The organism is Bacteroides caecigallinarum, assembly GCF_016901995.1.
GTDB classification, from domain to species: domain Bacteria; phylum Bacteroidota; class Bacteroidia; order Bacteroidales; family Bacteroidaceae; genus Phocaeicola; species Phocaeicola cellulolyticus.
In genome coordinates this window covers 1-45,885 of sequence record NZ_JACJLE010000033.1, presented here as the reverse complement: position 1 = coordinate 45,885, position 45,885 = coordinate 1, and the positions used below count along the sequence as shown (strand labels likewise).

The 45,885-nt window shown below is 42.7% G+C and carries 33 protein-coding genes, 2 tRNA genes, 3 pseudogenes and 1 CRISPR repeat array; of the genes and pseudogenes, 27 read left to right on the top strand and 11 right to left on the bottom strand.

Translation table 11 applies throughout. From position 1 onward, the window contains the following. Positions 1-62: 62 nt before the first annotated feature. Positions 63-3,173: a CRISPR direct-repeat array (repeat unit 47 nt; unit sequence GCTGTTCTTGTTAGCACAAAGATAATGATTTGAAAGCAATTCACAAC). Positions 3,174-3,317: 144 nt separating this feature from the next. The 13 genes and pseudogenes from H6A61_RS09630 (at position 3,318) to H6A61_RS09570 (ending at position 17,844) form a co-directional block, all read left to right on the top strand. Then, entirely contained in the window at positions 3,318-4,043 is a 726-nt protein-coding gene (locus H6A61_RS09630; RefSeq protein ID WP_204393204.1) for an AAA family ATPase, read from the top strand. 5 nt (positions 4,044-4,048) lie between these two features. Beyond that, positions 4,049-4,894 carry a DUF4435 domain-containing protein gene (locus tag H6A61_RS09625; protein ID WP_204393202.1) on the top strand — a complete coding sequence of 282 codons (846 nt, stop codon included), beginning with the start codon at positions 4,049-4,051 and terminating at the stop codon, positions 4,892-4,894. A 177-nt stretch (positions 4,895-5,071) separates the two neighbouring features. Next, entirely contained in the window at positions 5,072-5,893 is an 822-nt protein-coding gene (locus H6A61_RS09620; RefSeq protein ID WP_204393201.1) for a patatin-like phospholipase family protein, read from the top strand. Between the two features lie 46 nt (positions 5,894-5,939). Beyond that, on the top strand, positions 5,940-6,812 hold the full coding sequence (locus tag H6A61_RS09615; RefSeq protein ID WP_204393199.1) for an aldose 1-epimerase family protein: 873 nt from the start codon (positions 5,940-5,942) through the stop codon (positions 6,810-6,812). Positions 6,813-6,817: 5 nt separating this feature from the next. Continuing rightward, complete coding sequence (locus H6A61_RS09610) at positions 6,818-8,032, top strand: exonuclease SbcCD subunit D (protein WP_204393197.1); 1,215 nt, start codon at positions 6,818-6,820, stop codon at positions 8,030-8,032. A 15-nt stretch (positions 8,033-8,047) separates the two neighbouring features. Then, entirely contained in the window at positions 8,048-11,449 is a 3,402-nt protein-coding gene (locus tag H6A61_RS09605; protein ID WP_204393195.1) for an AAA family ATPase, read from the top strand. Positions 11,450-11,459: 10 nt separating this feature from the next. After that, positions 11,460-12,296 (top strand): DUF4595 domain-containing protein, encoded by an 837-nt coding sequence (locus H6A61_RS09600; protein WP_204393193.1) that lies wholly within the window; start codon positions 11,460-11,462, stop codon positions 12,294-12,296. An 84-nt stretch (positions 12,297-12,380) separates the two neighbouring features. Then, positions 12,381-12,740 (top strand): annotated as a pseudogene (locus tag H6A61_RS09595) ((deoxy)nucleoside triphosphate pyrophosphohydrolase); the annotation flags it as partial. A gap of 69 nt (positions 12,741-12,809) precedes the next feature. Beyond that, complete coding sequence (locus H6A61_RS09590) at positions 12,810-13,847, top strand: alcohol dehydrogenase (RefSeq protein WP_204393206.1); 1,038 nt, start codon at positions 12,810-12,812, stop codon at positions 13,845-13,847. 35 nt (positions 13,848-13,882) lie between these two features. Then, entirely contained in the window at positions 13,883-14,443 is a 561-nt protein-coding gene (locus H6A61_RS09585) for a flavin reductase family protein (protein WP_204393190.1), read from the top strand. A gap of 146 nt (positions 14,444-14,589) precedes the next feature. After that, positions 14,590-15,660 (top strand): annotated as a pseudogene (locus H6A61_RS09580) (alpha/beta hydrolase-fold protein); the annotation flags it as partial. 14 nt (positions 15,661-15,674) lie between these two features. After that, the gene (locus H6A61_RS09575) at positions 15,675-17,243 is read left to right on the top strand and encodes a glycoside hydrolase family 43 protein (RefSeq protein ID WP_204393186.1); all 1,569 of its coding nucleotides are present in this window, start codon (positions 15,675-15,677) and stop codon (positions 17,241-17,243) included. 109 nt (positions 17,244-17,352) lie between these two features. Continuing rightward, complete coding sequence (locus tag H6A61_RS09570) at positions 17,353-17,844, top strand: 3'-5' exonuclease (RefSeq protein ID WP_154042520.1); 492 nt, start codon at positions 17,353-17,355, stop codon at positions 17,842-17,844. A 32-nt stretch (positions 17,845-17,876) separates the two neighbouring features. Here H6A61_RS09570 and H6A61_RS09565 read toward each other — a convergent pair whose 3' ends face one another. The 4 genes from H6A61_RS09565 to H6A61_RS09550 are packed head-to-tail and all read right to left on the bottom strand — an operon-like array spanning position 17,877 to position 23,635. Next, on the bottom strand, positions 17,877-18,518 hold the full coding sequence (locus H6A61_RS09565) for a DUF1847 domain-containing protein (protein WP_204393184.1): 642 nt from the start codon (positions 18,516-18,518) through the stop codon (positions 17,877-17,879). Between the two features lie 9 nt (positions 18,519-18,527). Beyond that, positions 18,528-20,663, bottom strand: coding sequence for a Tex family protein (locus H6A61_RS09560; RefSeq protein ID WP_204393182.1), 2,136 nt, complete (start codon positions 20,661-20,663; stop codon positions 18,528-18,530). A 28-nt stretch (positions 20,664-20,691) separates the two neighbouring features. Next, complete coding sequence (locus tag H6A61_RS09555; RefSeq protein ID WP_204393180.1) at positions 20,692-21,978, bottom strand: CobW family GTP-binding protein; 1,287 nt, start codon at positions 21,976-21,978, stop codon at positions 20,692-20,694. Next, positions 21,971-23,635: an AMP-binding protein gene (locus H6A61_RS09550; protein WP_204393178.1), complete on the bottom strand. Its 1,665-nt coding sequence runs from the start codon at positions 23,633-23,635 to the stop codon at positions 21,971-21,973. Before H6A61_RS09550 ends, H6A61_RS09555 begins: the two co-directional genes overlap by 8 nt. A gap of 149 nt (positions 23,636-23,784) precedes the next feature. On the opposite strand from H6A61_RS09550, the gene H6A61_RS09545 reads away from it, so the two are divergent. The 3 genes from H6A61_RS09545 (at position 23,785) to H6A61_RS09535 (ending at position 26,184) form a co-directional block, all read left to right on the top strand. Further along, entirely contained in the window at positions 23,785-24,090 is a 306-nt protein-coding gene (locus H6A61_RS09545; RefSeq protein WP_154042524.1) for a DUF4286 family protein, read from the top strand. Further along, on the top strand, positions 24,087-24,656 hold the full coding sequence (gene ruvC, locus H6A61_RS09540) for a crossover junction endodeoxyribonuclease RuvC (protein ID WP_204393176.1): 570 nt from the start codon (positions 24,087-24,089) through the stop codon (positions 24,654-24,656). The genes H6A61_RS09545 and ruvC overlap by 4 nt, the downstream gene beginning before the upstream one ends. Before the next feature lie 82 nt (positions 24,657-24,738). Next, a complete protein-coding gene (locus tag H6A61_RS09535; RefSeq protein ID WP_204393174.1) occupies positions 24,739-26,184 on the top strand; it encodes an ATP-binding cassette domain-containing protein in 1,446 nt (481 codons plus the stop codon). On the opposite strand, the gene H6A61_RS09530 is transcribed toward H6A61_RS09535, so the two are convergent. After that, entirely contained in the window at positions 26,181-27,344 is a 1,164-nt protein-coding gene (locus tag H6A61_RS09530; RefSeq protein WP_204393172.1) for a dicarboxylate/amino acid:cation symporter, read from the bottom strand. The genes H6A61_RS09535 and H6A61_RS09530 overlap by 4 nt on opposite strands. A gap of 18 nt (positions 27,345-27,362) precedes the next feature. Next, entirely contained in the window at positions 27,363-27,851 is a 489-nt protein-coding gene (locus H6A61_RS09525) for a pyridoxamine 5'-phosphate oxidase family protein (RefSeq protein ID WP_204393170.1), read from the bottom strand. Positions 27,852-27,933: 82 nt separating this feature from the next. Between H6A61_RS09525 and H6A61_RS09520 the strand changes: the two genes are divergently transcribed. The 7 genes and pseudogenes from H6A61_RS09520 (at position 27,934) to H6A61_RS09485 (ending at position 36,780) form a co-directional block, all read left to right on the top strand. Next, positions 27,934-29,601 carry a formate--tetrahydrofolate ligase gene (locus H6A61_RS09520; protein WP_204393168.1) on the top strand — a complete coding sequence of 556 codons (1,668 nt, stop codon included), beginning with the start codon at positions 27,934-27,936 and terminating at the stop codon, positions 29,599-29,601. 186 nt (positions 29,602-29,787) lie between these two features. Beyond that, positions 29,788-30,408 (top strand): TetR/AcrR family transcriptional regulator, encoded by a 621-nt coding sequence (locus H6A61_RS09515; RefSeq protein ID WP_204393166.1) that lies wholly within the window; start codon positions 29,788-29,790, stop codon positions 30,406-30,408. Between the two features lie 105 nt (positions 30,409-30,513). Then, a complete protein-coding gene (locus tag H6A61_RS09510) occupies positions 30,514-31,794 on the top strand; it encodes a TolC family protein (protein ID WP_204393164.1) in 1,281 nt (426 codons plus the stop codon). A 76-nt stretch (positions 31,795-31,870) separates the two neighbouring features. Then, positions 31,871-32,761: an HlyD family secretion protein gene (locus H6A61_RS09505; protein ID WP_204393162.1), complete on the top strand. Its 891-nt coding sequence runs from the start codon at positions 31,871-31,873 to the stop codon at positions 32,759-32,761. Between the two features lie 120 nt (positions 32,762-32,881). Further along, positions 32,882-34,539, top strand: a pseudogene (locus H6A61_RS16295) (ATP-binding cassette domain-containing protein). A 5-nt stretch (positions 34,540-34,544) separates the two neighbouring features. Beyond that, entirely contained in the window at positions 34,545-35,651 is a 1,107-nt protein-coding gene (locus H6A61_RS09490; protein WP_204393156.1) for an ABC transporter permease, read from the top strand. 7 nt (positions 35,652-35,658) lie between these two features. After that, on the top strand, positions 35,659-36,780 hold the full coding sequence (locus H6A61_RS09485; protein WP_204393154.1) for an ABC transporter permease: 1,122 nt from the start codon (positions 35,659-35,661) through the stop codon (positions 36,778-36,780). Between the two features lie 113 nt (positions 36,781-36,893). On the opposite strand, the gene gcvP is transcribed toward H6A61_RS09485, so the two are convergent. The 4 genes from gcvP to H6A61_RS09465 all read right to left on the bottom strand — a co-directional run bounded on the left by gcvP (position 36,894) and on the right by H6A61_RS09465 (position 42,028). Then, entirely contained in the window at positions 36,894-39,743 is a 2,850-nt protein-coding gene (gene gcvP / locus H6A61_RS09480) for an aminomethyl-transferring glycine dehydrogenase (RefSeq protein ID WP_204393152.1), read from the bottom strand. Positions 39,744-39,868: 125 nt separating this feature from the next. Then, positions 39,869-40,507, bottom strand: coding sequence for an MBL fold metallo-hydrolase (locus H6A61_RS09475; RefSeq protein WP_154042537.1), 639 nt, complete (start codon positions 40,505-40,507; stop codon positions 39,869-39,871). A gap of 3 nt (positions 40,508-40,510) precedes the next feature. Beyond that, the gene (gene rsmG / locus H6A61_RS09470; RefSeq protein ID WP_204393150.1) at positions 40,511-41,137 is read right to left on the bottom strand and encodes a 16S rRNA (guanine(527)-N(7))-methyltransferase RsmG; all 627 of its coding nucleotides are present in this window, start codon (positions 41,135-41,137) and stop codon (positions 40,511-40,513) included. 36 nt (positions 41,138-41,173) lie between these two features. Then, positions 41,174-42,028, bottom strand: a complete 855-nt coding sequence (locus tag H6A61_RS09465; protein ID WP_204393148.1) for a DUF3298 and DUF4163 domain-containing protein — start codon at positions 42,026-42,028, stop codon at positions 41,174-41,176. A 174-nt stretch (positions 42,029-42,202) separates the two neighbouring features. Here H6A61_RS09465 and lipB point away from each other — a divergent pair, with 174 nt between their 5' ends. The 3 genes from lipB to H6A61_RS09450 all read left to right on the top strand — a co-directional run bounded on the left by lipB (position 42,203) and on the right by H6A61_RS09450 (position 43,187). Then, a complete protein-coding gene (lipB, locus tag H6A61_RS09460; RefSeq protein WP_204393146.1) occupies positions 42,203-42,865 on the top strand; it encodes a lipoyl(octanoyl) transferase LipB in 663 nt (220 codons plus the stop codon). A 141-nt stretch (positions 42,866-43,006) separates the two neighbouring features. Continuing rightward, a tRNA-Lys gene (locus tag H6A61_RS09455) sits at positions 43,007-43,079 on the top strand. Between the two features lie 35 nt (positions 43,080-43,114). Beyond that, positions 43,115-43,187: transfer RNA gene (locus tag H6A61_RS09450), tRNA-Lys, on the top strand. 160 nt (positions 43,188-43,347) lie between these two features. On the opposite strand, the gene ric is transcribed toward H6A61_RS09450, so the two are convergent. Further along, complete coding sequence (ric, locus tag H6A61_RS09445) at positions 43,348-44,064, bottom strand: iron-sulfur cluster repair di-iron protein (RefSeq protein ID WP_204393144.1); 717 nt, start codon at positions 44,062-44,064, stop codon at positions 43,348-43,350. 716 nt (positions 44,065-44,780) lie between these two features. Between ric and H6A61_RS09440 the strand changes: the two genes are divergently transcribed. Then, positions 44,781-45,885: AAA family ATPase (locus H6A61_RS09440; protein WP_204393142.1), on the top strand; the 1,105-nt coding region annotated here is incomplete at its 3' end.

Here is a 45,885-nt window from a genome sequence, read left to right as displayed (position 1 = left end):
ACAAAGATAATGATTTGAAAGCAATTCACAACACACGTGATCCTGATACTTCAACCAATGTCGCTGTTCTTGTTAGCACAAAGATAATGATTTGAAAGCAATTCACAACTTAAGTTGTGTGTTAAGGAGAGTGGCGGTTGCTGTTCTTGTTAGCACAAAGATAATGATTTGAAAGCAATTCACAACAAGCTGTAACTGTTGCATAATGTTTGCCATGCTGTTCTTGTTAGCACAAAGATAATGATTTGAAAGCAATTCACAACAAATGTATTTAATTTTTCTTTTATATTTTGCTGTTCTTGTTAGCACAAAGATAATGATTTGAAAGCAATTCACAACAAATAAATTGTTATAATGCTCCATTACAGCGCTGTTCTTGTTAGCACAAAGATAATGATTTGAAAGCAATTCACAACAGCAGTAAAAGAATTAGGAGTTAGATATTGCTGTTCTTGTTAGCACAAAGATAATGATTTGAAAGCAATTCACAACCTCCAAATGCCAAATTTACATTCGAAAGCGGCTGTTCTTGTTAGCACAAAGATAATGATTTGAAAGCAATTCACAACTGTATTACCCAAAAAATTAAATCTTATGGGCTGTTCTTGTTAGCACAAAGATAATGATTTGAAAGCAATTCACAACTATTTCTCATCTTCCGTATTGTAGTTCATTGCTGTTCTTGTTAGCACAAAGATAATGATTTGAAAGCAATTCACAACAACGTACTAACAACACATGTAAGCTTCTTGGCTGTTCTTGTTAGCACAAAGATAATGATTTGAAAGCAATTCACAACTAATATCAGAAGATAAATATTATTCTTATGCTGTTCTTGTTAGCACAAAGATAATGATTTGAAAGCAATTCACAACAAACAGACTTTCGGCACGTTTGCCCCGTAAGCTGTTCTTGTTAGCACAAAGATAATGATTTGAAAGCAATTCACAACAAGTGGTAATTTCTCTCTTTCTGGTTTTCGCTGTTCTTGTTAGCACAAAGATAATGATTTGAAAGCAATTCACAACCAAGTTTCTTCAAAACTTCTAAGCATATGAGCTGTTCTTGTTAGCACAAAGATAATGATTTGAAAGCAATTCACAACAACGATGGTAGCAATTTGGTTAACCTTTCTGCTGTTCTTGTTAGCACAAAGATAATGATTTGAAAGCAATTCACAACCAGCCACACAAGTACCTATGACCTTGCCGAGCTGTTCTTGTTAGCACAAAGATAATGATTTGAAAGCAATTCACAACGCCGTGCAATTAAGTTTACAGCTAAGGTTGGCTGTTCTTGTTAGCACAAAGATAATGATTTGAAAGCAATTCACAACCATAATGTTTACGTAGTCTTTTTAAAAAAAGCTGTTCTTGTTAGCACAAAGATAATGATTTGAAAGCAATTCACAACAAAAGCATGGTATTTTAGAGAGCGAATGAGGCTGTTCTTGTTAGCACAAAGATAATGATTTGAAAGCAATTCACAACTATCTGGTCAATCTCGTTATCTTGGTGGTCGCTGTTCTTGTTAGCACAAAGATAATGATTTGAAAGCAATTCACAACGAACCATCAATAGTTGTTTCGTTCACGATGCTGTTCTTGTTAGCACAAAGATAATGATTTGAAAGCAATTCACAACGGGGAAAAATGACCTCTTTTTTTGCCCCAAGCTGTTCTTGTTAGCACAAAGATAATGATTTGAAAGCAATTCACAACTCGGCGAGGATAATTCAGAGGCAGGCTCGGCTGTTCTTGTTAGCACAAAGATAATGATTTGAAAGCAATTCACAACAGCACGCATCCAGCACAACTACCATTGTCGCTGTTCTTGTTAGCACAAAGATAATGATTTGAAAGCAATTCACAACTCACAAATAATGCATATATTGCAACAATATGCTGTTCTTGTTAGCACAAAGATAATGATTTGAAAGCAATTCACAACGTCAACGTATAAAATGAAAGCTCTAAATGGCTGTTCTTGTTAGCACAAAGATAATGATTTGAAAGCAATTCACAACCATGTCTTACCACAGCTTGACTATACAACGCTGTTCTTGTTAGCACAAAGATAATGATTTGAAAGCAATTCACAACTGGTTATGCTCCACAGTATTATGATTGGAGCTGTTCTTGTTAGCACAAAGATAATGATTTGAAAGCAATTCACAACACACTGCAAATATACGCATATTATTTTAAGCTGTTCTTGTTAGCACAAAGATAATGATTTGAAAGCAATTCACAACATTGCTTCGGTTTTAACCGTTCATTTAATGCTGTTCTTGTTAGCACAAAGATAATGATTTGAAAGCAATTCACAACATATTCTTGCAGGTGCTGTATTACTCGCCTGCTGTTCTTGTTAGCACAAAGATAATGATTTGAAAGCAATTCACAACTATAGATAAAATATGATAATTAGACTTGTAGCTGTTCTTGTTAGCACAAAGATAATGATTTGAAAGCAATTCACAACACATACTTAATAAACATTTGCAGTCGCAAGGCTGTTCTTGTTAGCACAAAGATAATGATTTGAAAGCAATTCACAACCAGCGGTGAATAAACGACACAATCCATAAGCTGTTCTTGTTAGCACAAAGATAATGATTTGAAAGCAATTCACAACTAGTTATGTGGTTTTAAAGATTAATAAATGCTGTTCTTGTTAGCACAAAGATAATGATTTGAAAGCAATTCACAACGAAATTGAAAGATAGCATCCAGACAGAGGAGCTGTTCTTGTTAGCACAAAGATAATGATTTGAAAGCAATTCACAACTAGCTATTGGTAAGTCAGTGAAGTCAGCTGCTGTTCTTGTTAGCACAAAGATAATGATTTGAAAGCAATTCACAACATACTTCGTACATGCGCCCTACTGCTCTGGGCTGTTCTTGTTAGCACAAAGATAATGATTTGAAAGCAATTCACAACCCGTTAATTACTATTATGAAACATTCTTATGCTGTTCTTGTTAGCACAAAGATAATGATTTGAAAGCAATTCACAACTGGTTTGCAAGACAATAAAGAACAAATGGCGCTGTTCTTGTTAGCACAAAGATAATGATTTGAAAGCAATCCACAACGCCTATACAAGATATACCAACTAAGCCTATGCTGTTCTTGTTAGCACAAAAATAATGATTTGGAAGTAATTTAGAAAGAATAAAAGTGATGAAAACGTTATTAAAACGATGAGTATTGCAAAAAATATAGATATCGTGTCTTTATTGTGATGGGAAATGATTAATTTTGCATATAATAGGCACTATACCGGAAATAACGAACAGATTAAAGAATAGGCTTTATGTCGTACTCAAAAATTAAAGATATCACAACTAACCTTTGGAGTAAGTATAACGTTAGCTTCACTGCCAATGCGGATGTGAATATTATCGTTGGTATAAACGGTAGTGGTAAGACTACGTTGCTAAACGAAATATACAAATTAGCTCTTAAAAATCTCGGTGATAAAAAACAAATAGTATTTGTACCGTCTATAGATAATATAGCCATGCGCGATAAGCGTAAAGTGGCAAATGCATTGACACAGGATCTTGAATTTTACATGTTCGATATGAAAACTGGCCCGTCAATGATGTATTATCGCATGTCCATGATTGATGCTACACTGGAAAAGCAAACTGAGATGAAAGCACGTATTGAAGGTTTCTGTTCTATCATAAATTCTTTGTTCAAAGATACAGGAAAGCATATTGAAATTGAAGGGAACAAATTTACTGTGGTTTCTAAAGAACAGATTATTCCCATTGACTCTTTGTCTTCTGGTGAAAAACAAATGCTTTTGATTTTACTTCGTGTATTCCTTATGGACGGTCAAGAAGCATTTGTTCTGCTTGATGAACCAGAAAACTCGCTTGATATCAGTTGGCAATATGAGTTGATTAATATACTTGTGAAACTCAATCCTAATGCACAATACTTTATTGCAACACATTCACCAAGTATCTTTGGTGACGGATGGGGTGATAGGATTATTTATATGGAGGATGTAACAACTCCAATTGAGTGAAGGATATGAATAGAATAGAAGAACAAGCACGTTATTATCGTAATATTCATTTACGCAATAGGAGTATAAAGGCCGTTGTACATTTAGAGGATGCCGAAGATGTGTTTTTCTGGAATATTCAACTTCAGAAAGCCTTCCCCGCAACCTATCATTTCATTACGTTTTCGAAGAATGAAAAGGGTAATGATGCGCGCGGCTGTGAGCAATGTTTACGTTATAAGCCTTATCTCTCCAACCGTTTCTTCATTTGTATAGATAGTGATTTGCGACAATTGAAAGGAGAAGACGGATTGACTGCTGACGCCCTCATTGCTCAGACATATGCCTATTCATGGGAGAATCATTTTTGTGAGGCGGAACATCTTCAAGAACGTTTTGTGAAATTAGTCCCAAATTCAGACTTCGATTTTCAGGTCTTCTTGAGAAAACTTTCTGCTGTTGTATATAAACCTCTTCTCTATCTTGTGCATTATAGCAAAAGTTCAGAGTTAAATCAACAATGGAACATTACTCGATTCAATTCATGTTTGCCATTACAACCTACAATAAATGAATTAACGGACAACGGTAGCGCTTATATTGAACGAGTGAAGCAGTTATTTGAAGATGCTCTTCAGAATCTTCAACAACCAGAGAATATGGCAAATGAACATCTTGATGAAGACAATGCCTACCTTCATATTCAAGGTCATCAGTTGTATAAACTTGTACTGCATATCGGAACAATGCTTTGTAAAGGAACAAGGGTGGCATTTAAGACTGATATTCTTGATAAGTTCATACATACAGACGGATATCTGGAGATAGACTGTGTACAAGCAGATCTCAGAAAAATAACTTCAAAAGAATAAAAATGGGAAAATCCACTTATACAGTTGGCAAATGATGTTGTACTTGCTTTGATTATTCCTAAAAGGCATGTAGCTTCATATTTCAACCTGACAATCATGAGAGGGAAGCTATGAATGTTATGCTTCAATTTATGTCATTTTTTTTACCTTTGTAAAGTCTAATAATCCCTAAACAACATGGAAAATCAAATTACGAAGCAGGATAATAAGGACATGGTAAAGCATTTACCATACAATATAGGCCTGGCACTTAGCGGTGGCGGAGCAAAAGGTTTTGCACATCTTGGTGCCTTGCAGGCTCTGGATGAAAAGGGTATTAAACCTGATATTATAGCCGGTACAAGTGCCGGAGCTGTGGTAGGTGCCTTTTATGCAGCCGGTTTCAAGCCTAAGGAGATTCTGAAATTGTTTTTGGGGCATGACTTCCGTGATTTCGTGAGTTTTATGATACCGAAGGAGGCTTTGCTGAAATATGACGGATTCATAGAATTTATGGAGAAGAACTTGCCGGTGAAACGGTTTGAGGAACTGAATATTCCTTTCTGTGCCGTGGCGTCAGATTTTGACAAAGGTGAGACTAAGGTCTTTACCGAGGGTGAGCTTGTGCCTAGAGTTATGGCTTCGTGTACCATTCCCATTGTGTTCAAACCGATGATAATTGATGGTGTGAGGTATGTGGACGGTGGATTGTTCAAGAATTTCCCTGTTACGCCTATTCGTGATTTGTGCCGTAAGGTGATTGGGGTGAATGTATGTCCCAAGCATCCGGAGGAGTATGAGGATAATATCCTGCGTGTGGCTCTGAGGTCTTATCTGTTTTTGTTCAAGCAGAATGCGGTGGAGGATTCGGAACTGTGCGACTTGTTGCTTGAGGTGGATTCCATAGATGAATATAATATTTTCAATCTTAAAAATGCTTTGAAGATTTATAATCAGGGATACAGGCAGATGGTTGAACTGCTGGAAGAAGAAGGGAGACGATTGATGATTAAAGATTAATAATTAAAAATTTGCGACTCATAAACTTATAAAATCAAAAAAATATATGGAGAAATTATCAAATGATGTACTGAGCATTCAGGTGTCGGCAGCCGGTGCCGAACTGTGCAGCATACAGTGTAACGGTAAGGAGTATCTGTGGCAGGCTGATCCTGCATTCTGGAACAGACACTCACCGGTTCTTTTCCCTATTGTGGGAAGAGTGTGGGACAATACTTACAGATGCGAGGGAGAGACTTATTCGTTGGGGCAGCACGGATTTGCTCGCGATATGGAGTTTCAGCTTGTGAGCATTACCGACAATGAGGTGTGGTACAGACTGACTGACAATGAAGAGACTCATAAGAAATATCCTTACAATTTTTGTCTGGAGATTGGTTATAGGATAGAGCAGAAGAAGATTCATGTGATGTGGAAGGTTAAGAATACCGGAACGGGGGATATGTATTTTCAGATAGGAGCTCATCCTGCTTTTTATTTCCCGGGGTTTGACGCATATACAAAAGAACGTGGCTACTTCGGTTTCGATAAGAAAGAGGGACTGGAATATATCCTCATAGGAGAGAAGGGATGTGCCAATACTGATGTGCACTATCCGCTGGAACTGAAGGACGGACTGTTGCCTATGAATACTTCTACTTTCGATGGTGATGCTCTGATTCTGGAGAACGGACAGGTGGGAGAAGTTGCCTTGTATGACAATTCGCGAAAGGCTGTGTTGCGCCTGTTGTTCGATGCTCCGGTTGTAGGACTGTGGTCGCCTCCAGGAAAGAGTGCTCCGTTTGTGTGTATCGAACCTTGGTACGGACGTTGTGACAGGATGAATTTTGATGGTGAATATAAGGAAAAGGACTGGATACAACATCTGCCTGAAAACGGAACTTTCGATGGCGGTTATGTGATTGAAATAATGGAATAAGTTTTATGAAGATTATACACACGAGCGACTGGCATTTGGGACATACCTTATATGAGCATGACAGGACGGCTGAACATGCCGCTTTCCTGTCTCAGCTCAGGGATATAGTGGATGAGGAAAAACCGGATGCCCTTATTGTAAGCGGTGATATCTACGACCGTACCAATCCTTCTACCTCGGTGCAGAAAATGTATTACAAGGCTTTGCTGGAGATGCATAAGGCATGTCCGGATATGGCTATTGTGGTGACGGCTGGCAACCATGACAGCAAGGCGATGCTGGAGCTTGGGCGCGAACTGTGGCTGATGGCAGGAGTAAGGGTAGTGGGACAGCTGGAGAGGAAAGACGGGACGGTCGATCTGGACAGGCATATCATAGGTATAGAGGATGCCGATGGTGTGTTGAAGGGGTATGTTGTGGCTGTGCCGCATATATTCGACCAGAGTTATCCGCTTATGGATGAGGAGGCTCCCAAAGAGGAACGCAGGTGTGTATTCTTCCGCGCTTTGCAGGACAGGGTTAAGATGGTGAATACTGCCGGGGTGCCGGTGGTGTTGATGGCGCATATGACGGTGGCAAACAGTAATCTTGAGGGGCATGATACTGACGTGATAGGGGGAATCAATGAGGTGGCTCATGAGGAGCTTGGTCTGGGATATGACTATATCGCGCTGGGACACATACATTATCCTCAGACATTGAGAGGAGCCGCCGGAGTGGCAAGATATTCCGGTTCTCCTGTTCCTGTGAATTTTGATGAGACTTATCCTCACTCCGTTTCAGTGGTTACGGTGGAGAGAGGACGGGAACCTGAAATAAGGGAGATAAGGATTAAGAATATTCGTCCTATGCTGACTGTTCCTGCTGTCCCGTCCGCTTTCGACGTGGCTGTTGACGGGCTTTCTGACATCGGTGATGACGAGGAGTGTTATGTAAGACTGAATATACTCCTTGATAAGCCTATGCCTGCCGATTATATGGAGAAGATAGCTAAGGCTCTGGATGGCAAACGTGCCGCATATTGTTATTGTAAGATAACCAGACCGGAGATGCTGGCCGCGGATAGTGGTACGGTTATGACTTATGATGAGTTTCAGGAGCTTACTCCGATAGATGTGGCACAGAGATTTTACAAATCGAAGTTCGGTACTGATATGCCTTCTGAAATGGCTGATATGATTGATGAGGCCGTGAAGAGATATAACGGGAGAAATGTATAAAAGTCTTTACAATTTATGAAACTGGCTAAACTGAAAATTGAGAACATAGCGTCTGTAGAGATGGCTGAGATTGATTTCGATAGTGGAGCGTTGGCTGATGCTTCCGTTTTTCTGATTACCGGGGATACGGGGGCTGGCAAGACTACCATTCTGGATTCAATCTGCCTGGCTTTGTATAACACTACTCCAAGGCTGAATATGGCGTCGGGGGTGAAATCGAATTTCGGAACAGACAATATCACCGCTAGAAACACTTCAAATCTTTTGAGGCATGGGGCACGTCAGGCCTCGGCTGTACTTACTTTTCTCGGCTCTGACGGGGTAATGTATGAGGCTGTGTGGCAGGTGAAGCGTAACAGGAACAATAAGCTTACATCGCCGGAACAGACTTTGTCGTGGGGTGACACTACTGTGAAGAATGCCGATGCCGTGAGAAAGGTTACGGAGGAAGCTGTAGGGCTGGATTTTGATCAGTTCTGCCGTACTACGATGCTGGCTCAGGGACAGTTCACTCAGTTCTTAAAAAGTAAGGATGATGAGAAATCTGAAATTCTGGAAAAACTTACAGGAACGGAGATATATTCGGAAATAGGAAAGAAAATAGAGGAGATAAAAAAGGAAAAGGAAGCTGATTATAATGCTCAAAGGAGTTTGACAGAAGGGATAGTATTGCTTAAACAGGAGGAGATTGACTCGCTGAACGGACAGAAATCGGAAGCTTTGCTTAGAAAGAAACAGCTTGATGGGGAGGCGTCGCGTCTGGATTCTTGTGTGAAATGGATGGAGGTCTATAAAAAGCTGCAGGAAGAAAAGGTGGTGGCAGAACGGAAATTCAAGTTATGTATGGAGGTAATAAATTCTGACAGCTTTAAAGAGGAAGCCAGACTTATCTCTGATTATGACAGAATGGGTAATGCCGGTAGCTGCCTGCAGACGAAGAGAGAGGCAGAACAAAAGGTAAGAGAGCTTGAACTTGAAGCGGGTAGGTTGAAGACACTGTTCGTAGAGCTTCATAAGGGAAGAAACGGTTTGAGGGCATGGATACAGCAAAAGAACAACCTGCTTGAAGCATTGAATGTCCGTATAGCCGGAGCTGCGGTAAATGTACCTATGTTTTCGAACGTGCAGAAAATAGAGACTTTGCTTAATTCTGTTTTGGAGACATCTGTCAGGGTTAGGGGAAACACAGAGGCTCTGAAGAAACGAAATGACAGTATGCCTGTAATGGAAAAAGCCTGCTCGGACAAAGAGGATAGCGTAAGTAAGCTGGGAAACTTTGTAGAATTAAAGGAAAAAGAGATAAGTGCCGCCACACAGGTTGTAGCCGATATGAAACCGGATACAGTCAATGAGGAGGTACGTAGGCTGTCGGCAGAGAAGGATAGTCTGAATAGGCTTAATACGCAGATTGGCGTACTGAAAGATTGCAGTAAGACTCTTGCAAGGCTGGAGAAAGAAACGTCAGCTCTTCAGGAGGAATGTAAACTTCGTGAGGCTGAACAGGTAAAACTGGATGTGAGGCTTGAAGAAAAGAATAAAAAGCTGGTGGAGGCCAGAAAGGCTTATGACGGAGTGGAGCTTTCTTTGCGTGACTGGACTGTGAGTCTAAGAAGTAAATTGGCAGTGGGTGATGTATGTCCGGTATGCGGACAGGTGATAGACAGGTTGACTACAGATGAGGAGTGCGAAGAGAGATTGAAACCGCTTGAGGAGATGGTTGCATTGGCTGAGAAAGAACTCAGAGAAACTTTGGCTGAATGTAATGCCATACAGATTATTGTGGAGCGCCTGAAGAAGGATATTCAGGCTAAACTGAATGAGAAGAAGGAGGCTGAAGACGCAATAAGGAATGCCGGGGCTCTGGTAAGGAACATGTGTGCGGAATTGTCTGTCAAGTGCGGAGAAGGTGATGAGCTTGATGTGACGAATCTGGATGAGACTTTACATATTGTATCTGCAAATAATTCGGCAAGGATGAGTGCTTTGATAGAGATGCAGAAGAAAATAAATGACAGCAACAACCATCTTACTTTGCTGAATAATGAACTGAAGGATATAAGGAAGGAATTTGAGAATGCTGTCAAGTCGAGAGATAAGGCAAAAGAGGACAGGCAGACGGTAGTGAATGAAATTGAGCGTATCAGCTCGTTGATAAAGATTGACAATGAGATGATAGCCAAGGCCCTTCAAGATGCCGGCGGAATGATTGTGATAGAAGGATGGAGGAATATGTGGGATAGTGATCCGTCAGGCTTGCTGTCTTCCATACGCAATTCCGCTGCTGAGTATGATGGATGGGTGAAAGACGTAGCGGCAACTGAAAAGCTGCTTTCCCAGGCTTTGCCGGCATTGGAGAATGTGGAAAAAATCCTTACAGAGATATCCGAAGTATGGAAGGACTGGAATTGTGATAATGTTACGGACGCTATATTGGTTGACAGGCTTACAGACAAGTGTATTGACTTTTCTGCCAAGGTGCATGCTCTTACTACATCGCTTGCCAATGAACGTGAGAGAATGGCCAAGGCAACCGGCGAACTGGATGCTTTCCTTTCACTGAATCAGGATTTCGACCTCGGAAGGATAGAATATATCTCTTCAATAAAGAATATATCAGAGATAAGAAAACAGCATGATGCCGAAATCACCGGAAGCAAGAATGCGGAAAGTGTTCTTGCGGCTAAACAGAGGGAGCTTGATTTGCATCTTGCGTCTTGTCCTGAAGATGTACGCGATGGTGTAGCCATAGAAATGATGAAATCAATGCTTGCAGACGTACGTAGTGCCATTGATACGGTCATGTCTGATATTGGCCGTATAGAGCAGCAACTCAAATCGAATGAGCAGAACATTGCCAGATTTAGTGTGGAAAAGGAAAAAGAAGAGGCCAAAAGGCGTATTTTTGTGGAATGGGAATCTCTGAACAAGCTTTTTGGCGGTGGCGACGGAAAGATTTTCAGAAGGATTGCTCAGAGCTTTATACTTAATGACTTGCTGCATCGTGCGAATGGGTATCTGGTTAAGTTGAACAAACGCTACAGGTTGGACTGTGAGCCGGGTACATTGACTATCAGGATGATGGATATGTATCAGAATGATGCTCAGGGACCGGTTGACATTCTTTCAGGAGGAGAGGGATTTCTGGTTTCTCTTTCTTTGGCTTTGGCTCTTTCCTCGCTCAACAGGAGAAATCTTTCCGTGGATACATTGTTTATCGACGAGGGGTTCGGAACGCTGAGTGGTGATGTACTGAATACGGTTATGAATATGCTGGAAAAACTGCAGGGTATCAACGGAAAGCGTGTGGGTATAATCAGCCATGTGGAAGGACTAAAGGAAAGGATACCTGTGCAGATCAAGGTCAGTCGTATTGACCAGACGCGAAGTATGGTGGAAGTGGTAGATAACAGAATATAACAGATGAAGTATGAAGAATATAGTATGGATGTTGTTTGTGGTGCTGGCGTATGGATGTACGGAAGAAACAACAGTAGATAATGGTGAAGACAATCAGAGTAAGATAGTGGGTAGCATTGAACTTAAAGAATTGATTTCTAGCGATTCATATGATGTTACTTCAACCAAAACTTTTATGTTCTCTGATGGTGGAATATCATATTATGTCTCAGCTCAGGAGATTGAGGGAGGAGAGCTGTTCAGCAGTTGTGATACAACATTCGTTTCTGCCTCAGACCGAAGTGTGAGAATAACCGACAGCTATGGCAATATACGGACTTATCAGTTGGATACTTCCGGATTTGCGGTTTCATGCCGCATGGAAGAAGGCGGAAGTACAGAAAGAAACTATGATTTCACATATATTACCGACAGTGAAGGACATAAATTTCTGTCGGAAGTTACGGAGAAAACAGATAACGGGGAGATTTACTCTTCGTTGAGGCTTGACTATTCTGAAGAAGGGAAGGTGAGAGTTGAACAGACAGTTGACGGATTGTCAGAGACTTATATAATTGAGTTCAATAAATCGGTTGCCGTGGAAAATACGCATGGCTTGCCGGATCTCTTCTTGTCGGAATTATATCCGCTTTCCATGCATATTGTGGCATTTTATGGAGGGTTTATCGGTGATTCATACAGGTACTTATGCACAGATATGTATCCGGCCAGCAGTGCTGAGCTGGAAGAACATACCTCTTACGAGTATTCCTTAGGTGACGATGGTGAATTGAGCGGTTGCCGGATGGTGACTGTCAGTGGTGGTGAAGAATATGTAAGAAATATTAGTGTAAAATTTACAATATAAAATATTTTCAATATATTTGTCCGTGAAAGACATACAGGCATATATTCCTGATAAATGGGATTTATGTAAAACCATTAAACTAATATGAAAACGGACAATATTAAATCAATAGCTGTAGTAGCAGCTGTAATTGTTACAAGTGAAGGTATTCTTGCCACTCAGAGAGGTAGCGGCGGTTTCAAGGATAAATGGGAGTTCCCAGGAGGAAAGATAGAGGCCGGAGAGACACCGGAACAGGCCTTGATGCGCGAGATAAGAGAGGAACTTGATCTGGAGATACGTATCGACTCGTTTTTGGATACGGTTGATTATACATATCCTGATTTTAATATAAAGCTACATGTGTATGTGTGCTCGGTCATATCAGGTATTCTAAACCTGAAAGAGCACAAATCTTTGAAGTGGCTTAAATCGGACGGACTTTATTCTGTAGAATGGTTACCTGCAGACAAAGTGATATTGCCGGCATTGGAGAACTATCTTGAAAATGTGACTGTGGATAAGAAGGATGACATGCCGGCATATACTTATCTTCAGGAAGGGCATTTTGCATTGCTTCGTAAGTCTGTTCCTCATATAGTCAATAGCAAAGATGCGATAGTACGTGTGACTTTGAGCAGTATATGCACTAGCGACCTTCATATAAAGCATGGCAGTGTGCCGAGTGCTGTACCAGGAATAACCGTAGGTCATGAGATGGTAGGAGTGGTTGAACAGGTTGGTAGGGAAGTTGCCAATGTGAAGCTGGGCGACCGTGTTACCGTGAACGTGGAAACTTATTGCGGTGAGTGTTTCTTCTGCAAAAACGGTTATGTGAATAATTGTGAAGACCAAGATGGAGGATGGGCCCTGGGATGCCGTATAGACGGCGGACAGGCATGCTATGTGCGTGTACCTCATGCGGATATGGGATTGAACCGTATTCCTGATAATGTTACAGACGAACAGGCTCTTTTCGTAGGTGATATTCTGGCTACCGGATATTGGGCTGCACGAATATCTGAAATCAAGGAAGAAGATACTGTATTGATTATCGGGGCCGGACCTACTGGCGTTTGCACTCTTCTGTGTGTGAAGCTGAAAAATCCGCGTAAAATAATTGTCTGCGAGAAGTCGGAAGAAAGGATAGCCTTTATCAAAAGACACTATCCTGATGTCATGGTGGTGGAACCTGAAAACTGTAAGGATTTTGTGATGCAGGAGTCTGCACATGGAGGTGCTGATGTAGTGCTTGAAGTGGCAGGGGCAGATGATACTTTCCGCCTGGCATGGGAATGTGCGCGACCTAACGCGGTGGTGACAGTGGTTGCACTTTATGACAAGCCTCAGGTATTGCCTTTGCCTGATATGTATGGAAAGAACCTTACTTTCAAAACCGGAGGAGTTGACGGATGCGACTGTGAGGAAATACTCCGCCTTATCTCCGAAGGCAAGATTGACACTACACCGCTCATTACACACCGTTTTGCGCTTGACGAAATAGAAGAGGCATACCGTGTTTTCGAAAACCGTCTTGACGGTGTGATAAAGGTGGCTGTAAAGGAAATTTGACACTATCGGATTTTAACCTAATAAACAGATTTTATATGAGAAAAAACTTTGGAAGTAAAACGTGGCTGTATCCTATGCCTGTGTTTATAGTGGCGGCATACGATGCCAATGGAGTGCCTAATGCCATGAATGCGGCATGGGGAGGTGTCTATACGGACAATATGGTTTGTCTGTGTCTGTCGGAAGACCATAAGACGACAAAGAATATTCTGGAGTCGAAAGCTTTTACGGTAAGTATGGCTACAGAGGATTATGTAGTGGCATGCGATTATTTGGGAATAGTGTCCGGAAACAATGAAAACCGAAAACTTGAAAAAGCCGGTCTGCATGCTGTAAAGGCAGAATCGGTTAATGCGCCTATCATAGAAGAGCTTCCTATGGCATTGGAGTGTGAACTGGTTTCGTACGATCCGGAAACATGCCATATGGTAGGACGTATAGTAAATATATCTGCCGATGAGTCGGTTTTGGGTGATGATGGAAAGATTGATGCCGACAAACTCCGCCCTATAACATACGATCCGATAAAACATGTATATAATGTTTTGGGAGAAAAAGTAGGAAAGGCTTTTTCTGACGGCAAAAGTCTGAAATGACCATATATGTGAAATACGAATGAAAAACAACTGATAATTTTATTATGAGAAAGACATTTAAATCCATGCTCCTATGTGTGGGTATGGCGCTGTGCGGAGTAATGGCTTATGCACAGGATTTTGATTTAGAGGATGTGATAGCTAACACTGTTCCTGCGTCATCAAATATGCATGGATGTGATTTTCCACGTTTGGATAAGGACAATCGTGCTTATTTCCGCATCTATGCTCCGGACGTAAAGAGATTGCAGGCTGATGTGTGTGGAGTGAAATATGATTTGTCGAAAGATGAAAACGGTTGGTGGACTGGTCATACCAATCCTCTTGTGGTAGGTTTCCATTATTATTTCCTGTTGGTTGACGGATTTTCCGTAATCGATCCTATGAGCTGTACCTTCTTCGGCTGCAGCCGTATGGCAAGTGGAATAGAAGTGCCTGAAGGCAGTGAAGGTGATTATTATCGCACGAAGGATGTGCCTCACGGACAGGTTAGGACGTGTACTTATTACTCGGAGTCGCAGAAACGTTTCCGCCGTTGTGTGGTCTATACTCCGGCCGAATATGAGACAAACAGTAAGAAACGTTTTCCGGTATTATATCTTCAGCATGGTATGGGAGAAGATGAGACCGGATGGAGCACTCAGGGATATATGTATAATATTCTCGACAATCAGATTGCCGAAGGCAAATGTGAGCCTATGATTGTGGTGATGGAAAGTGGGGATATCGAAGTCGGTTTCCGTCCGCGTCCGGGAAAGAATGTTGACGAGGAAAGAAATCTGTATGGGGCTTCGTTTGCCACTCTTATGGTTCAGGATCTTATACCATATATCGACAAGACATTCCGTACCTATACCGACAGAGATCATCGTGCCATGGCTGGACTGTCATGGGGAGGAAAGCAGACATTCGACATTACGCTAAACAACCTTGACAAGTTCTCCTATATCGGAGGTTTCAGTGGGGCTATTTTCGGAGTTGATGTTAATACGGCCTTCAACGGAGTGTTTACTGATGCCAAGGCCTTCAACAAGAAGGTACATTATCTTTTCCTTGGATGCGGAACAGATGAAAACATGGGGACGGAGTCTTTGGTCAAGTCTTTGCGTGGTCTCGGTATTGAGGTTGACTATTATGTGTCAGAAGGTACCGGACACGAGTGGCTGACATGGCGCAGATGTCTGAACGAGTTTATTCCACATTTGTTTAAAAAATGATATATACTGAAATTATGATAAAGAATTTATTTTTCTCATTGGGATTGCTCTTAATGTCCGGTCCTGCTTTTTCTGAAAGTGCCGGAAGGGCTGTAAATCCACTTATTTATTCTGATGTACCCGATATGTCGATGGTCAGGGTTGGAGACACGTATTACATGAGCAGTACAACCATGCACATGGTTCCCGGTGTACCTATAATGAAATCAAAGGATTTGTCGAACTGGGAACTTGCAGGTTATGCGTACGACACCCTTACTGACAGTCTGGCTACGATGAATCTTGAGGATGGAAAGAATACATACGGACGGGGTTCGTGGGCAAGCTGCATCCGCTACCATAACGGAAAGTATTATGTCTCTACCTTTGCTCAGACTACCAATAAAACATATTTTTTCATTACGGACAATCCAGAAAAGGGCCCGTGGAAACGTATAGAGTTTTCTCCTTCGTATCATGACATGAATTTCTTTTTTGATGAGGACGGTAAAAAATATATGATTTACGGAAATGGAAAGCTTGTCATGGCAGAGCTTAAAGACGATTTGTCGGGAATATTGCCTGAAACCAAACATGTTCTTATAGAGAATGCCAGTGCTCCTGCAGGAGACAATATCATGCTTGGTTCTGAAGGCTCGCAGCTGTTTAAGGTGAATGGTAAATACTATCTGTTTAATATCGTATGGCCAAGAAACGAAATGCGTACGGTAGTGGTTCACCGTGCCGACAAGATTACAGGTCCTTATGAGGGCAGGGTGGTGTTCCAGGACAAGGGTATTGCCCAGGGTGGTATCGTTGATACTCCAGATGGACGGTGGTTTGCTTATCTGTTCCAGGATTGTGGGGCGGTAGGACGTATCCCTTATCTGGTGCCAATGGAGTGGAAAGACGGATGGCCGGTTATTGGAGTAAACGGCAAAGCTCCCGAATATCTGGATTTGCCTGCTTCCAAAGGTCTCGATCCCGGAATTGTATGCTCCGACGATTTCTCAAGAAAGTCAGGTGAGAGGGCATTGCCTCTGACATGGCAGTGGAACCATAATCCTGATAATTCCTTGTGGTCTGTTTCCGACCGTAAAGGTTATCTGCGCCTTACTACAGGAAGTGTAACCAACTCTATCTTACAAGCTAAAAATACATTGACACAACGAACTTTCGGTCCTGTATCGTCGGCTACTACCTGTGTAGATGTTTCTGCAATGAAAGACGGTGATTATGCGGGTCTGTCGCTGTTCCAGAAAAAATACGGTTATGTGGCAGTGAAGAAAGTTGATAACAAGAGATATATTGTCATGGAGGACGCTTCCGGTAATGAACCTGTGGAGGTGGCCAGCATACCGTGTAAATCAGATAAAGTGTATTTTAAGGCAGAATGTGATTTCAGAGACCGCACCGACAAGGGCTATTTCTATTATAGTCTTGACGGTAAGAATTGGACGGAAATAGGTAGTGTGGTGAAAATGCAATACACCATGCCGCATTTCATGGGATACCGTTTCGGATTGTTCAATTATGCCACTAAAGAGACAGGCGGTTATGTAGATTTCGACTTTTTCAAGATAGACGACAGTATCTCCAGATAATGTATATCTGATATAAAAGAAAAAAGTTCCCGGATTGTTACATTTTCGGGAACTTTTTTGTTGGGATATGTTATATTAGTAACTTTGCCTGTACGAATATTTATAAGATATGGAAAACTTTGCAGCAATAGATTTTGAAACAGCCAACTATGAGCGTAGTTCTGTTTGTTCTGTCGGCATCGTTATAGTGCGTAATGGTGAGATTGTTGACAGATTTTATTCATTGATACAGCCCGAACCTAATTATTATAATTACCGTTGTTCGTGCGTTCATGGATTGAGCTGTTCTGATACTGATGATGCTCCTGTGTTTAGCGAAGTATGGTCAAAAGTAGAACCTTTGATAGAAGGTTTGCCGTTGGTGGCACATAACAAGTCTTTCGACGAAGGATGTCTGAAAGCGGCTTTTCGCGTTTACAGGATGGACTATCCGGACTATGAGTTTTATGACACATTGTATGCGGCACGCAAGGCATTCCCTTATTTGGACAATCACAGGCTTGACACTGTCGCTGCCGAATGCGGTTATGACCTGTCACATCATCATCATGCCCTGGCTGATGCAGAGGCGTGTGCGGTGATAGCCATAAATATTCTGTAGGCATCCGGCAGTCCGTCAATCTGAAAGAACCGTCATTTATTGTCCTTAAAGAATTTCTTGTGATAATATGAATTGGCTGTATAAAGTGCTGCTACAGGATTGTTGCCTGTCACACGGTCTTTGGTCACAAGAGTAGTGACATACGCATCCGAATATTTGTAGAACAGGCTGTCATGTCCCACGCACAAACCAATCACCACATTCAGGTCGGTCTTTGCCTTGTTAAGCAGGCGTGCCTGCATTATTGGGTTACACATGGCAGGGCCTATCTTCTCACATTCTGCCGGTATTCCCATTGATGTTTTTGCCTGTCCTGCCACTTTGCATATCACCGAATAGACTTCAAATCCGTTTGCTCTCAGTATCTTTGCGAATATGCGTGCCTCATTTATCAGACCGATGCAGTTGGCTATACCGATACGTTTGGCATTTATCTTTCTGGCGAATTCCATTATCTCCTGTACTCTTGTCCACTGGCAGTATCCTTCGTATTCCACTTCGGCACTGGCAATCATTATTTGCCGGTTGTTGCCTTCGTCATATCTTTCCAAAGCCCATTCCTTATCTTCTTCAGTCAAGGCTGTAGTTAGGCAGAAGTCAGGATATGTGCGGTCCTTGAACTTGCAGTTCTGTGTTCCGCAGTCCACACATGAGTGTATTGTTTCTTTTCCCATAATATAAAATTATTTTATTCCTTTCATCGTAAGCTGTACACGCTTCCTTTCATGGTCTATTCCGAGGACTCTGACACGTACATGCTGATGTATGCTGACCACAGTAGTAGGGTCGCTCACGAACTTGTCAGCAAGCTGGGAGATGTGTACAAGACCGTTCTCCTTTATACCTATATCGACGAAACAGCCGAAGTTGGTGATGTTTGTCACTATTCCCGGCAGTTCCATACCTTCACGGAGGTCGTCAAGTGTCTTTACGTTCTTGTCGAACTCGAATACCTGAATCTGCTGGCGAGGATCTCTTCCCGGTTTGTCGAGTTCCTTCATTATGTCGTTAAGGGTAGGGAGGCCTACAGTATCAGTAACATATTTCTTTATATCTATTTTGGCTCTCAGTTCCTTGTCCTTGATAAGGTCGGCTACAGTACATTTCATGTCCTTTGCCATCTTTTCCACTATGGCGTAGCTTTCAGGATGAACGGCAGAATTGTCGAGAGGATTGTCTGCTCCAGGTATTCTAAGGAAACCTGCACACTGTTCGAAAGCCTTCGCTCCCATGCGGGGAACTTTCAAGAGTTCTTTTCGTGATGCGAAAGGTCCGTTTTCAGTTCTGTAGTCCACAATGTTCTGAGCCAGTGAAGGCCCTAAGCCTGATACGTATGTCAGAAGATGCTTGCTGGCAGTATTGAGGTTCACTCCGACAAGATTTACGCAACTTTCCACTGTGCGGTCAAGAGACTCTTTCAGCTTAGTCTGGTCAACATCATGCTGGTATTGTCCCACACCGATGGATTTTGCATCAATCTTTACCAGCTCTGCCAGAGGGTCCATCAGACGACGGCCTATGGAGACTGCTCCACGCACAGTTACATCATAGTCCGGGAATTCCTCACGCGCTGTTTTCGAAGCCGAATAGATTGAAGCTCCGTCCTCGCTTACTACGAACACCTGCACCTCACGGTCGTATCTTTGGGAAGTTACGAAACGCTCTGTCTCACGGCTTGCTGTTCCGTTTCCTATGGCGATTGCTTCTATCTTGTATTGTTCAACGAGTTTTACAATCTTTCTTGCAGCCAGTGCCTCTTCCGATTTAGGCGGATGAGGGTATATGGCTTCGTTGTGAAGCAATGTTCCCTGAGCGTCCAAACATACCACCTTACAGCCTGTTCTGAATCCCGGGTCGATACCCATCACACGTTTCTGTCCCAATGGGGGAGCAAGAAGCAGCTGTCTCAGGTTTTCGGCAAATACACGGATTGCCTCCTCATCGGCTTTCTCTTTGCTGAGGGCTGAGAACTCTGTTTCTATAGCCGGCTTTAGCAGACGTTTGTAAGCATCCTTTACCGCTTCCGCCACTTGCGAAGAGCATTCACCGTTACCTCTTACGAACTGGCGTTCAAGTCTGTCTGTACATTCCTCGTCTTCTTCCGGTGAGATTGTCACTTTCAGAATACCTTCGGCTTCACCACGGCGGATTGCAAGCAGACGGTGTGAAGTACAGCGCTTCAGTGGTTCGCTGAAATCGAAATAGTCGCGATACTTTGCAGCATCCTCTTCCTTTTCTTTGCCTTTCACCACTTTGGCTGTTATTATGGCCTGACGTGTAAATATATTTCTTACCTGATTTCTGGCTCTTTCATCTTCGTTCACCTGTTCGGCAATGATGTCGCGTGCACCTTTCAGCGCGTCTTCCTCGTCCTTTACCTCACCCTTTACGAATTGGGCTGCCTTTGCCATAAGGTTGTTTTCGCGCTGCATCATCAGGATGATTGCCAGTGGCTCAAGTCCTTTCTGGCGAGCGGCTTCGGCCCTCGTTTTTCTTTTAGGCTTGAAAGGAAGATATATGTCCTCCAGTTCTGTAGAGTCCCAGCAGTTGTCTATTCTGTTCTTCGGCTCGGCAGTCATTTTGCCCTGCTCCTCTATAGTGGAAATGATGGTTTCCTTGCGTTTTGCAAGTTCGCACAGTTTCTCGTATCTGTCGTTTATTTCGCTTATCTGCACCTCGTCCATACCTCCTGTAGCCTCTTTTCTGTATCGGCTGATGAACGGTATGGTTGCTCCGCCCTGAAGAAGTTTCAGAGTGTTTTCCACTCTGTGTTCCTGCAGCTTCATGGCGGCAGCTATCATCTTGCTGAATTGTTCCATGTGATTGTGTGTGGATATTAGTTTAAGTTTATTCTTTTACCAGACATGCGTCAAGCTCTTTGATGAGCTGTTCCTTGTCCATATTTTTTCCTATGAATACTATTTTCTGCATTCTGTCGCCGTACTTTTCGTCCCAGTCTCTCATCAGTCCCGGTTCCTGTTCCAGCAGTCTTTTGATGTCTGCTTCCGGTAGGGTAGCATACCACAGTCCGGCTTCGGAAATCTGTTTCTGCTTGCCTGCCTGTTCGAAGAGGTACGACATTTCAGGCTGGTCGCTGAAATAGCATACGCCTTTGGCGCGTATTATGCTTTTTGGCCATCTTGACGAAATGAAGTAATCGAAACGGTTCATGTCGAATGCTGCACGTCTGAAGTAGAGTAGTGTGCTTATGCCATATTCTTCTGTTTCGCCACCTTCGTGGTGATGATGGTGCCCGCACGAACATTCTCCTTCGTGGTGATGATGTCCGCATGAACACTCTTCCCCGTTTTCGTGATGATGATGCTTGTCATGATTGCAGTGGCATTCTTCATCATGATGGTGATGATGGCAATGGCTGTCAGTATCTTCTTCAGTTACATGCTTGCCCAGTTCCTGTACCCATCCTGCTGATGCTGCTACGTGTTCGTATCTGAACATCGAAGTTGATATAATCCTGTCAAGGTCAATATCTGTATAGTCGCATTCTATAATCTCTGCAGCAGGCTGAAGTGTCTTTACTATACGGTGTATGGTCTCAAGTTCTTCTGGGGTTACTTCTGAAGCTTTATTCAGTAAAACTATATTACAGAATTCTATCTGGTGTATAAGCAGATTTTCAATATCGTCTTCAGAAAGATTTTTATCTGTAAGGCTTTCGGCACAGCAGAATTCATCCTTCATACGAAGTGCGTCAACCACTGTTACCACAGAGTCAAGGCGTGTGATACCATACTTGGTGTATGCGCCTCCCAGTTGAGGTATCGAGCAGATAGTGTTTGCTATGGATTCCGGCTCACATATTCCGCTTGCCTCTATAACAATATAGTCGAATTTCTCTGTTTTGAGGATTCCTAAAATCTGTTCTATAAGGTCTGTTCTCAGTGTGCAGCAGATACATCCGTTCTGCAGAGCCACAAGGCTGTCGTCGTTCATACCGACAACTCCCTGACGCTGTATCAGCTCGGCATCAATGTTCACTTCGCCGATGTCGTTTACAATGACAGCAAATCTGATGCCCTTTTTGTTGGAAAGAATTCTGTTGACGAGAGTGGTTTTCCCACTTCCCAGATATCCTGTAAGCAACAGTACAGGTATTTCTTTAATTTTATCCATCTATATTCTGATATAAGAATCTCTTGATGCTCTTCTTGGCAGTCTTTTCAAATTCTTCAGGATATAGTTTGACTTTTGAAATCTGCGAGAATGCAGGAAGAGTTTTGTTAAGTTCTATTCTGTTTTGCTCTATGGCTTCTTCCAGTTGTGATAATGACAGTCCGTGTGCAAAAGCGTCATCGCTGTCAGGATATACCAGAGCGACAAGTTTCTCGCCTTTCAGTATGATAAGCGATTCGTTGACGTACGGCATATTGTTTAGCTTGGCCTCAATTTCTTCAGGATAGATGTTTTGTCCTGTAGAAGTGAGCAGCATGTTCTTGCATCTTCCTTTTATGAAGATGTTGCCTTCCGCATCTTTTATAGCCATGTCGCCTGTGTGCAACCATCCTTCATTGTCTATTGCCTGTGATGTAGCTTCCTCATTCTTGTAATATCCCAACATCACGTTTGCGCCACGACAGACAAGTTCGCCAGGCACAGTCTCCGGATTGTCGGAAAGAACTTTGGTTTCCATATTCGCTACAGTCTTTCCGCATGACTGGTATTTTATTTCGTCCCAACGGCTGTGGCATATCAAAGGCGCACATTCCGTCATACCGTATGCAATGGTGTAAGGGAAGTTTATCTTTCTTAGGAAGGCCTCTACTTCGGCATTGAACGGAGCACCGCCTATGACTATCTCGATGAAATTGCCTCCGAATGCCTGCATTGCGTGATGACGTATCTGTTCTTTAATCTTGTCGCTGATGATAGGCAGGTTAAGAAGCAGTTTTCCCAGTTTGTTGTCAACGTGCGGCAATATGTTCTTCTTTATAATCTTTTCTACTATAAGCGGAACGCATGCGATAACTCTAGGCCTTATTTCTGAAAAAGACTCTGCTATAATCTTAGGACTTGGCATACGTGTCAGGAACCAAAGATGTGCTCCTACTGTGATGCCGTATAGAAAATCGAACACAAGGCCGAATATATGTCCCAATGGCAACATTGAAACGATGTTGTCACCGGCCATAAGTCCTACTTTCTCGTGTATGTGGATGATGTTAGATTGAATAGCCCTGTACGGGAGCATTACACCTTTAGAATATCCCGTAGTGCCGGAAGTGTAATTGATTACTGCGAGCTCTTCCGGTTCCTCTTTTCTGTAGGAAACTTGTTCGGCTCTGAAACGGCACGGATATTTCTTTCCGAATTCCTCGTTAAGATGCTCTCTGGCGTATGTCAGCTGTTCTGAACGTGAAACCACCAGATCGAAATTCTTCAATTCTATGATACCTTCAAGCAGAGGCATACACGCTTCGTTCAGGTTCTCCCATATCTGGTCGCCGGCAAACAGCATTCTCGCTCCAGAGTGATTTACTATGTGGTGTATGTTGTCAGGCTTGAATTCGTGAAGGATTGGCACTGCCACACCGCCGTATGTGATTATTGCCAGAAACATTGCAGTCCAGTTTGCACTGTTACGTCCGCACAATGCTATCTTGTCTCCCGGTTTTATTCCTGCATGTTGGAGCAGAATATGCATTTTCTCAATCTTTCTTGCTACATCCTTATATTGGAGTGTTATTCCCTTATAGTCGGTTAGCGCATTTCTGTCCCAGTTTTGTTTTATGCTTTTTTCTATTAATTCTATAAAGCTGTTGTTTAATTCCATGTCAAACAAAATATGTACACATTTCGTGATAATGTGTGCAAAAATAGTAAAAGTTAATTTAACGTAGGCATGGTATGTTTATTTATTTTTAATTATTCCTGCCATTTCTGTATAAATCCTTATATTTGCAGTGTTAAAGATTTACATTTATGCTTATTTACAATACTACATTTCATGTTGAGATGAATGATGCCAGAAATTTCGTAATCTGGTTGAACGAGTGTTATATCCCTGAAGCAGAGAAGACCGGGGAGTTGAAAAATCCGCGTATCTTGCGTATCCTGAACCATAAGGAACAGGACAGCGAGTGTTTCTCACTCCAGTGGGAGGTAGAAGACAGTGCAGCTCTTCACAGCTGGCATACCAAGTGTGGTGCCCGTATGAACGAGGAGATGGCAAAGATTTTCAAGGATAAGGTTATAGGTTTCCCTACTTTGATGGAGGTTATAAAGTGATTTGTCCCGTTAAGGAAAAGATAATATTAGGTATCGACCCCGGAACCAACATTATGGGTTATGGCGTAATAAAGGTTGTGGGTACCAAAGCTGAGGTTGTCACCCTTGGGGTGATAGATATGCGTAAGTTCACCGATCCGTATCTGAAACTGAAACATATCTACGAACGTGTGCAGGGAGTGATAAACTCATATCTTCCGGACGAGCTTGCCATTGAGGCTCCTTTCTTCGGAAAGAACGTCCAGTCCATGCTCAAACTGGGCAGGGCTCAGGGTGTGGCTATAGTGGCGGCATTGTGCAGGGATATACCTGTAACTGAATATGCCCCGTTAAAGATTAAGATGGCCATTACCGGTAACGGTCAGGCAAGCAAGGAACAGGTGGCAGACATGCTGCGACGCATGCTTAAAATCAGGAAAGAGGACATCGGACCTTTTATGGATGCCACAGACGCCTTGGGAGCGGCATATTGCCATTACCTGCAGATGGGACGACCTGAAACCCATAAGGCTTATTCGGGATGGAAAGATTTTATAGCGAAGAATCCTGATAAGGTGGTGAAGTAGTTCTTAATTAATAATTAAAAATTAATAGTTAAGAATTGCTGCTAAGAACTAAAAGCTAACAACCAACAACTAAAGAAAAACAATGCAACAACGAGTTATTTCAGTATCAAATGGCGTTACCCGTCATCCTCTGTACAGGATGGGTAAGCCTGTAGATTTCTGCTTGAATGCAGGCGAGCAATTGGCAGTGGTAGGTCCTAACGGTGGAGGTAAAAGTATTCTTATAGATATCATTACAGGAAAATATCCTCTGTTGATGAATGAGGTGGCATACGATTTTTCACCTTCAAGTTCAAATCTTGTTTCGGACAATCTCAGATACATAACATTCCGCGATTCGTATGGCGATGCAGACGGTAGCTATTACTATCAGCAGAGATGGAACTCGCAGGATATGGAGAATATTCCTGTAGTGGGCGATCTTCTTCCACAGTGCAAGGATGAAAAGCTGAAAGAAAGTCTTTACACTCTGTTCAGAATAGAAGAAATGCTGCAGAAGCCTATCATACTTCTTTCAAGCGGAGAGTTGAGAAAGTTCCAGCTGACAAAGACATTGCTTTCTGGACCAAGAGTTCTCATTATGGATAATCCTTTCATCGGACTTGATGCCCGTACACGTGATTTGCTTAAGTCGCTTCTTGCAGAGCTTATAAAGGTTATAGGTCTTCAGGTTATCCTTGTACTTTCCAAATCGGACGATATTCCTGACTTCATCAGTCATGTGATAACTGTTGAGAATATGATATGTGGCGAGAAACTTCCACGTTCCGAATACACTGGTGTCTGTGTACCGGAAAAGATGCTTTCCGACGAAAAGGTTCAGGCTATACTTGATATGCCTTATAAGGATAATCTGTATAAGGCAGCCAATGTAGTCAAACTGAATAAGGTAAGTATCCGCTATGGCGAAAGAACTATTCTCCGTGAACTTGACTGGACAGTGAAGTGTGGAGAGAAATGGGCCTTGAGCGGTGAGAACGGTGCCGGAAAGTCAACACTTCTGAGTCTGGTTTGTGCCGACAATCCACAGAGCTATGCCTGCGACATCACTCTGTTCGACCGTAAGCGCGGCAGTGGCGAGAGTATATGGGAAATCAAGAAGCATATCGGTTACGTCAGTCCAGAGATGCACAGAGCCTATCTGAAGAATATTCCTGCCATAGATATTGTGGCAAGCGGACTTCACGATTCTATAGGACTTTACAAGCGTCCTAAGGAAGAGGACAGGGAAGTGTGTCTGTTCTGGATGGATATCTTCGGAGTGAAGCAGTTGGCAGACAGGAGTTTCCTGCAGTTGTCAAGCGGCGAGCAGCGACTAGTCCTTCTGGCACGTGCTTTCGTTAAAGATCCTGAGCTTCTGATACTCGACGAGCCGCTTCACGGACTTGACCTGTACAACCGTCGTCTGGTGAAAGATGTAATAGAAATATTCTGCCGTCGAAACGACAAGACCATGATTATGGTTACCCATTACAAGGAAGAGCTTCCTGCCTGCATTACCGATTCATTGTATCTGGTCAGGAATTAAGCTTTCTTCCTGAACCAGCGGTCTATAATGACAGCCAGCGCACCGTCGCCTGTCACATTGCAGGCTGTGCCGAAGCTGTCCATTGCAATATAAAGTGCTATCATCAGTGCTTGGGCGTTATCATCAAATCCAAGCATTGATGACAGTATTCCCAATGATGCCATAATCGCTCCGCCTGGTACACCCGGAGCTGCAACCATGGTTATTCCCAACATGAATATGAATCCCGACATCATCTTGAAGTCGTAAGGTATGTCTTGCATCATCATCAGAGCAAGGGCACATGCCACAATCTTCATCGTACTTCCCGACAGATGTATCGTGGCACACAGAGGTATCACAAATCCTGCGGTATCTTCGTTCACTCCGTTCTTGACTGTCTGTTTCAGAGTTACCGGTATGGTGGCGGCAGATGACTGCGTACCCAGTGCTGTGAAATAGGCCGGCATCATGTTTGCAAGCATCCTGAAAGGGTTTTTGCCTGCTATTAGTCCTGCTATCACATATTGGAAAACCAACAGAAGTATATGAAGGATGAAGATTATTCCGATAATCTTGATGAACACACTCAACACGTGGAACACCTGTCCCGAGTGTGTCATATTGAAGAATATGCCGAAGATGTATATCGGCAACAGCGGAAGGATAACCTTCTGGATGGTCTTTACGATAATATCCTTGAAATCGACGAAAGCATTTTTCAGATAGCTCGTATTGAGGTTAGCCATTCCCAGTCCAAGAGTGAAAGCCATGACGAGCGCCGTCATCACATTCAGTGGTTCGGGAATGTCGATGGTGAAGAACGGTACCACCCCGTTTGCCTCACTGATTTCCGAAAGCGGAATATCCCTTGTTATGAGCATCGGGAAGAAAGTCTCAACCACGGCGTATGAAGTAAACCCGGAGAAAAGTGTAGCTCCGTAAGCCAGCAGTGCAGTTACGGCAAGCATCTTTCCTGCTCCCTTGCCGATATCAGCAATGGCGGGAGCCACAAGTCCCACTATTATAAGAGGAATGATGAATGCCAGAAATTCGCTGAACAGTCCGTTGAATGTAACGAAAAATCTTACAGGCAGGGCAGGTGATATGATTCCAGCTCCGATACCTAACACTATGGCTATTATAATCTGAGTAAGTAGTCCGGGTCTTTTCAGTTTCATGTTGTTGTGGGTTTAAGTTTAGAACATGGCTTTGCTTTTTCCGCTTATGCTTTCTATATCCAGTCTGATAATCTCTGTGCGGTGGAAAGATTTGTTGGCGTATTCCATACCCATAATCTTATGGTCAGGACAATACTTGCTTATGAACAGTGAAAGTGCCGACATACGTTCCGCTTCGTGCAGACTGTGATGTGCGGTACATTTCATCACTACACTCTCATAGCCGGTGGTAAACTTGTCAGGGTGAATTTGGGTTTTTCCAACCACGCAGAATGACACGTTAGGGTTCGCATCAATACATTTCAGCTTTCTGCCTACCGGGGCACAGTGGATGTATATCGAGTTTCCCCTGTCCCAAACGTAGCTCAACGGTATTCCGTAAGCACCGTCTGCGTCTTCGCTCACCATTGACAAAATGCCATATTCACCTTCTTTTATTATCTCCATTGCACGCTTTTCGTCAAGTAATCTGTCCTGACGGCGGACTTCTTTATTGCTAAATTCCATAGTTAGTGTATATTACTTTGTTGTTTCATTCACAAATATAAAGTTTTTTTTCTTACCTTTGCAAGCATCTAAAAATAAGAATATGAAATCAGATATAGAAATCGCACGCAGTATTGAGTTAACCAAAATCAAACAGGTTGCCGCAAATTTCGGAATGCCATTGGAATACGTCACACACTACGGACGCTACATGGCTAAAGTTTCGGAAGAAATAATAGATGAAGAGAAAGTAAAAAACAGTAACCTTATTCTGGTTACAGCCATTACTCCTACAAAGGCAGGTATCGGTAAGACTACAGTGTCAATAGGTCTGGCATTGGGACTTAACAAGATAGGCAAGAAAGCTATCTGTGCATTGCGCGAGCCTTCACTCGGCCCATGTTTCGGTATGAAGGGTGGTGCAGCCGGAGGTGGTTATGCACAGGTTCTTCCTATGGAGAAAATCAATCTTCATTTCACTGGCGACTTCCACGCCATCACTTCTGCACATAACATGATTGCAGCACTTCTTGACAACTACATGTATCAGAACCAGGACAACGGTTTTGCCATGAAGGAAGTGTTGTGGAACAGAGTGCTCGACGTAAACGACCGTGGATTGAGATATATCGTTACAGGTCTTGGCGGCAAGACAAACGGTATCACACGCGAATCAAGTTTTGATATCACTCCTGCATCGGAAATCATGGCTATCCTTTGTCTTGCAAAGGATGAGGCTGACCTTCGCCGCAGAATAGAGAATATTCTCCTTGGCTTTACTATCGATAACAAGCCTTTCACAGTGAAAGATCTTGGAGTGGCAGGTGCCATAACAGTGTTGCTGAAGGATGCTCTTTCTCCAAACCTTGTACAGACTACAGAGGCTACTCCTGCATTCGTTCACGGAGGTCCGTTCGCCAATATAGCACACGGATGTAACTCTGTTCTTGCTACCAAGCTTGCAATGACTTTCGGTGACTATGTAATTACAGAAGCCGGATTCGGTGCCGACCTGGGTGCAGAAAAATTCTATGACATCAAGTGCCGCAAGGCAGGTCTGCAGCCTAAGCTTACAGTGATTGTTGCAACTGCTCAGGGACTGAAGATGCATGGTGGAGTTGAAATTGACAAGATTAAGGAACCTAACCTTGAAGGATTGCGCGAGGGAGTGAAGAACCTCGACAAGCATATCGAGAACCTTCAGTCGTTCGGACAGACTGTAGTTGTGGCATTCAACCGTTATGCAAACGACACTGAGGAAGAAATCAACTTCGTTCGTCAGCACTGCGAGAAAATGGGAGTAGGATTTGCCGTTAACAATGCATTTGCCGAAGGTGGTGCAGGTGCTGTTGAGCTTGCAAACCTTGTAGTTGATACTATAGAGAACAAGCCGTCTGCTCCTCTCTCATTTGCATACGATGAAGAAGACTCAGTAGAGGTTAAGGTCACTAAAGTGGCATGCGAACTTTACGGTGCTAAACAGGTATTGTTCGGCCCTGCTGCAAGAAAGAAACTGAAGATGATAGAAGAACTCGGTTTCAGTCACTTCCCTATATGTATTGCCAAGACACAGTATTCGTTCTCTACAGATCCGAAACTGTACGGAGTGGCATCAGGATTCAACTTCGCAGTACGCGATATAGTAATCAATGCCGGAGCTGAGATGTTGGTAATCGTTGCAGGTGAAATGATGCGTATGCCGGGATTGCCTAAGGAACCACAGGCACTTCATATTGATATCGTTAACGGTGAAATAGAGGGCTTGTCTTAATTTTGAAGTTAAAGGAGCTATAGAAGTTAAATGAATTTACAGCACTCTTTGAGTGCTTGGATATTATAAAATCTGCCATGGGTGTTATGCTCTTGGCAGATTTTTTATGTCTTTTTGTTTCAATGTCTTGCATCTTTTAATTTAATTGTTTAACTTTGTAATTAAAGGATAAATTAACGGATTTAAATGAATAAAGACAAAAACAATATGGAGCAGAAAATCCTTGAATCAGCTGAAAAGTTATTCATGGAACAGGGATTTACCAATACTACAACAGCAAAAATTGCTAAAGAAGCAGGTTGTAATCAGGCATTAGTTCATTATTATTATCGTACTAAAGAACAATTGTTTGAAAGAATTTATAAAGAAAAGATGCAACTTATGGTTACAAGTGTGACGAATATAAATACTTCAGGTTCTACATTTGAAGAAAAAGTTGTATCTATAATTGATGCTCATTGGGATTTTCTTAATAGAAATCCTTTGATAGTTTGGTTTGCATTGAGAGAAAATCTTAATGGTTCGACTGCTCTAGTGAATTTGTTTATGAAAGAAATCAGACCTAAAGCAGCTCTTGCTTTCTCTAAGCTTGAAGAAGATTTAAATGAAGAAATAAAGAAAGGTAATATTTCTTCCATATCAATTTACGATCTTCTTATTACTATCATTTCGTTAGATATAGCACATTTTGTTATTATGCCATTTTATAATGTAATAATGGGTGATAGAGATTCATCTGTGAAACATATACTTGATAACAGAAAATCGGAGGTTATAAAAACTGTATTGGCAAGGTTGAAAAAGTAGTTAGTTTTTATGTACGGAGAATGCTCAATTCAGAAAAGGATTCCCGTATTTTTTTGATAATGTCGTTAATTAAGCAATTAAATAAAGTAGTTAAAGTATTGATATATGAAAAGACTATGTACTACCGCCATTGCAGTAGCCTTATCTGCATTGTGCTTCGGACAGACGAGTATAACCATTGAGGAGTGTTACAGCAAAGCCAGGGAGAATTATCCTCTAATCAGAAAGCTTGGTCTGGTGGAGAAGACTAAGGAATATAATATTGATAATCTCAACAAGGGGTATCTTCCTCAGCTGATGTTCTCATCTAAAGCCACATATCAGTCCGACGTTACAAAGATACCTATCGACCTTGAAGCTATGGGTTTTAAGGGAGTGGAGATTCCTCATCTCAGCCAGGATCAGTACGGTATATCGCTCGACCTCAATCAGACTATCTGGGATGGTGGGGCAATCAAATCATCTAAAGAAACCGTGAAATCATCTTCCGAAGTGGAAAAGAGCAATATTGAGGTCAGCCTCTATGCCGTTAATGAAAGGATTAACCAGATATATTTCGGAATTCTGCTTGCCGATGCCCAGATAGAACAGAACAGACTTCTGAAAAAAATACTTGCAGACAACTATTCTCAGGTGGAGTCGTACACAAAGAACGGAATTGCCAACCAGTCAGATTTGGATGCCATAAAGGTAGATATGATTAAGGCCGAGCAGAACGAAATAGACTTTGTGACGGCAAGGAACACATATATAACCATTCTAGCCAAACTGACAGGAATGGAGATAGATGGCGACACCAGATTAGTGAAACCTTTGCCGGAACGTCCAACGCAGAGCGATGCTTTCCGACGACCGGAAATGAGCCTGTTCGATGCGCAGGTGATGAAGTACAGAAGCGATTATAACCGTATCAATTCAGGGCTTTATCCCCGCCTGAGTGTTTTCGCCACAGGAGGATATGGCAAACCGGGACTTGATATGTTCGAAAATAAGTTTGCTCCATACTACATAGCCGGGATAAAGCTGAACTGGAATATCGGCAACTTCTATTCTCTGAAAAGTCAGAGAAAGCTGATACGCAACAATATAGATATGGTGGAAAACCAGCGTGAACTCTTTCTCTTCAATACTGATATAGACAAGACGCAGAAAGAGCTTGCAATAGACAAATACATGGATCAGATAAAGTACGATGACGAGATTATCCGCCTGAAGACTTCAATCAGAAAAGCATCGGAGGCAAAGATAGCCAACGGGACTATATCCGGTACCGACCTTATGCGTGACATCAATTCGGAGCATGCAGCCATACAGACAAAGATTCTGCATGAGATACAGCTTCTGCTTGCCATCTATGATTTCAAATATGTGATGAACGACTTTTAAATACTGTTTAAACACCGTTTAAAAGCTTTTTAAAACACTTTGCAAAAACTTTTCAATACATAAAAAACAGGGAAATATGAGAAACATTCTTTCTATTATATCAGCAATGGCTCTCCTGACAGCATGTTCGGGAAGCGACAGTAAGTACGATGCTTCAGGAGTATTCGAAGTGACAGAAGTAATGGTATCGGCAAGAGTGGCCGGTGAGATAATGGAACTTGATATAGACGAAGGTACGGAAGTTACGGCAGGTAAGCCTGTTGGATATATTGATACCGTACAGCTTTATCTTCAGAGGCTTCAGCTTGAGGCCAATGTCAAGGCTACAGAAAGCCGTATATGCGATGTGGAGAAACAGACAGCAGCCATACGTCAGCAGATTGCTACACAGAAAAAGGAAAAGACCCGATTCGAAAATCTTGTAAACGCCAATGCCGGAAACCGCAAGCAGTTGGACGATATCACTGCTGCCATCAATCTGTTGGAGAAACAGTTGAACGCACAGACCGAGACATTGATAAACGGCAATGCCAATGCCAAGGCTCAGGCTGAAGCCTTGAAGGCTCAGATAGCACTTACGAACGATATGATAAGCAAAAGTACTATCGCATCACCGGTTGACGGAACAGTTATGGCCAAGTATGTAGAAAAAGGAGAACTTGCCGTACAGGGACGCACTCTGTTCAAGGTGGCAAATATCAACGATATGTATCTGAAAGCCTATATCACATCCGGACAGATTACCGGTCTGAAGATTGGTCAGGAAGTAAAGGTTTTTGCCGACAGCGGTGACTCCGACAGAAAGGAATACCGCGGAGTAATTTCATGGATTTCAGACAAGGCAGAGTTTACTCCGAAGACCATCCAGACACGGGATGAACGTGCAAACCTGGTATATGCCGTCAAGATTAAGGTGCAGAACGACGGATATATCAAGCGCGGAATGTATGGCGAGGTGAGTTTCTGATTTGACAAGGCTTCAGTTACAAGGCTACAGGTTTCAGATACCAAAAAACAGGTACAGGAAAACCTGGTCAACTTGTCAACTTGTTACCTAATTTTTAATTCTTAATTCTTAATTCAAAAAATGCCCTCAGTATCAGTAACACAATTATCAAAATCATATAGCTCAATCAAGGCTCTCGACGATGTCAGCTTTGATGTTCCGAAAGGCGAACTCTTCGGTATCATAGGTCCGGACGGAGCGGGGAAGACTACACTATTCCGTCTCCTCACCACACTGATATTGCCAGACAGTGGCAGTGCTGTGATTGAAGGTCTGGATGTGGTGAAGGATTATGCATCCGTGCGAAGTATAATAGGGTATATGCCCGGAAAATTCTCGCTGTATCAGGATCTGACAGTAGAGGAAAATCTGAATTTCTTTGCTACGGTTTTCAATACTACTGTAAAGGAAAATTACCATCTGATAGAAGATATATATAAGCATATCGAACCGTTCAAGACTCGCCGGGCCGGAAAACTGTCGGGAGGTATGAAGCAGAAACTGGCACTGAGCTGTGCACTTATCCACAAACCGAAGGTCCTATTTCTTGACGAGCCTACCACCGGAGTAGATCCTGTGTCAAGAAAAGAATTTTGGGAAATGCTCCTGAAACTGAAGAACCAGGGTATAACAATCATAGTATCAACGCCGTATATGGACGAAGCCAGACTTTGTGACAGGATAGCGCTGATGCAAAACGGAAAGTTCCTTAGGATAGATTCACCGGACAATATCATAGCATCTTATCCGCAAAGACTGTGGTCTGTCACAGCAGACAATATGCACAGACTGCTGAACGACCTGCGTTCCTGCCCATACTTGAAATCGTCATTCTCATTCGGTGCAAGCTATCATGTCACTATGGTTGAAAGTGCTACAGCCGCTATGCTTGACGAATATCTGATTAATAAGGGATACGGAAATATTGATATTACAGAGATTAAGCCTACAGTGGAAGACTGTTTCATGTTGATGTTAAAGGAGGATGAGCAATGAAAGAAGAATACGTTATACAGGCCGAGAACCTTACCAAGAGGTTTGGCAATTTTACGGCAGTCGATCATATTACTTTCAACGTAAGGAAAGGAGAGATCTTCGGTTTCCTTGGTGCCAACGGGGCGGGCAAGACTACAGCTATGCGAATGCTTTGCGGACTGAGCCGTCCTACGGAGGGTAAGGGAACAGTGGCAGGTTTCGACATAGATAGCGAACCTGAAAAGGTAAAGCGCAATATCGGCTATATGAGCCAGAAATTCTCATTGTATGAAGATCTGAAAGTGTGGGAGAATCTGCGTCTGTACGGAGGTATTTACGGTATGAAAGATAAGGAAATAGCCGAAAAGACCGATAAGGTTCTCCGCAGTATAGATATGGAATCAGAGCGCGACACCATGGTGTGCGACCTTCCTTTGGGCTGGAAACAGAAACTTGCATTTGCCGTATCCACTTTCCATAATCCCAAGATAGTATTTCTTGATGAACCGACAGGTGGGGTAGATCCTATCACGCGCCGCCGTTTCTGGGAACAGATATACGGTGCGGCGTCAAGCGGTATCACGGTGTTTGTCACCACTCACTATATGGATGAGGCCGAATACTGCGACCGTGTCTCCATTATGGTAGATGGCAGGATAAAGGCGCTGGACAGCCCTATGGCGTTGCGTAACAAATTTGGTGTGTCGGACATGGACGAAGTATTCCGCATGTTGGCACGCGAAGCTACACGAAAAGGAGATTGACAGTTATGAAACAGTTTATTACATTTGTCCGAAAGGAATTCCTTCATATATTCCGCGATTCCAGAACCATGCTTATACTCTTGGGTATGCCCATGGTGCAGATGCTTCTGTTTGGTTTTGCCATTACCACCGAAGTGAGAAACACCAAGGTTGCTGTGTTCGATCCTTCGCAAAGCATGGAGACCAGAGCCATAAAGGAACGTTTCGATGCCAGTGAATATTTCACCATTGCCGAGGAAATTCGGGATGTGTCGCGCATAAACGATGTATTCAAGTATGGGGAGATAGGCCTTGTCATGGTGTTCAGCGATGATTTTGAAAATGAACTCCATCAGGGAGGCGATGCCGCCGTGCAGCTTATTACCGACGGTACGGAGCCGAATCAGGCATCAATGATAACAGGCTATGCATCCAATATCCTCGCACAGAGCATGCAGGAACTGTCCGAATGTAGCAGTGCCCCGTGCCGTATAATACCCGAGATAAGGATGCTTTACAATCCTCAGGCAGAGAGCGCATACAACTTCGTTCCCGGAGTAATGGGAATGATACTCATGCTTATCTGTGCCATGATGACCTCAATAGCCATTGTGCGCGAAAAGGAGAACGGCACAATGGAGATTCTCCTTGTATCGCCAATGAAACCGATATATATCATCCTTTCGAAAGTAACACCATATTTCACACTGTCACTGGTAAACCTTATAACCATACTACTGCTTTCGGTACATGTACTCGGAGTACCGATTGCCGGCAGTCTGTCTCTGCTGTTTTTCGTATCGGTGATATTTATCTTCCTTGCATTGTCGCTCGGACTGCTTATCTCCAACGTGGTTAATACCCAGGTGGCTGCCATGCTCGTATCAGGAATGGGACTTATGATGCCCGTCATGCTCCTTTCCGGTCTGATATTTCCGGTAGAAAGCATGCCCCTTCCGTTACAGTGCCTTTCTGCCATAGTTCCCGCAAGATGGTATGTCGATGCTATCAGAAAGATAATGATTCAGGGAGCAGAGATACAATTCGTCCTGAAGGAGATAGGAATACTGCTTTTTGTCACAGTGGCCCTAGTGACACTGAGTCTGAAAACATTCAAGAACCGTTTAAACTGAAATGTCTATGCTGAAGTATTTGTTGGAAAAAGAATTCAAGCAGATAATGAGGAACAAGTTCATTCCCAAGATGATTATAGCCATGCCTCTTTTCATGATGCTTATCATGCCCTGGGCTGCAAATCAGGAAGTGACGAATATCCGTCTTACTGTGGTTGACAACGACCGCAGCGTGACATCAGACGAACTGGTACGCAAGGTGGTTTCGTCAGGATATTTTATCTTCCAGTCGGTGTCCAACGGTAGTGAGGAAGCCCTCAGAGACGTTGATGCCGGAAAGGCAGATATAATACTCGACATTCCGGACGGCTTCGAGAAAGATCTACAGACAGAGAGAGTAGCCGGTGTGATGATTTCGTCAAACTCCGTAAACGGAACCAAGGGAATTCTGGGCAGCAGCTATCTTTCTACTATAGTCAATGATTTCGCGACATCTATGTCCGAGGAAATGATGATGTCTCAACCTGCTGTACTAAGTTCCGTTGGAAAGTCATTCAGGATTATGCCTCAATACAAGTTCAATCCGCATCTTGACTATAAAGTATTTATGGTTCCTGCCATAATGGTGATGCTTCTCACCATGATAACCGGATTTCTCCCTGCATTCAATATAGTGGGCGAGAAGGAAGCCGGTACCATAGAGCAGATAAACGTGACTCCTGCAAGCCGTATGCAGTTCATACTTGCCAAGCTGATACCTTACTGGTGTATAGGTCTTATAGTCTTTACACTCTGTATGCTGCTGGCAGTGTTTGTATATTCACTTATACCTGTTGGCAGCCTTCTGACGATATATCTATTTGCTGTGGTATATATTGTTGCCGTATCAGGTATGGGACTTGTAGTATCCAATTATTCGGACACCATGCAGCAGGCCATGTTCGTGATGTTCTTCTTCATAATGATATTCCTGCTTATGAGCGGACTTCTCACTCCCGTTGCCAGTATGCCGGACTGGGCACAGTATATAACCATATTCAATCCGTTGAAATATTTTATCAGCGTCATGCGTATGGTATATCTCAAAGGCAGCGGTTTTGTCGAACTCGTTCCGTATTTCCTGTCCCTATGCGGTTTTGCCGTGGTATTCAATGCGTGGGCTATATTGGGGTATAGGAAGAGGAGTTGAGTATTAGTTGTTAGTTTTTAGAGAAGATTTGAAGTAAAATAATTATACAATTAAACAAAAAATGGCGAGAGTACAATCCCGCCATTTTTCATTATTAATTATTCATTTTTAATTCATTCAAACGACCCATACCGTGTCGGTAACAGCTTGCGGTCGCCCAATGTATTATCTATTCTTGCCACATTTATCCAGAACTTGTTCTGTCTTACGCTTTCCAGCGGATAAACAGCTTTTGCGCGTGTGTAAGGATGATCCCATTCACCTTCCACCACTTCATATTCCGGATGAGGCGCGTTTTTCAGAACATTGTCTTCGGCAGAAGCGGTTCCGTTCTTCACTTCCTCAATCTCATTCCAGATACTCAGCATAGTATCTACAAAGTTGTCAAGCTCTGCAAGACTTTCACTTTCTGTCGGTTCAATCATAAGAGTGCCGTGAACAGGGAATGAAAGGGTAGGAGCATGATAACCGTAGTCCATCAGACGCTTTGAGATATCGTTTTCGTCGATACCGCTTTCCTCATGCAGTCTTCTGCAGTCAAGTATCATTTCGTGTCCCACAAATCCGTTTGTACCTCTATATACTATTCCGTAAGTGTCGTTCAGGCATGCAGCCAGATAGTTGGCATTTAGGATAGCAGCCTTAGTCGCGTTCTCCAGACCTTCGGCACCCATCATGCAGATATATGCGTAAGTGATAGGCAGGATTCCGGCACTGCCGTAAGGAGCTGCTGAGACCTCGTTCAGAGCATTGCCGGTTGAAGCATGTCCCGGAAGGAAAGGAACCAGATGCGATTTCACGCATACAGGACCCACGCCCGGACCGCCACCTCCGTGAGGGCTGGCAAATGTCTTGTGCAGATTCAGGTGACACACGTCCGCACCGATAGTACCAGGATTGGTAAGTCCCACCTGAGCATTCATGTTCGCACCGTCCATATAGACCTGTGCACCGCAGTTATGTATGATATTGCAGATTTCCACTATGTCAGCCTCAAAGATTCCGTGAGTGGAAGGATAAGTAATCATCAATGCAGCCAGACGATCCTTGTTTTCCTCGGCTTTGCGTTTAAGGTCTTCCACATCCACATTGCCATGTTCGTCGCACGCACAAGTCACAGTGGTAAATCCAGCCTGAATAGCCGATGCAGGATTTGTTCCGTGAGCCGATGCAGGAATAAGAATGATATCCCTGTTACCCTGACCGATGCTGTTCAGATAAGCCGCAATGACGCGCAGACCTGTATATTCGCCTGCAGCACCTGAGTTAGGTTGCAGAGTCACACCGTCCATACCAGTGATAATAGCCAGCTGTTCCGACAGATTTGTTATCAGCTCCATATAACCTTCAGCCTGGTCAGCAGGAGCCAGAGGATGCATGTTCATCCACCCCGCATTGCTGAGAGGGAGCATTTCGGAAGCCGCATTCAGCTTCATTGTACAAGAACCCAGTGAAATCATGGAATGAGCCAGAGAAATATCCTTACGTTCCAGACGCTTGATATATCTCATCATTTCAGTCTCAGTGTGATATTTGCAGAACACCTCGTGAGTGAGATACCCACTCTGGCGTTTCATATCCTTCTTGATAACCGAGCCTTCAGGTATTTCAGCAGTTTCGGTGAAAGGTTTTTCTGCGGCAATGGTAAAAATACTTAACAGAAGATTAGCTTCTGCCACAGAAGTCGTCTCATTTACACTTAGTCCTACATCACCATTATCAAAATATCTCAGATTGACACCTTTGCCGACAGATATAGTCTTTATTTCGTCAGTCTTTACATGATCAGGCATCTGCAGTCTCAGAGTGTCGAAATAAACGGCATTCTTCTGCACATAACCAAGTTTTGAAAGCTGTTTAGCAAGCCAAACCGTAGCGCTGTGAATACCCGAAGCAATATTCTTTATACCTTCTTGACCATGATATACGGCGTAGAATCCCGCCATTGTAGCCAGCAAAGCCTGGGCAGTACAAATGTTAGATGTAGCCTTTTCGCGTTTGATATGCTGTTCGCGTGTCTGCAATGCCATACGATAGCACAGATGTCCGTACTTGTCTTTAGACAGACCTATGATACGTCCCGGCATATTTCTCTTATATTCGTCCCTTGTGGCAAAATAAGCAGCCGACGGACCTCCGTAGAACATAGGAATACCCAGTCTTTGAGTGCTACCGAATACTATGTCGGCACCCCATTCACCCGGTGGAACGAGCAGAGCCAGCGACATGATGTCCGCATCCACAGCCACTTTGCATTCAGCCTGATGAGCCTTTTCTGTGAACTCTCTGTAGTCTTCCGCGCTACCGCTGTTGTTAGGATATTGCACTATGCAGCCGAACACATCCGGAGTAAATTCGAAATCCTTGTATGAGCCAGTCTTCACGTTCATGCCCTGAGGAATAGCCCTTGTCATGATAACGGCAAGGTTCTGCGGGAAAATCTCCTCATCCACAAACAGTGTACATGCCCCTTCCTTCTGCTGCTTGCGGCTTCTCAGCGCAAACATCATAGTGGCAGCCTCGGCAGCGGCTGTAGCCTCGTCAAGCAGAGAGCAGTTGGCAAGCGGCATAGCCGTAAGGTCGCACACTGCAGTCTGGAAGTTGATAAGAGCCTCAAGTCGTCCCTGAGAAATCTCAGCCTGATAAGGTGTATAAGAAGTGTACCACACAGGATTTTCGAATACATTTCTCTGTATCACGGCAGGAGTGGCAGTGTCATACCATCCCTGACCGATATACGATTTGAATCTTGTGTTTTTCGCTGCCATACGGTTTATGTGGTTGGCAAACTCATATTCGCTCATGGCAGGTTTAAGTGGCAGTCTCTCTTTAAGTCTTATTTCAGACGGGATGGTCTTTTCTATAAGTTCATCCACAGACTTTACTCCGATTTTTTTGAGCATAACAGGAATGTCCTGTTCCGAAATACCGATATGGCGGTCGGCAAATGAGAAACTTTTCATGGTAATATTAGTTTTAAGTTTGTGAGTTTTTAAGTTTTTAGTTTTTTAAGGTGACAAGTTGACGAGTTGACAAGGTTTTTTATCGGATGGATGCCTTGTCAACTTGTAACTGTAGCCTTGTGGCCTTAACGGAAAAACGGATTATTCATCTTTTCGTTTCCTATTGTAGTAGGTTCGCTGTGTCCCGTATAGACTTTTGTATCGTCCGGCAGGGTGAACAGGCGGTTGCTTATACTGTCTATCAACTGTTTGTAGTTGCCCCCGTCAAGGTCAGTTCTTCCTATACTCCCTCTGAACAGTACATCGCCGCAGAACAGACAGCCATCCTTTTCGTTATAATATACAAGACTTCCTGGCGAGTGTCCCGGAGCCTTTATCACCTTCAGCGTTGTATTTCCGAAGTGAACCTCATCACCGTCGGCCAGCTGCTTTCCAAGTGCAGGAACATCCTCGTTCATCGCTATCCCGAACATGCGGCAATAATCCTTAGTCTTAGGCAGCAGGAATTCATCGTCAGCCGAAGCCTCAGGCATAACGCCATAAGTCCTGCTCACAAAGGCATTTCCGAATATATGATCCAGATGCAGATGAGTGTTGAGCAGATGTTTCACAGTGAGTCCGTTTCTCTCAATATACTGCTTCAGCATCTCCTGCTCTTCCTCGTAATAACATCCGGCATCTATTATTACCGCTTCGTTAGTTTCGTCCGAAAGCACATACGTGTTTACCGGAAACATATTGAATTCAAAGCATTTTATAGTCATAGATCATTTGTTTATAGTAACGTAAACCACCTTTTTGGTCTCGAAGAATTCCTCTTCGAAATAATCTTTCAGATCATACATCACTGTCTGGTGTTTCACAGGCAGCACCTCGTTCTGAAGCTCACCGCCCTTCAGGCAGATAAGTCCGTTAGGCAAAGCGTTGTTCTGTTCCTTCTTGATATTCTTTCTGATTATTTTCAGAAGGTCTGTAAGCGGCATCACGGCACGACTCACAACGAAATCGAACAGCTGTTTCTCTTCCTCGGCCCTGCAGTGACGTGTAGTGACATTCCTCAGTCCTATGGCAGAAGCTATTTCAGTAGCCACCTTCACCTTTTTTCCGATGCTATCTACCAGATGGAAATGAGTGTCCGGAAACATGATGGCCAATGGAATACCAGGGAAACCACCGCCCGTTCCCAAGTCCATAATCTCAGTGCCCGGTCGGAAATTAATCACCTTGGCGATACCCAGCGAGTGAAGTACATGGTGTTCGTACAGGTTTGTAATGTCTTTTCTGGAAATCACGTTAATCTTGCTGTTCCAGTCGGTATATAAATCGTATAAAGCCATGAACTGCTCCTTCTGTGTGTCGGTCAGTTCCGGAAAATATTTCTGTATAATCTCCATTTATTGAGTTAATAATTAAGAATTAAAAATTAAGAGCTATTTTCTGTTCAGCATCGTTTCAATCTCGGCGTATGGCACGTCGATGATGAATTCGCCCATAGAATACGGAGCTATGTCATATCTGTTGTAGAGGAACGAAACCCTGTCCTCAAGCAGCAGGAAGTTGTCAGGAATATAAAGCTCCACGTCCAGCAACGCGCCGTTCTGTTTCAGCCCTTCCAGCGAAGTTATGGTGTCAGTCTCCAGTCTCTGGTTCACCTCGTCAATAAGATGCTTCAGTATCAGACCGATGATTTCCTTCTCCTTGTCTTTTCTGAACACCACTTCCTTGGTAAGTACTTTACCCGATTTTGCCAGCAGGTTGGCCCATTTTATAGTAGTGTTAGGATGAGCTCCGCCTGTATCCTTGAAAGTAGATACGGAAAAATTCCATATACTGTCATTATTGAGCGACAGTTCCGAAGTAATCTCATATTCATAGTTATACCATGCAGGGATATCCTCCGGTTTTACTCCGTTATGAACGTCAGCCTCGTAGAATTTGGTGAGTTTGTCCCTGTAGTCCTGGGTATATTTGCCCACCACAGCAGGAATGGCTTCTTTCGGCTCCATATTGCTATATTTATAGCCGAACGCAATACTCTGAATTTTGGAATTTATGATGGCAGAAATTGAATCCTTCTCGTCTCCGGCCTCAAGATACATATAGTCTATGGAAACCTTGCATTTTGGCGATGCTTCGTCACCGGCTTTCAGCGAAACCAGAGTATCCGCCTGTATGCTTGACACTTTTGCAGTCTTGGCTGTTTCCGTATTTTGGCAACCCTGTAATGAGAAACACGCAAGCGCCCCACACATCAAGGTCGTATTAAGTACCGTTCTTTTTTTCATAAGCTGTTTTTGTGATATTTCTATTTAATACAAATATAAACAAAGTTCTTGAAAGAGTTAAACTGATACTTACATTTTAATAGTTTTTTACTGTATCTGCAGCATGCTTTATGCCCTACATCTTGCAATATTAAGATAAAACCTATATTTTTGTTTTAAACTAAACCCATAACCATGAAAATAGAAGACTGGAAGCACATCCCTTATTCCGAAGCCTGGGAACGGCAGACGGAATTGTTCAATTCTTTAATAAAAGCCCGCAGCGAGGGACAACCGTATGAGAACCGTATAATCTTCTGTACGCACCCGCACGTATATACAATAGGCAAACACGGCAAGCAGGAAAACATGCTGATAAGCGACGAGATGCTTTCGAGCATAGGAGCCGAAGTGTTCCGTATCGACCGTGGAGGCGACATCACGTATCACGGTCCAGGACAGCTGGTATGTTATCCCATACTCTGTCTGGAGGACTACCATCTTGGACTGAAAGACTATCTTCACCTGCTTGAAGAAGCCGTTATCCGTACCTGCTCGCATTACGGAATAGTGTCAGACAGGGTAGCGGGAGCAACCGGAGTATGGCTTGACACCGGTACACCACGCGAAAGGAAGATATGTGCTATGGGAGTCCGGAGCAGCCATTTTGTCACTATGCACGGTCTTGCTCTCAATGTAAATACCGACCTCAATTATTTCCGCCATATCAATCCGTGTGGCTTTATAGATAAGGGCGTCACCTCGATTTTCAAGGAAACAGGCTCCGAAATACCTATGGACGAGGTCAGAGATATACTAAAAGAAGAGTTGCTCCGTCTTTTTTCCGAGAGGGTGTAAACCATCTGATAATGTGTGTCTTGAACGGCCTGTAAGCCCCCAGATAGTATTTAAAAGGATAAAAAGCGGATAAAATTGTCTTTAAAATGTTTTGTAAATTAAAATAAAAGTCATACATTTGCACCCGCAATCGAAAATGATGCACTCTTAGCTCAGTTGGTAGAGCAACTGACTCTTAATCAGTGGGTCCAGGGTTCGAATCCCTGAGGGTGTACTTCTTTCGGGAAATTTGACAATAATTTAGTGGATGCACTCTTAGCTCAGTTGGTAGAGCAACTGACTCTTAATCAGTGGGTCCAGGGTTCGAATCCCTGAGGGTGTACGTACACTGACGGTTTTTTGGATTGGGGAATCCATTGGCCGGAAAAAACGAACAAGGAGTCCTTTAAATCGTGAAGATTTGAAGGGCTTTTTTATTTGCGTCCTCAAAAAAATAAGGGATGCCGAAGCATCCCCCTTTTCTGAAAATACATCTCTGAATGTCAGAACATTCTTTGTTCAAGTTCCAGACTTTTCGGGAACATGATATTGTTTTCAATATGTATATGTTCGAACAGTGCATTCACGAACTTTTCCAGTTCAGTCATCATCAGGCGGTAAGTATTGCATCCGTCCTGCGGAACTTCAAAATTGTTTGTTATTTCCTTGATACGGAAATATCTGTTACCTTCTGCCTCATGTTCCATGTTCATAACCCTTATAGGATTTGCTATCGAGCCACAGTGCATAGGCGCTATGCGGATATTCCTTTCCGATGCATCGAAAAGTTCAAGCAGGTATGGGAACAGTACATTCTCTTCTTTCTGCAGATGGTTTTTCAGATCTTCAAGCGAAACGCTAACCTGTTCGTGCAGCTCGTTCAGTTCCGGATGTCTCTCTCCATGTGCTTTCTTAACCTTTTCTATCAGCTCCAGAAGTACCGGACCATTGTTCCTGATTCCTCGGTGATGTATCTTTAGTACATAGTCAATAAGTAGGTCGATAGGCCAGGAGGCAAACGGAATACCACCTTCCGAAACGGTGTTGTTATCATTTATGGCATTAATGACAGTATCTACGTCCACATTAGCTTTCTTGCACGCTTCATCCAAGGCAACTTGACCATGACAGCAGAAATCTATTCCAAACTTATAAAACACACTCGCCGTAGCAAATCTTTCGGCTACTATATCTCCAACATTTCTCTTTCTTAAATCCATATTGCTTAGTTTTTTAATTGTTTGCTGCAAAGGTAAGGATAATAAGCCGGGCAAACCGTAACATTTGTTACGTGGCTACATAATAATGGTTAATTGATATTCTGCAGTATGTTAATTGTCATTTTGACAAATTGTAATAATGGGTTTCTGAGAATGGCTGTTTTGTGTGTGATGGTTCGACTGAAACTGAAAAACGTATTTATACTGTTTCGTGAATTGGTAAAATTATATTTATTGTACTTGAAATTGTGTTGTATGTAAGTGTTTTTGGTGGTTATTGTGATAATAGTTTTTAAATAATATATTTCTGTTGTTATTATGATACTTTGTGCGTCTTCTTTTCTGTTGATGGAATAGAATGAAATTCCCTGTTTTGCAATAGATTTTCAAAGGTTTTGCAAGTCTTTTGAAAATGCTTTGACATTCAAACTAAGATGTCAAGGCGTTTTGGTTGGAATTTCCGGTCGTTTTCTCTTGATTTTTGGGGTAGGTGAGTGTTAATTTATTTGTGAGGTTTAAGGTTGTTGCTGATTTTAGTTGATGATTTGTTAAGCATTTGTATTGGCGGGCTTAACTTTTCTTCCTGGATTGGTATTTTTTAGATTTCTATAAGGTAAGAAGTGTAGGCGGATTTGTAGCAAAAAGTAAGAAAAAGTAATTGAAAAAATGAAGATTTTTCCGTAAGTTTGCGTAAATTTCAAGAATAGAATTAAGTTATGAAATTTCCAATTGGTATCCAGAGTTTTGAACGCATTATTCAAGAAGGTTATATATATGTAGATAAAACAGATATTATTTATGACCTTACACATAATGGCAGTATTTATTTTCTTAGCCGTCCGAGACGGTTCGGAAAGAGTCTTCTTGTTTCTACACTGGAAAACTATTATTTAGGACATAAGGAACTGTTCCGTGGTCTCGCCATAGAAAAGATGGAGACAGAATGGAACGAGTATCCCGTTTTTCATGTGGATTTCAATGCAACAAATTTCACAAACTCAGGAGAATTGGAGAAGAAACTTAATTTTTATCTTACTGAATGGGAACAGAAGTACAATCTGCCTATACGTGAAAATGAATTGGGTCTTGGAGACCGCTTTATAAAGATTCTCGAAGCCGCTCATCTTCAGACAGGGCGACGCGCAGTGGTACTTGTAGATGAATACGATAAACCTATTCTTGATGTACTGGGTGTGGATGCAAATCTGGAAGACAAGCATCGCAATATTTTGAAAGCTTTTTATTCTGTATTTAAAGGAGCGGACAAACACCTGCAGTTCGTACTGCTGACAGGGGTTACAAAATATTCCCAAGAAAGTATATTCAGCGGTTTCAACCAAGCTAAAGATATAAGTATGGATATACGTTATGAAGCTCTGTGCGGTATTACTCAGGAGGAAATTGGAAAATATTTTACTGAACCTGTATCGCAAATGGCCGTTGAGTATCAGTGTACACCGGAAGAAATGTATAAACTGTTGAAGAAACAATACGATGGTTACCACTTCAGCGATAAGCTGACAGACATTTATAATCCTTTCAGCTTGTTGAATGCTCTTGACGCCAAACGTATCAAAGACTATTGGTTCAGCACAGGAACTCCCACATATCTTATTCGCCTGCTTAACCATTTACATGAGAGGATGAACGAATTTACAGGAAAGTATTACACTCCGGCAGAATTTATTGACTACAAGGCAGACGTGGAACGTCCTTTGCCTATGATATATCAAAGCGGATATCTTACAATAAAGGCTTACGACAGAGATTTCAATACCTTCCTTCTTGATTTCCCGAACAATGAAGTAAAGGGGGGATTCC

What these genes read in the sequence shown, in the direction of transcription:
- H6A61_RS09630 (WP_204393204.1), top strand. Translation starts at nt 3,318, where the DNA reads ATGTCGTACTCAAAAATTAAAGATATCACAACTAACCTTTGGAGTAAG.
- H6A61_RS09625 (WP_204393202.1), top strand. Translation starts at nt 4,049, where the DNA reads ATGAATAGAATAGAAGAACAAGCACGTTATTATCGTAATATTCATTTA.
- H6A61_RS09620 (WP_204393201.1), top strand. Translation starts at nt 5,072, where the DNA reads ATGGAAAATCAAATTACGAAGCAGGATAATAAGGACATGGTAAAGCAT.
- H6A61_RS09615 (WP_204393199.1), top strand. Translation starts at nt 5,940, where the DNA reads ATGGAGAAATTATCAAATGATGTACTGAGCATTCAGGTGTCGGCAGCC.
- H6A61_RS09610 (WP_204393197.1), top strand. Translation starts at nt 6,818, where the DNA reads ATGAAGATTATACACACGAGCGACTGGCATTTGGGACATACCTTATAT.
- H6A61_RS09605 (WP_204393195.1), top strand. Translation starts at nt 8,048, where the DNA reads ATGAAACTGGCTAAACTGAAAATTGAGAACATAGCGTCTGTAGAGATG.
- H6A61_RS09600 (WP_204393193.1), top strand. Translation starts at nt 11,460, where the DNA reads ATGAAGAATATAGTATGGATGTTGTTTGTGGTGCTGGCGTATGGATGT.
- H6A61_RS09590 (WP_204393206.1), top strand. Translation starts at nt 12,810, where the DNA reads ATGCCGGCATATACTTATCTTCAGGAAGGGCATTTTGCATTGCTTCGT.
- H6A61_RS09585 (WP_204393190.1), top strand. Translation starts at nt 13,883, where the DNA reads ATGAGAAAAAACTTTGGAAGTAAAACGTGGCTGTATCCTATGCCTGTG.
- H6A61_RS09575 (WP_204393186.1), top strand. Translation starts at nt 15,675, where the DNA reads ATGATAAAGAATTTATTTTTCTCATTGGGATTGCTCTTAATGTCCGGT.
- H6A61_RS09570 (WP_154042520.1), top strand. Translation starts at nt 17,353, where the DNA reads ATGGAAAACTTTGCAGCAATAGATTTTGAAACAGCCAACTATGAGCGT.
- H6A61_RS09565 (WP_204393184.1), bottom strand. Translation starts at nt 18,518, where the DNA reads ATGGGAAAAGAAACAATACACTCATGTGTGGACTGCGGAACACAGAAC.
- H6A61_RS09560 (WP_204393182.1), bottom strand. Translation starts at nt 20,663, where the DNA reads ATGGAACAATTCAGCAAGATGATAGCTGCCGCCATGAAGCTGCAGGAA.
- H6A61_RS09555 (WP_204393180.1), bottom strand. Translation starts at nt 21,978, where the DNA reads ATGGATAAAATTAAAGAAATACCTGTACTGTTGCTTACAGGATATCTG.
- H6A61_RS09550 (WP_204393178.1), bottom strand. Translation starts at nt 23,635, where the DNA reads ATGGAATTAAACAACAGCTTTATAGAATTAATAGAAAAAAGCATAAAA.
- H6A61_RS09545 (WP_154042524.1), top strand. Translation starts at nt 23,785, where the DNA reads ATGCTTATTTACAATACTACATTTCATGTTGAGATGAATGATGCCAGA.
- H6A61_RS09535 (WP_204393174.1), top strand. Translation starts at nt 24,739, where the DNA reads ATGCAACAACGAGTTATTTCAGTATCAAATGGCGTTACCCGTCATCCT.
- H6A61_RS09530 (WP_204393172.1), bottom strand. Translation starts at nt 27,344, where the DNA reads ATGAAACTGAAAAGACCCGGACTACTTACTCAGATTATAATAGCCATA.
- H6A61_RS09525 (WP_204393170.1), bottom strand. Translation starts at nt 27,851, where the DNA reads ATGGAATTTAGCAATAAAGAAGTCCGCCGTCAGGACAGATTACTTGAC.
- H6A61_RS09520 (WP_204393168.1), top strand. Translation starts at nt 27,934, where the DNA reads ATGAAATCAGATATAGAAATCGCACGCAGTATTGAGTTAACCAAAATC.
- H6A61_RS09515 (WP_204393166.1), top strand. Translation starts at nt 29,788, where the DNA reads ATGAATAAAGACAAAAACAATATGGAGCAGAAAATCCTTGAATCAGCT.
- H6A61_RS09510 (WP_204393164.1), top strand. Translation starts at nt 30,514, where the DNA reads ATGAAAAGACTATGTACTACCGCCATTGCAGTAGCCTTATCTGCATTG.
- H6A61_RS09505 (WP_204393162.1), top strand. Translation starts at nt 31,871, where the DNA reads ATGAGAAACATTCTTTCTATTATATCAGCAATGGCTCTCCTGACAGCA.
- H6A61_RS09490 (WP_204393156.1), top strand. Translation starts at nt 34,545, where the DNA reads ATGAAACAGTTTATTACATTTGTCCGAAAGGAATTCCTTCATATATTC.
- H6A61_RS09485 (WP_204393154.1), top strand. Translation starts at nt 35,659, where the DNA reads ATGCTGAAGTATTTGTTGGAAAAAGAATTCAAGCAGATAATGAGGAAC.
- gcvP (WP_204393152.1), bottom strand. Translation starts at nt 39,743, where the DNA reads ATGAAAAGTTTCTCATTTGCCGACCGCCATATCGGTATTTCGGAACAG.
- H6A61_RS09475 (WP_154042537.1), bottom strand. Translation starts at nt 40,507, where the DNA reads ATGACTATAAAATGCTTTGAATTCAATATGTTTCCGGTAAACACGTAT.
- rsmG (WP_204393150.1), bottom strand. Translation starts at nt 41,137, where the DNA reads ATGGAGATTATACAGAAATATTTTCCGGAACTGACCGACACACAGAAG.
- H6A61_RS09465 (WP_204393148.1), bottom strand. Translation starts at nt 42,028, where the DNA reads ATGAAAAAAAGAACGGTACTTAATACGACCTTGATGTGTGGGGCGCTT.
- lipB (WP_204393146.1), top strand. Translation starts at nt 42,203, where the DNA reads ATGAAAATAGAAGACTGGAAGCACATCCCTTATTCCGAAGCCTGGGAA.
- ric (WP_204393144.1), bottom strand. Translation starts at nt 44,064, where the DNA reads ATGGATTTAAGAAAGAGAAATGTTGGAGATATAGTAGCCGAAAGATTT.